52 protein-coding genes (1 of these 52 running past the window's edge) are annotated in these 57671 nt (G+C 35.8%); 19 read left to right on the forward strand and 33 right to left on the reverse strand.

Annotated elements, in window-relative coordinates; genetic code table 11:
- Positions 1–242: 242 nt before the first annotated feature.
- Both NQ163_RS13735 and NQ163_RS13740 read left to right on the forward strand, forming a co-directional pair.
- On the forward strand, positions 243–1211 hold the full coding sequence (locus NQ163_RS13735) for a GlxA family transcriptional regulator (protein WP_268190877.1): 969 nt from the start codon (positions 243–245) through the stop codon (positions 1209–1211).
- A gap of 75 nt (positions 1212–1286) precedes the next feature.
- Positions 1287–1856: a cysteine hydrolase family protein gene (locus NQ163_RS13740; protein ID WP_268190878.1), complete on the forward strand. Its 570-nt coding sequence runs from the start codon at positions 1287–1289 to the stop codon at positions 1854–1856.
- 178 nt (positions 1857–2034) lie between these two features.
- Here NQ163_RS13740 and NQ163_RS13745 read toward each other — a convergent pair whose 3' ends face one another.
- The 9 genes from NQ163_RS13745 to NQ163_RS13785 all read right to left on the reverse strand — a co-directional run bounded on the left by NQ163_RS13745 (position 2035) and on the right by NQ163_RS13785 (position 11111).
- A complete protein-coding gene (locus tag NQ163_RS13745; protein WP_268190880.1) occupies positions 2035–2961 on the reverse strand; it encodes a CsgG/HfaB family protein in 927 nt (308 codons plus the stop codon).
- Positions 2962–3384: 423 nt separating this feature from the next.
- Positions 3385–4365: a chorismate synthase gene (locus NQ163_RS13750; RefSeq protein WP_268190881.1), complete on the reverse strand. Its 981-nt coding sequence runs from the start codon at positions 4363–4365 to the stop codon at positions 3385–3387.
- Positions 4366–4393: 28 nt separating this feature from the next.
- Positions 4394–4942 carry a GNAT family N-acetyltransferase gene (locus NQ163_RS13755; RefSeq protein WP_268190882.1) on the reverse strand — a complete coding sequence of 183 codons (549 nt, stop codon included), beginning with the start codon at positions 4940–4942 and terminating at the stop codon, positions 4394–4396.
- Positions 4943–4957: 15 nt separating this feature from the next.
- Entirely contained in the window at positions 4958–5389 is a 432-nt protein-coding gene (locus tag NQ163_RS13760; protein ID WP_268190883.1) for a DUF523 domain-containing protein, read from the reverse strand.
- A gap of 12 nt (positions 5390–5401) precedes the next feature.
- Positions 5402–6679 carry a 3-phosphoshikimate 1-carboxyvinyltransferase gene (gene aroA / locus NQ163_RS13765; RefSeq protein WP_268190884.1) on the reverse strand — a complete coding sequence of 426 codons (1278 nt, stop codon included), beginning with the start codon at positions 6677–6679 and terminating at the stop codon, positions 5402–5404.
- 10 nt (positions 6680–6689) lie between these two features.
- Positions 6690–7733 carry a 3-dehydroquinate synthase gene (gene aroB / locus NQ163_RS13770; protein WP_268190885.1) on the reverse strand — a complete coding sequence of 348 codons (1044 nt, stop codon included), beginning with the start codon at positions 7731–7733 and terminating at the stop codon, positions 6690–6692.
- Between the two features lie 84 nt (positions 7734–7817).
- On the reverse strand, positions 7818–8906 hold the full coding sequence (locus NQ163_RS13775; protein WP_268190886.1) for a bifunctional 3-deoxy-7-phosphoheptulonate synthase/chorismate mutase type II: 1089 nt from the start codon (positions 8904–8906) through the stop codon (positions 7818–7820).
- Between the two features lie 84 nt (positions 8907–8990).
- On the reverse strand, positions 8991–9887 hold the full coding sequence (locus NQ163_RS13780) for a prephenate dehydrogenase (RefSeq protein WP_268190887.1): 897 nt from the start codon (positions 9885–9887) through the stop codon (positions 8991–8993).
- 69 nt (positions 9888–9956) lie between these two features.
- On the reverse strand, positions 9957–11111 hold the full coding sequence (locus tag NQ163_RS13785; protein ID WP_268190888.1) for a pyridoxal phosphate-dependent aminotransferase: 1155 nt from the start codon (positions 11109–11111) through the stop codon (positions 9957–9959).
- A 1256-nt stretch (positions 11112–12367) separates the two neighbouring features.
- Here NQ163_RS13785 and NQ163_RS13790 point away from each other — a divergent pair.
- The 6 genes from NQ163_RS13790 (at position 12368) to trpA (ending at position 18949) form a co-directional block, all read left to right on the forward strand.
- A complete protein-coding gene (locus NQ163_RS13790; RefSeq protein WP_268190889.1) occupies positions 12368–13768 on the forward strand; it encodes an anthranilate synthase component I family protein in 1401 nt (466 codons plus the stop codon).
- A 3-nt stretch (positions 13769–13771) separates the two neighbouring features.
- Positions 13772–14341 (forward strand): anthranilate synthase component II, encoded by a 570-nt coding sequence (locus tag NQ163_RS13795; RefSeq protein WP_268190890.1) that lies wholly within the window; start codon positions 13772–13774, stop codon positions 14339–14341.
- A 129-nt stretch (positions 14342–14470) separates the two neighbouring features.
- The gene (trpD, locus tag NQ163_RS13800) at positions 14471–15457 is read left to right on the forward strand and encodes an anthranilate phosphoribosyltransferase (protein WP_268190891.1); all 987 of its coding nucleotides are present in this window, start codon (positions 14471–14473) and stop codon (positions 15455–15457) included.
- A 3-nt stretch (positions 15458–15460) separates the two neighbouring features.
- On the forward strand, positions 15461–16255 hold the full coding sequence (trpC, locus tag NQ163_RS13805) for an indole-3-glycerol phosphate synthase TrpC (RefSeq protein ID WP_268190892.1): 795 nt from the start codon (positions 15461–15463) through the stop codon (positions 16253–16255).
- Positions 16256–16314: 59 nt separating this feature from the next.
- Positions 16315–18126 carry a bifunctional phosphoribosylanthranilate isomerase/tryptophan synthase subunit beta gene (locus NQ163_RS13810; RefSeq protein ID WP_268190893.1) on the forward strand — a complete coding sequence of 604 codons (1812 nt, stop codon included), beginning with the start codon at positions 16315–16317 and terminating at the stop codon, positions 18124–18126.
- Between the two features lie 73 nt (positions 18127–18199).
- Positions 18200–18949, forward strand: a complete 750-nt coding sequence (gene trpA / locus NQ163_RS13815) for a tryptophan synthase subunit alpha (protein WP_268190894.1) — start codon at positions 18200–18202, stop codon at positions 18947–18949.
- Positions 18950–19139: 190 nt separating this feature from the next.
- Here the strand turns inward: trpA and NQ163_RS13820 are convergent, their stop codons facing one another.
- The 5 genes from NQ163_RS13820 to NQ163_RS13840 form a co-directional block, all read right to left on the reverse strand.
- Positions 19140–19652 carry a DUF3124 domain-containing protein gene (locus NQ163_RS13820; RefSeq protein WP_268190895.1) on the reverse strand — a complete coding sequence of 171 codons (513 nt, stop codon included), beginning with the start codon at positions 19650–19652 and terminating at the stop codon, positions 19140–19142.
- Positions 19653–19848: 196 nt separating this feature from the next.
- Positions 19849–20340 carry a hypothetical protein gene (locus NQ163_RS13825; RefSeq protein ID WP_268190896.1) on the reverse strand — a complete coding sequence of 164 codons (492 nt, stop codon included), beginning with the start codon at positions 20338–20340 and terminating at the stop codon, positions 19849–19851.
- A gap of 101 nt (positions 20341–20441) precedes the next feature.
- Complete coding sequence (locus NQ163_RS13830) at positions 20442–21689, reverse strand: TonB family protein (RefSeq protein WP_268190897.1); 1248 nt, start codon at positions 21687–21689, stop codon at positions 20442–20444.
- A gap of 62 nt (positions 21690–21751) precedes the next feature.
- A complete protein-coding gene (locus tag NQ163_RS13835) occupies positions 21752–22441 on the reverse strand; it encodes a WG repeat-containing protein (protein ID WP_268190898.1) in 690 nt (229 codons plus the stop codon).
- The gene (locus NQ163_RS13840) at positions 22441–22788 is read right to left on the reverse strand and encodes a YciI family protein (RefSeq protein ID WP_268190899.1); all 348 of its coding nucleotides are present in this window, start codon (positions 22786–22788) and stop codon (positions 22441–22443) included. Before NQ163_RS13840 ends, NQ163_RS13835 begins: the two co-directional genes overlap by 1 nt.
- A 702-nt stretch (positions 22789–23490) precedes the next feature.
- Here NQ163_RS13840 and NQ163_RS13845 point away from each other — a divergent pair.
- The 4 genes from NQ163_RS13845 (at position 23491) to NQ163_RS13860 (ending at position 27615) form a co-directional block, all read left to right on the forward strand.
- The gene (locus tag NQ163_RS13845) at positions 23491–24237 is read left to right on the forward strand and encodes a hypothetical protein (RefSeq protein ID WP_268190900.1); all 747 of its coding nucleotides are present in this window, start codon (positions 23491–23493) and stop codon (positions 24235–24237) included.
- Positions 24238–24908: 671 nt separating this feature from the next.
- Positions 24909–26090, forward strand: coding sequence for a PAS domain-containing sensor histidine kinase (locus NQ163_RS13850; RefSeq protein WP_268190901.1), 1182 nt, complete (start codon positions 24909–24911; stop codon positions 26088–26090).
- 45 nt (positions 26091–26135) lie between these two features.
- The gene (locus NQ163_RS13855; RefSeq protein WP_268190902.1) at positions 26136–26285 is read left to right on the forward strand and encodes a PspC domain-containing protein; all 150 of its coding nucleotides are present in this window, start codon (positions 26136–26138) and stop codon (positions 26283–26285) included.
- Between the two features lie 469 nt (positions 26286–26754).
- On the forward strand, positions 26755–27615 hold the full coding sequence (locus NQ163_RS13860; RefSeq protein WP_268190903.1) for a DUF4382 domain-containing protein: 861 nt from the start codon (positions 26755–26757) through the stop codon (positions 27613–27615).
- Between the two features lie 270 nt (positions 27616–27885).
- On the opposite strand, the gene NQ163_RS13865 is transcribed toward NQ163_RS13860, so the two are convergent.
- From NQ163_RS13865 to NQ163_RS13910, 10 genes are all read right to left on the reverse strand, one after another.
- Entirely contained in the window at positions 27886–28443 is a 558-nt protein-coding gene (locus NQ163_RS13865; protein WP_268190904.1) for a flavin reductase family protein, read from the reverse strand.
- Positions 28444–28696: 253 nt separating this feature from the next.
- Positions 28697–29563: a DMT family transporter gene (locus tag NQ163_RS13870; RefSeq protein ID WP_268190905.1), complete on the reverse strand. Its 867-nt coding sequence runs from the start codon at positions 29561–29563 to the stop codon at positions 28697–28699.
- Between the two features lie 97 nt (positions 29564–29660).
- Positions 29661–30518, reverse strand: coding sequence for an AraC family transcriptional regulator (locus NQ163_RS13875; RefSeq protein ID WP_268190907.1), 858 nt, complete (start codon positions 30516–30518; stop codon positions 29661–29663).
- Between the two features lie 12 nt (positions 30519–30530).
- Positions 30531–31088 (reverse strand): DUF192 domain-containing protein, encoded by a 558-nt coding sequence (locus NQ163_RS13880; protein WP_268190908.1) that lies wholly within the window; start codon positions 31086–31088, stop codon positions 30531–30533.
- A 93-nt stretch (positions 31089–31181) separates the two neighbouring features.
- A complete protein-coding gene (locus tag NQ163_RS13885; RefSeq protein WP_268190909.1) occupies positions 31182–32015 on the reverse strand; it encodes an isocitrate lyase/PEP mutase family protein in 834 nt (277 codons plus the stop codon).
- Between the two features lie 9 nt (positions 32016–32024).
- Positions 32025–33113: a methylated-DNA--[protein]-cysteine S-methyltransferase gene (locus NQ163_RS13890; RefSeq protein WP_268190910.1), complete on the reverse strand. Its 1089-nt coding sequence runs from the start codon at positions 33111–33113 to the stop codon at positions 32025–32027.
- Positions 33114–33129: 16 nt separating this feature from the next.
- Positions 33130–34182, reverse strand: a complete 1053-nt coding sequence (locus NQ163_RS13895) for a bifunctional transcriptional activator/DNA repair enzyme AdaA (protein WP_268190911.1) — start codon at positions 34180–34182, stop codon at positions 33130–33132.
- A gap of 143 nt (positions 34183–34325) precedes the next feature.
- The gene (locus NQ163_RS13900) at positions 34326–35783 is read right to left on the reverse strand and encodes a sodium:solute symporter family protein (protein WP_268190912.1); all 1458 of its coding nucleotides are present in this window, start codon (positions 35781–35783) and stop codon (positions 34326–34328) included.
- Between the two features lie 159 nt (positions 35784–35942).
- Positions 35943–36821, reverse strand: a complete 879-nt coding sequence (locus NQ163_RS13905; RefSeq protein ID WP_268190913.1) for a zinc-dependent peptidase — start codon at positions 36819–36821, stop codon at positions 35943–35945.
- Between the two features lie 14 nt (positions 36822–36835).
- Positions 36836–37372: a GNAT family N-acetyltransferase gene (locus tag NQ163_RS13910; RefSeq protein ID WP_268190914.1), complete on the reverse strand. Its 537-nt coding sequence runs from the start codon at positions 37370–37372 to the stop codon at positions 36836–36838.
- A 195-nt stretch (positions 37373–37567) separates the two neighbouring features.
- On the opposite strand from NQ163_RS13910, the gene NQ163_RS13915 reads away from it, so the two are divergent.
- Positions 37568–38455 (forward strand): phosphatidylserine decarboxylase, encoded by an 888-nt coding sequence (locus tag NQ163_RS13915; protein WP_268190915.1) that lies wholly within the window; start codon positions 37568–37570, stop codon positions 38453–38455.
- A gap of 8 nt (positions 38456–38463) precedes the next feature.
- Here NQ163_RS13915 and NQ163_RS13920 read toward each other — a convergent pair whose 3' ends face one another.
- From NQ163_RS13920 to NQ163_RS13950, 7 genes are all read right to left on the reverse strand, one after another.
- On the reverse strand, positions 38464–38952 hold the full coding sequence (locus NQ163_RS13920) for a hypothetical protein (RefSeq protein WP_268190916.1): 489 nt from the start codon (positions 38950–38952) through the stop codon (positions 38464–38466).
- A 121-nt stretch (positions 38953–39073) separates the two neighbouring features.
- Entirely contained in the window at positions 39074–40564 is a 1491-nt protein-coding gene (locus NQ163_RS13925) for a TolC family protein (RefSeq protein WP_268190917.1), read from the reverse strand.
- Between the two features lie 13 nt (positions 40565–40577).
- A complete protein-coding gene (locus NQ163_RS13930) occupies positions 40578–41333 on the reverse strand; it encodes an ABC transporter ATP-binding protein (protein WP_326493331.1) in 756 nt (251 codons plus the stop codon).
- Positions 41311–42549, reverse strand: coding sequence for an ABC transporter permease (locus NQ163_RS13935; RefSeq protein ID WP_268190918.1), 1239 nt, complete (start codon positions 42547–42549; stop codon positions 41311–41313). The genes NQ163_RS13930 and NQ163_RS13935 overlap by 23 nt, the downstream gene beginning before the upstream one ends.
- A 12-nt stretch (positions 42550–42561) precedes the next feature.
- Complete coding sequence (locus NQ163_RS13940) at positions 42562–43761, reverse strand: HlyD family secretion protein (protein WP_268190919.1); 1200 nt, start codon at positions 43759–43761, stop codon at positions 42562–42564.
- An 11-nt stretch (positions 43762–43772) separates the two neighbouring features.
- Complete coding sequence (locus tag NQ163_RS13945; RefSeq protein WP_268190920.1) at positions 43773–44972, reverse strand: efflux RND transporter periplasmic adaptor subunit; 1200 nt, start codon at positions 44970–44972, stop codon at positions 43773–43775.
- Positions 44973–44999: 27 nt separating this feature from the next.
- Positions 45000–46223: an efflux RND transporter periplasmic adaptor subunit gene (locus NQ163_RS13950; protein ID WP_268190921.1), complete on the reverse strand. Its 1224-nt coding sequence runs from the start codon at positions 46221–46223 to the stop codon at positions 45000–45002.
- 328 nt (positions 46224–46551) lie between these two features.
- On the opposite strand from NQ163_RS13950, the gene NQ163_RS13955 reads away from it, so the two are divergent.
- On the forward strand, positions 46552–47334 hold the full coding sequence (locus tag NQ163_RS13955) for a hypothetical protein (RefSeq protein WP_268190922.1): 783 nt from the start codon (positions 46552–46554) through the stop codon (positions 47332–47334).
- A 118-nt stretch (positions 47335–47452) separates the two neighbouring features.
- Here NQ163_RS13955 and NQ163_RS13960 read toward each other — a convergent pair whose 3' ends face one another.
- Positions 47453–48031 carry a hypothetical protein gene (locus NQ163_RS13960; protein ID WP_268190923.1) on the reverse strand — a complete coding sequence of 193 codons (579 nt, stop codon included), beginning with the start codon at positions 48029–48031 and terminating at the stop codon, positions 47453–47455.
- Between the two features lie 137 nt (positions 48032–48168).
- Positions 48169–50427 carry a tetratricopeptide repeat protein gene (locus tag NQ163_RS13965; RefSeq protein ID WP_268190924.1) on the reverse strand — a complete coding sequence of 753 codons (2259 nt, stop codon included), beginning with the start codon at positions 50425–50427 and terminating at the stop codon, positions 48169–48171.
- A gap of 310 nt (positions 50428–50737) precedes the next feature.
- Here NQ163_RS13965 and NQ163_RS13970 point away from each other — a divergent pair, with 310 nt between their 5' ends.
- From NQ163_RS13970 to NQ163_RS13990, 5 genes are all read left to right on the forward strand, one after another.
- Positions 50738–52816: a hypothetical protein gene (locus NQ163_RS13970; RefSeq protein WP_268190925.1), complete on the forward strand. Its 2079-nt coding sequence runs from the start codon at positions 50738–50740 to the stop codon at positions 52814–52816.
- 156 nt (positions 52817–52972) lie between these two features.
- On the forward strand, positions 52973–53578 hold the full coding sequence (locus NQ163_RS13975; protein WP_268190926.1) for a hypothetical protein: 606 nt from the start codon (positions 52973–52975) through the stop codon (positions 53576–53578).
- Positions 53579–53665: 87 nt separating this feature from the next.
- Complete coding sequence (locus NQ163_RS13980) at positions 53666–54643, forward strand: tetratricopeptide repeat protein (protein ID WP_268190927.1); 978 nt, start codon at positions 53666–53668, stop codon at positions 54641–54643.
- 290 nt (positions 54644–54933) lie between these two features.
- Entirely contained in the window at positions 54934–56010 is a 1077-nt protein-coding gene (locus tag NQ163_RS13985; RefSeq protein WP_268190928.1) for an RICIN domain-containing protein, read from the forward strand.
- A 148-nt stretch (positions 56011–56158) separates the two neighbouring features.
- Positions 56159–57671, forward strand: the 5' portion of a protein-coding gene (locus NQ163_RS13990; RefSeq protein ID WP_268190929.1) for a hypothetical protein. The gene runs 218 nt beyond the window's last position; the window shows 1513 of its 1731 coding nt (coding positions 1–1513); the start codon lies at positions 56159–56161; its stop codon lies off the right edge, out of view.

A 57671-nucleotide genomic window follows, 5' to 3' on the forward strand; every position in this document is an offset into this window, starting at 1 on the left:
TTTATTTACAAGTTAAGCCATTATTATTGCGAAGTAAAGTTTTTATTGTTAGATTTATGAACAAGTTATCAAGAGTTGTGCAACAGGCACAAAAGTTAAAATTTACGGACTTTGATGTCCAACAAGATAATGTAACAAAAACAATAAACGTAAGAGGTACTTGATAAAGCGGTGGTTTAAAATCGCCCACAAATTTTAGCAAGACCATTAGTGGCAAGCAGGACAGACCGAACAATTTAAGTATGGAACAAGAACAAGCAATACCAACAGTTTATTTTTACATTCCTGAACAAGTTACGATTCTTGATTTAAGTGGTGTTTTGCAAGTATTTGAGGAAGCTAAATTTTTAGGATTTAATTATCATTTTGAATTTATTAGCAGTCAGTCAAAGGTAAATTGCTCTTCTGGTTTAGAATTATCTGCACTAAATGATTTTAAAGAAACTAGTCCAACAAAAAATGATATTATTTTCATATCTGGTGCAAGTACGCATCAAATGATTCACTGTAGCGAAGACCAATCCTTTTTCGACTGGTTAAAAAGAGCTCACACTAATGAAACTACTATTTGCAGTATTTGCAGCGGAGCTTTTCTTCTGGCCAAATCAGGACTTCTAAATCACAAAGAATGTACTACGCATTGGGGTTTCATAAAGAAAATGAAAACAGAATTTCCACTATTGAAAATACAAGACAATACTTTATTTACGAAGTCCGACAATATTTATACCAGCGCAGGAGTAGTTACAGGTATTGATTTGGCATTGTTTTTAATTGAGGAAAGGCATGGAAAACAGATTGCAACTGAGGTTGCGAAAGGATTAGTTGTTTATAAAAGAAGACACGCTACAGACGAACAGGAAAGCGTGTATCTGCAAAACAGAAGTCACCAGGATGAAAAGATTCATATTGTACAAGATTGGATCATCCATAATTTAGAGGATGCTTCTACCATTGAAAATTTGGCAGAATTGGTACATGTTAGTCCACGAAACTTAACTCGAACCTTTAAAAAAAGGACAGGTGTTACCATTGCCGAATACCGTACCAAATTGAGAATTGAAAAAGCTAAAAGTTTATTGAGTAATTCAGATTATAAAATTGAACACATCGCCAATTTATGTGGTTACAGAACTTCAAAACAATTGCGAATGGTACTCGAAAAACACCATGAATCTTTACCGTCTGAGTTTAAAAACAAGTTGTCCTAAAATGACTATAGTTTGACCTTTTTCATCATGCATTACCAAAGTACTTTTATCATTATTAACTAAAGAATTAAAATAATGAGTTTAAAAGAGCAAAATGCAGCACTAATCTTAATTGATTTTCAAAAAGGTTTTGATCAAGGCGAGTATCTGGATAAAAACAGGAATAATATAGATGCCGAAAAAAAAGCGTCTATAATTCTAAACAAATGGAGAGAATTAAATTTGCCTGTTTTTCATATCATCCATAACTCAATAAATCCAAATTCACACTTTCGTGAATCGAGGTCAGGATTCGAAATAAAAGATGAAGTGAAACCAATAAAGGGAGAACCAGTGATTAAAAAAAATGTCCACAGCGCATTTATTGGTACAGATTTAAAAGAAAGATTGGACAAGCAAGGAATCAATAGCCTGGTAATTATTGGGATGACCACCAACCATTGTGTGTCAACATCGACTAGAATGGCTGGGGACTTCGGATTTGATACTTTTTTAATATCAGATGCCACTGCAACATTTGACAGAATAGGAATTAATGGAGAAAAATTCTCAGCAGAAATTATTCATCAAACTGCTTTGTCTAATTTGAATAATGATTTTGCAAAGGTGGTTGATACAAAAAGAATACTTGAATTGGTAGAATAAATACCAGCCGCTAACAATAAAATGTACGTAATGCGGGGAAATGTATTATTTGAAACTTTTATACATTTACTAAAATAGTAGGGGGTTTATCGTTTTGTGCTTCTAAATCCCGCACTACGTATATTCAATCCGATGCAAATGGATTTGTGTTTTGATTTTGTCATTTCATCAGAATACACTATTTCACCCTGACAAAATTGCCTTTGGCAAATCCGCTTCCTTGCACAATGGAACATTTGGAAGCTTTTCCGTTTCCAACACTGGCATCGGTAATTTTGATTTCACCAATTTTGGTATCAACACTTCCCAACGAAATGCCTGTGTCAGGATCAATCAGATCTTCTCCTTTGCTGTAAACGGCAAATACATCACCAACTTGCAAACCATCGGCTTCTCCCGAGTTGATAAACACAATTCCTCCTTTTTCGGTGATTACTTTGGCTTGCCAGGGAATGTTATTGGCGCTGTTATCTATCATGGCTACTACATCTTCAATGGCTTCGCGAGCTGCTTTTCCAACCAAGGACTCATCAAAATCCTTCCTGTCCTTAAAGGCGAGTTTATTGGTTCTCAGTTTTAAGCCTTTTGCCGATTTCTTCTTTCTTACATTCTCTGCAGTAATAATTTCTCCAGTGTTTGTATTTACCATGCGAACATCCACACCCACTACAGCTTGCTGGTTCGAAACCCCAATGCCCAGGCCTTTAATGGCGCCTCCGGTTTCTCCTTTTTTGTATCCAAATTCCGATACCGATCCGATTACAGCAATCTCAACACCCAACACCTGACCAATTTTCGCAGCGCTTTGTTGTGTAACTCTACCAGACTGACCAAAATCCTGCTCGTTCAGGATACGGTCAATTTCTGCACGTTCCATTACCCTGTAATTGCCTGATTTAACCAAAGCAGTGGTAAGCATATCGCTAACTCCATCTCCAACTCCCTTGTTGTTCCACCATCTCCAGCTTTTATCGGTTTTATCTTCAAACACAAAAACCGCAATTCTCTTTTTGATTTGAGGTTGTTGTGCTGATACTTTAAAAGCTATGAATGAAAACAAGACAAGCAAAGCACTTATCTTGATAAGATTTCCGATTTTTTTCATTTTGGTTTAAGTTTAGTTAATATTCTAAAAATCAACAGATAGGAAAAGTAAGTTACGGAAATTTGAGGAGCTTGTAAAGAGGGAAAATTCATCATTCTCAGCTAAAGCAGAGGAGATGAGGAGGGTATAATTGAAAATTTGCAAGAATTATGAATTGCCTCGGGTTTTAACCCGAGGATAAAATAGATTTCAAAAAAAAAGAGACACCCAAAGGCATCTCTTTTCATTGATTGAAACATAGGTCTAAATATATAATACCGATTATTAATTTGTATGATCCATTTGTTTATGCTACTCCAAATGACTAACAAATTATATATCGGCATTAACCATTGTAATAAGCAAAATGATTTTATCAATTATTTTGATATACAATTGGTATAACATGCAATGACCTATTGTACCAACAATTATGTATCGGTATTATCTTCTTGCTTGATCGATTAGTTTTAAGTCTGCCAGTGCAATGGCGGCAGCAGCTTCAATAATCACCGGGATGCGAAGTGCAATACAGGCATCGTGGCGACCTTCAATCAGCAGTTCTTCTACTTTTCCTTTCGCAAAGTTCATGGTGTTCTGAGTTTTCCCAATGGATGAGGTTGGCTTGATGGCTACCCGGAAAACCAATTCATTGCCATTGGTAATTCCTCCATTGATACCACCTGCGTGATTGGTTTCTGTTTTTCCAGTTTCATCGATAAAGTTATCGTTGTGCTGAGAGCCTTTCATTTTAGCAGCTTCGAAACCCGAACCAAATTCAATGCCCTTGGTTGCTGGAATGGCAAAAATCAGATGGGAAATCATTGATTCAACAGAATCGAAAAATGGTTCACCGTATCCGATTGGAAGATGGTTTGCTTTACACTCCACAATTCCTCCAATGGAATCATGTTCAAGCAGAGCTTCTTCAATGGCAGCGTCAAAATCGGTTCTACCACCTATTTCGGTAAGCTTGGCATCAATGCTAACATCTCCCAATATCTTTTTCGCTACCACACCCGCTGCTACAATTCCCAGGGTAATTCTTCCTGAAAAGTGACCGCCTCCCGTGTAGTCGTTGTTCTTTCCAAATTTATGCTGCGCAACAAAATCGGCATGTCCGGGACGTGGACTGTCCAATAAATTGCTGTAATCTTTCGATTGGGTATTCTTGTTTCTGAACAGGATAATGATTGGAGCTCCCGTTGTTTTGCCTTCAAAAGTTCCACTTAAAATGGCTGGTAAATCTTTCTCAATTCTTGGAGTGGTTCCTCTTGCTCCAGATTTTCTGCGACCTAAATCGTGCATTAAATCTTCTTCAGTAAGAGGAATTCCTGCCGGACAACCATCAATGGTTATGCCAACCCCTTTACCATGTGATTCACCAAATATGCTTAATCTGAATATTCTTCCGAAATTGTTCATGTTCTATGTTTCTTATGCTATGTGTGCTCTAAATTAATGTTTTTGTCATGATAACATTGTCAATATATTCGCCATCATGTGTTTTTATGAATTTTTCTTGCCTGCCATTCTCTTCAAAACCAAATTTGCGATACATATGTAAGCCTGATAAGTTGGTACCAAATACCTGTAACCATAAAAGTTCTATATCATCATTCTTTTGGTAGCTATCAATCATTTTCTGAAACAGAAGAGAACCAACTCCCTTGTTTTGCCAAGCTTCATGAACACCCATACCAATGTATCCTGTGTGCTGAAGCATGCTTCTTCGGCTGGATGTTACATCAATATTGCCAATAATTCCACCTTCATATTCCGCAATTAGCAATAAACTGTTTGGAGCAGAGTTTAGCTCATTAATCCAGTTTTCAATTTCTGTATCCGACTTATCAAATTCCTCTCTTGTAAAAGGAATGGTAATTCCATTGATATAGGAAAGAATACAATTTCTAAGTGAATGAGCATCCGAAATGTTTGCCTCACGAAGAGTAATTTCTTTGCCAGATTTGCTGGTGTGTATAGAAGGCTCGATTTTCATCGCTAGTGTTTTATTTTATTCTTTAAAGTTCGTTTCAATTTTGATTTCAATTCCTTGCTTTGACAATAGTTTGGCGGTCAATCCTTTTCCTTTGATTTTCTTTCCCGTAAAGCTGCCATCGTAAATCATTCCAAATCCACATGATGGACTATTGGCTTTTAAAATGGCTTGTTTGCAATCCAGAATTTTTGCAATCTCGGCTACCTTTTCAGCTCCCAGAAGGAATTGTGCTGTGCAATCAACTCGATCCTTTGTCATCACCTTTAATTGATTGTTCTCTTTCACAATTTCGCAAGGAGTTCGTGGGGTAGACAAGCCTCCTAATTCTTCTGGACACAATGCAATGGCTTTTCCCGATAAAACCAGTTCTTTGATTTCAGCTACCAGGTTGTCATTGCCATCGTATCTGCATTTTACTCCTGCCAAACAGGAACTTACTATGATCATTGATATTGATTTTTATACAAATTGACTTTTGAAATAGAATTCGGCAACGCCGCCACCAATCTTTCTCAAATCCGTGAAAAAATCAGGGTAAGACTTTGCAACACAATCATGATCACCAATTTCCACTGGATATTTGGAATTTAATCCGGCAACAGCCAATGCCATTGCAATCCTGTGATCGTTATTACTGTTTGTGATGCCGCCAATTAATCTTCCTCCCGGAATTACCATTTCATCGCCTTCAATTCGAATAGGTACGGCAAGTTTTCCAAATTCCTTCTGCAGAACGATACTGCGATTGCTCTCCTTGTGCTCCAGTCGATGTACTCCTTTAATTCTTGTATCGCCATTACAATGAACGGCTAAAGCTACCAAAGGAGGGAAAAGATCCGGACAATGAGTTGCATCAAATTCAAAGGCGTTCAATCCTTTCTTTTCAATCGTCAGGCTATTGCCATTCCAATGTAAACTTGCTCCGCATTTTTTCAAAGCATCCAAAATGGCAATGTCGGCCTGGTACGAATATGGATTCAAATTATCAAGGGTAAGTTTACCTTTCAATGCTCCGGCTACCAGAAGTGGTGCCGCTGAACTCCAATCGGCTTCCACTGTGTATTCTGTGGCTTTGTACTGCTGATTTCCTTTGATGGTAAAGCGCTTGTAATTTTCATGGCTGATTTCAATCCCAAAATCCTTTAACAAATCAATGGTCATGTTGATATAAGGAATGCTCTTGAGATTGGTTACCTCCAAAATCGTATCTTCTTTCCTGCAAGGCAATGCCATTAAAAGACCTGTTAAGAACTGAGAACCCAATGCCCCGTTGATCACGGCAGTATTATTTTTATAGCCACCTTCCAACTCGATGGGAAGTAATCCTTTACCAGGATTTTTACATTCTATTCCCAGTGCTTCCAGTCCTTCAAGAATATTGTGAACCGGGCGTTTTAGAATACTTCCACGACCATTAATACATACTGGTTCGGGATTTAAAGCCAAAATAGGAGAGAACATTCTTAATGATAATCCTGATTCTCCTACCATTACAGATTTGGCAGCATTCTCTTTATTGCTTTTTACAAGGATTTTATGTCCCAAATCCGTAAGATCGGCACCCATTTTTTGAATGATATTGCTTGCTGCAGTGGCATCATCACATTTACATGGATTTAGAATGCTTGTTTCTCCTTTTGCCAAAGCGGCTGCGGCCAATGCTCGTTGCATCATGCTTTTGGAACTGGGAGGAGTGATGCTCCCTTTTACATTTGAATTTTGAATTCGAACTCTCATTGTTTTGTGGTTATTGTATTGGTTTTGGGTCCTTGCAAAGTTGAATGACCTTGCTTTTTAAATCTTCAATTGGAATTGACTTGATGCAAGCTTCTCCAATTTTTGTTAATAGTATAAAGTCAATAGAAGAGCGATTCTTTTTCTTGTCTTTGATCAGAAAATCATTAATGATTTCCGCTGGAACTTCATGATCAACAGGTAGCTTGAATTTTTTGAGAAGTGAAATGACCTCTGAGCTTTCTTCTTGATCCAATCCACACATTTCTTCTGATAGTTTTGTTGCCAAAGCCATTCCTACGGATACGGCCTCGCCATGCGTTAAATCAGAATTGTTTTCGATAGCATGACCAATGGTGTGACCAAAATTCAACTTTTTACGCTCACCTCTTTCAAATGGATCGTTGTTTACCACATCAGTTTTGATTGATACTGCTCTGTAAATCAAATCTTCCATTAGTGTTGGTTCCAACTTCAACAGTGCATCCTTATTGTCTTTCAAAAATCCGAAAAGATTTTTATCCTTAATGAAAGCATGTTTAATCACCTCTCCAAATCCACTTCTTACTTCGCGCTCAGGCAGTGTTTTTAGCAGTTGTGGATCGCAAATTACAAACTGGGGAGGATTGAAAACACCAATCATATTTTTGAGCTTGCCAAAATTGATTCCGTTTTTTCCGCCAACACTTGCATCTACTTGCGATAAAAGGGAAGTAGAGATGAATCCAAACTCTAATCCTCGCATAAAGATAGAAGCAACAAAGCCTGTAACATCACAAACCAATCCGCCACCCATTCCCAATAGGTAGCTGTTTCTATCGGCTCCGGATTCAAGCAATTTTTCTACAATCTTTTCTACTGATGACCAGGTTTTAATCCCTTCGCCACAGCCAATTACGATGTGATCAAAGTCATCTATAAAACTTTTGTAATGAGCGTATATATTTTCATCGCAAATTAAAAAGCACTTCTTCTCAGGCAAGTATTTTTTAATGTTAAGATAAGATTCACCAATTAAGATTGTGCTGTTCTGATTTTCGATGTGTATGCTTTTCATTTTTTTAAATAGATGTTAGATTTTAGAGGATAGATATGAGAATTAAATGCCTTAACTCTCATATCTAAGTTCTTTTATCTCAAGTTACGAATTCATGATGTCTTCCTGCTGGTTGATTGATTCCTGGTGAATTGCTTTGAACAAATTATTAATGAATTGTTCACTGAATCCTTTTTTCTTCCCGTTTTCAAGGCTCTTTTCAAGAATCTGTCCCCAACGTTTATTTTGTAATACAGTAATGTTATTTTCTTTTTTGTAATGACCAATTGTTTTGGCAACCTGCATTCTGTTTTCCAGTAATTCCAAAAGTTTCTGATCGAAGTCATCAATTAAGTGTCTCAATTCACCCAATGTGTTATTGATCACTTCATTGTCAGCTTCAGGATCACGAAGCACTAAGTTAGCTAAAAGTTCTTCAAGTGACTTAGGAGTCAGCTGTTGTTTTGCATCACTCCATGCTTCTTCTGGTTTGCAGTGCGATTCAATAATCAAACCTTCGTAGTTCAAATCCATCGATTTTTGAGTCACTTCTTCCAGGTAAGCTCTGTCGCCGGTAATGTGGCTAGGATCGCAGAACATTGGCAAGTTTGGCAATCTCCTTTTCATTTCAATTGGAATCTGCCATTGCGGATCGTTTCTGTATTTTAATTTTTGGTAGGTAGAAAAACCTCTGTGAATTGCAGCTAGTTTGGTTAAACCTACTGCACTTAGTCTTTCAATTGCTCCAATCCATAATTCCAAATCAGGATTAATAGGATTTTTTACCAAAACCGGAATATCATGACCTCGTAATGCATCTGCAATTTCTTGCACGGCGAAAGGGTTTACTGTGGTTCTTGCGCCAATCCAAAGAATATCAACACCTGCGCCAAGCGCCAATTCAACATGTTTTGCGTTGGCAACTTCAGTTGCAGTTAGCATTCCTGTTTCAGCTTTAACCTTTTGTAGCCAGATTAATCCTTGTGCACCAATTCCTTCGAAACTATTTGGGCGAGTTCTTGGTTTCCAGATACCTGCACGGAAAATTGGAATCCCAGCTGCTTTAATTCCTCTTGCTGTTTCCAACACTTGTTCTTCCGTTTCAGCACTGCAAGGACCACCAATAATTAATGGTCTGTCAATATTTTCGATTGGCCAACTGCTTAGTTCTGCTATTTCAATTTTTTTGCTCATTCTGTTTTGATATTTACTCTTATTCCGAGTGATTAAAAATTTGGTTTATTTCTTGATACTTATTCCTTAAATACTTTATCCTTTTCAGGCTCTTCTTATTCTTTTTGCATTCTTGATGGTTTCAGCTTCATTTCTTTCTTTTTCATCTAAAACTCTACGAATGTCATTGGCTTCATTAATCAAATCATCAACACCTTCCAGGTCATCATTTTCAATTCTGTCCTTGAATTGCTGAAGAGTATCGATGTATTTCTGAAGAACCTTTCCAATGTTCTTTTTGTTTTGATGGAAAATTGGAGTCCACATTTCGGCCGAACTTTTTGCCAATCGAACGGTAGAATCGAAACCACCACTTGCCAATTCAAAAATGTGTTTGTCTTTCTTTTCCTTCTGCAAAACAGTTAGCGACAAGGCGAATGCGCTGATATGCGAAAGGTGAGAAACATAGGCAGTTTGTCTGTCGTGTACCTCTGCATCCATGTAAACGCATCGCATTTGTAATGTGTGAAACATGTCGCTAATCATGTTAACTGCTTCTTTATCCGAATCTTCAGGATTACAAATGATAGAACATTTGCCATCAAACAATCCAGAGTGCGCCGCTTGTGGACCAGAGAATTCGGTACCCGCCATTGGATGAGCAGGAACATACTGCTTTCTCTTTGGATGATTTGCTATGGATTCTATCAACTGTTCTTTGGTCGATCCCAAATCGGTTACAATCTGCTGGTCTACCAAGTCCATGATTTGTGGAAGAGATTTAATGCATGCGCTTACCGGAATGGCAAGAATCACCAAATGAGAAGATGCAACGGCAGTTCTTAAATCCTGAATTTCATCTGCAATACCCAATTTTTTGGCTTGATGTGCATGCATTGGATTATTGTCCACTCCAATCACCTTGTCAGCAAATCCTCTTTGCTTTAAATCCAAAGCAATAGAGCCACCAATTAATCCTAATCCTATAACTGAAACTATCATTTTTTCTTATTTATTGCTTCAAGTTGCAAGCTTCAAGAAAAATATTTGTTGCTTGAAGCTTGAAGCTAATTACATTCGTTTAATTCTATCTATTGCTTCTTCCAATACAGATTCACTGCTGCATAAAGAAATTCTGATATATCTTTTTCCCTGCTCTCCAAAAATTCCTCCAGGAGTAATAAATACTTTTGCTTGCTTTAAAATCTCATCACTTAATTCGTAACAATCATTGTACTGATTAGGTATTGATGCCCAAACAAACATTCCACTTTGATCCTGACTTGGCTTACAATTGATTAATTTCATTAATGAAAAAACCAACTCTCTTCTGGTTTTGTAAACCTGATTGATTGATTCGTACCAGCTTTTGTCATGACTTAGTGCTTTAATGGCAGCTTGTTGTACCGGGTAGAACATTCCTGAATCCATATTGGTTTTTACTTTTAAAACCGGCTCCAGAAGTTCTTTGCTTCCGCAGATCATTCCAACTCTCCAGCCTGGCATATTGTGCGACTTGCTTAATGAGTTCAGCTCCAGGCAACAATCTTTAGCTCCTTCAATACTCATAATGCTCATTGGCTGATCGTTCAGAATAAAGCTGTAAGGATTGTCATTTACAATCAGGATTTTGTGCTTTCTTCCAAATGTAACAATCTTCTTCAACAAATCTTTGCTAGCTCTTGCTCCAGTTGGCATGTGTGGATAATTGATCCACATGATTTTTACCTTTGACAGATCTCTTTTTTCCAATTCATCAAGATCTGGTTGCCAATTTTGCTCTTCGCAAAGTGGATAAGAAATGATTTTACCACCCAGTAAATTGCTTACCGACTTGTAAGTTGGATAGGATGGATCTGGAATTAAAACTTCGTCGCCTTCATTTAGGTAAGCCAAAGAAGTGATCATGATGCCTTCCTTCGATCCCATAAGTGGCAGAACCTCACTATCAGGATTAATGTTCACATCAAAATAGGTTTTGTACCAGTTCGAAAATCCCTGGCGCAAGGCAGGAATTCCCTGGTAACTCTGGTATCCATGACTTTTTGGATGAATACATGCTTCCTTAAGAGAGTTCCATGTGTCTTCAGAAGGAGTCATGTCCGGATCTCCAATTCCAAGATTTAGAACTTTTACTTCACCCTCGTTCATGCGAGCTATCTCCTTCAGTTTTACCGAGAAGTAGTACTCCTTAATCACTTGGGTTCTGTTAGCTGGTTGAATCATTTCTATTGTTTGTTAAAATTTTGGTCATATTCAAAAAAAAATCCTGCTCTTTTCAGGCAGGATCTTTTATACTTTTTACTTGAGTTATGGTATAAGGCATCCTGCCCGATTTGTGTTAAACCAGAAATAATAAAAGTAAAATCGGTATGTAAATGCTTTGTTACTCATGCTTCAATTTATTCAATAAAAAAAGGCCTTACCTGTTGGGCAAGACCTTTGATTTATATTCTTCGTATTACTACATATCAATTCTTGCCCTTATCTTGTTGGATAAAAGTAAAACCAGAAATAATAAAAGTTAGAAATATATGTAGATACTGTTTTCATCGCTGTTTTGTGCGTTAATTCTGTGTCAAATGTATGAATTAATTTTTTACCTGCAAATTTAAATTGCTTTACTTAATGAAATGTTAACGTTTGAGTAGCTAAAGTTTTGTTCTTCTTTCGTTAGTAAAATAGGGCGATACAGAGTTTTTTTAAGAAAATTAAAATTTCTGTACTCAATGGTTAGTTCATGCTTGTCGGTTATCGCTTATCAAGAAAAATTCAGGCTAGTATATTTCGTCGCAATTGGCGAATTACTCCAAAATTGCAGTGTAGCTATGACGTTTTAAATAGATGTTAATATGCGAGCTACAGATATTACGGTGCGCTGCACCTTTGGTGGTCAATGGTCAATGGTCAATGGTCAATAGTCAATGGTCAATAGTCAATGGTCAATAGTCAATGGTCAATAGTCAATGGTCAATGGTCAATAGTCAATAGTCGGCTTTCAGCGGTTGGCAGTTAGTTTCTTCAATCTGGGGGTGACTGTTTTTTAGCTTTTGTATTAGTCAAGCCCTGATTTAGGTAGTGGTTTTTTTGCAATAACTGATAACCGACAACTGCTTACTGCTCTCTAATCTCCGATAAGGTGGAACAGAAATAAAAAAATAATAAAAAAATACATTTCCTGGAGAGATTAATGTTTATAGGGGTTTTAGAAGTTTTTTGCTGTGGTAATTTTGTGGCAGTTGAAAAATCATATTTGGAATTTGAAAAAATAATTCTTTAGATTTGTAAAGACAAAAAACGAAAAAAATGTTCGGATTGAATAGCAAATTTTGGTGGTGGCACAACTGTAATCTCTCAAATACCATGAGCGGAAGTGTCCTCCCTATGTGCTAAAATCAAACGAAAGAAAAGATAAAGCAAGCGGCCTACTGAAACTCAGTAGGCCGCTTTTTTTTTAACCAATCCTGAAATAACTATTAGTCATGATAAAATTTAAATACCTGAAAAAAGAAATGCTTGCCGATGTAATTACACCGGTGAGTATGTACCTAAAACTTCGAGATCGCTTCCCTGGTGCGATTCTATTGGAGAGTTCGGATTATCACAGTCCGGAAAATGCAAGTTCTTTTATTGCCTTGGAACCAATTGCCAGTATTCAGTTAAAAGATGGTGATTTAATTGAGGAAGTTTTTGGGAACAAACAACATATTGATGCAAGAGGAAAAGGCAAACGATTTGTTTCGGATCGATTGAAAGCTTTTGTAAATCAATTTGATTTGGAAGACAAGGAGAATGTGACCAAAGCCAATGCCTTGTTTGGATACACAGCCTACGATGCTGTGCCTTTTTTCGAGGATTTAGAGTTTAATACAGGTAAAAAACAATCCGGAATTCCACAAATGCGCTATTCTCTTTATCGCTTTATCATTGAGGTAAACCACTTTAACAATACCTTGAAGATTATCGAGTTGGTTGAGAATGGAAATGAATCCAGAATTCGTGAAGTGTCTGATTTGTTGAGAAACAGAACTTTGCCAGCTTTTACTTTCTCACTGGAAGGACAAGAGCAATCCAATATGGATGATCAGACTTACATGGATATGGTAAGCAAAGGAAAACAACATTGCAGAAGAGGAGATGTTTTCCAGATTGTATTGTCAAGACAATTTTCACATGATTATAAAGGTGATGATTTTAACTTGTATCGTGCACTTCGATCAATTAATCCATCGCCTTATTTGTTCTATTTCGATTATGGTTCGTACCGAATTATGGGCTCTTCGCCTGAGGCACAAATCGAAATCAAAAACAAGAAAGCATACATCCATCCAATTGCCGGAACATTTAAACGTACTGGCGATGCCGTAAAAGATGCAGCTTTGGCAGAGGAACTGCTCAACGATGAGAAGGAGCAAAGCGAACACGTAATGCTGGTGGATCTGGCAAGAAATGATTTGAGTCGTGATGCACAAAATATCAAAGTAGAAACCTTCCGCGAGGTGCAATACTTCTCGCATGTAATTCACCTGGTGTCGAAGGTATCAGGAGAGTTACCTGATGATTACAACCCTTTCCAGTTAATGGGAGATACCTTCCCTGCAGGAACCTTATCGGGAGCACCAAAATTCAGAGCCATGCAATTGATCGACCAGTATGAACCAACTGCTCGTGGTTTTTATGGCGGTTGCATTGGAGCTTTAGGTTTTAACGGTGAAGTAAACCAAGCCATCATGATTCGTTCTTTCCTGAGTAGGAACAACAAATTGTACTATCAGGCTGGAGCTGGAGTTGTAGAAAAATCGAGTGAAGAGAGTGAATTAAACGAGGTAAGTAACAAGCTGGCAGCTTTGCGTAAAGCAATGGAATTGGCACAAAATATTTAGACTATGAAAATTTTAGTATTAGATAATTACGATTCGTTCACCTATAATTTGGTCGAATATCTGCGAAAGCTGGGAGCTAATGATATTGAAGTTTACAGAAACAGAGAAATAGAACTGAAAGATGTAGACAAGTACGATAAGATTTTATTGTCGCCTGGGCCTGGAATTCCAGATGAGGCAGGTATTCTTAAAGATTTGATTAAAGAATATGCAGCTACAAAATCAATCTTGGGTGTTTGTTTGGGGGAGCAGGCCATTGCAGAGGTTTTTGGTGGTAGTATTGAGAATTTGAATACGGTATATCATGGTGTGGCAACTTCCATTTTCAGAACAGAATCCGATCAAGGGGTTTTAAAAGGAATTGAGCAGGAATTTAAGGCAGCTAGGTACCATTCGTGGAATGTGGTAGAGCAGGATTTGCCTGATTGCCTTGAAATTACTTGTCGTGATTCGGAAGGTGCAATCATGGGAATTCGCCACAAAGAGTATGATGTAGAAGGTGTTCAGTTTCATCCTGAATCAGTTTTAACTCCTGATGGAATGAAGATGATTGAGAATTGGCTGAAAAAATAAGCTACAAGAGACAAGCTTCAAGTTACAAGCTTTCGTAATGCATTCTTGAAGCTTGCGGCTTGAGACTTGCGGCTGTATAGTAAAAAGAATTCTATAGGTAGAACGATCATTAAAGAAAAATAAAAGAAGATGCGAAATATATTACAACACTTATTCGAACACAAAAGCCTGAAACAAGAGGAAGCCAAGGAGGTTCTGATTCAGATTACCAAAGGGGAATTCAATGAGTTTCAAATCACCTCTTTTCTAACGGTTTTCATGATGCGTAGCATTACGGTTGAAGAGTTGACTGGTTTTCGTGAAGCATTATTGGAACTTGGAATTCCTGTTGATTTATCGGAATACAATGGAGTTGATTTGTGTGGAACAGGTGGCGATGGCAAAAATACCTTTAACATATCAACCATGGCATCATTTGTTGTAGCCGGAGCAGGCGAAATGGTTACCAAGCATGGTAATTATGGTGTTTCTTCGCTAAGTGGTTCTTCAAATGTGATGGAGGAATTGGGTTACCAGTTTAAGAGCAATGTAGAAGATCTGAAAAGAGATTTGGATAAAGCTGGTATCTGCTTTTTGCATGCGCCATTATTCAATCCTGCCATGAAGAATATTGCTCCAATTCGTCGTAACTTGGGTGTGCGAACTTTCTTTAACATGCTGGGTCCCTTGGTGAATCCTTCGAGACCAAAGCATCAGATTGTTGGTGTGTTTGATTTGGAATTGGCACGTTTGTACCAGTATCTATTGCAACAGACCGATTCAAAATACACCATTATTCATGGTGTTGACGGTTACGATGAGGTTTCATTAACCGATAAGGTAAAACTGATTGGAAATGGCATGGAAGAATTGTTGGAACCTGAAGAATTGGGGTATAGAAAACTAGATCCAAGCGAATTGTATGGCGGAGAGAGTGTAGCGCAGGCAGCTAAGATATTTACTGATATCCTAAAAGGAGAGGGAACCGATGCACAAAATGCTGTGGTTACCCGAAATGCAGGATTGGCGATTCACTGTTTGCATCCTGAAATTAGCAGAGGAGATGCAATTGCAAGAGCGGTTGAGTCTTTAGAATCTGGAAAAGCATACGAGGTGTTGAAGAAATTAACGAAGTAGAAGATGAGTGCAAAAGCAAATATATTAGATCGAATTGTTCAGAAAAAAATGTCTGAAGTTGCTGTGCAAAAAATGAAGCAGCCTATTTACCAGGTAATGAGTGAGGAGAATTTCAAGAGAAAGTGCTATTCGGCAAAAGAGTCGATAACGAAAGCAGGAGCCTCTGGTGTAATTGCTGAATTCAAGCGTCAATCTCCTTCAAAGGGTGTAATCAATGGAAGTGCAACTCCAAATGAGGTGGTAGGAAAATACCAGCAAGCCGGTGCTTCTATGGTTTCGGTCTTAACAGATGGGAGTTTCTTTGGTGCAAAAGCAGAGGATTTTGACACAGCCAGAAAAACTCTGCAAATTCCACTTCTTCGCAAAGAATTCATTGTCGATCCTTACCAGATTTACCAGTCGAAGGCAATGGGAGCTGATGTGATTCTTCTGATTGCAGCCATTCTAACCCCACAACGAAGCAAAGATTTTGCATTCCTGGCAAAGGAATTGGGTATGGAAGTACTTCTTGAACTTCACGATGAATCGGAATTGGAACACGTAAACAAGTTTGTTGATTTGGTTGGTATCAACAACCGAAACCTAAAGACTTTCGCAGTAGATACCGATAAATCGATTCAACTGGCCAGCAAATTACCTGAAGATATGATTCGCGTGGCGGAGAGTGGCTTAAGCAACCCGGGTATCGTGAAAGAAATGAGAGACAAAGGATTTCAGGCATTCCTGATGGGAGAGTATTTTATGAAACAAAACTCTCCGGGTGACGCATGTGAGGAGTTCATAAAAGAAATCATGTAAAAGTGTAGTACACGAAATAGCCTAAGTATTAATACAATTACCCTAAAAGAACCAAAATAATGAAGATCAAGGTTTGTGGACTTAAATATAGCAAGAACATCAAGGAGTTGGTGCAATTGCCAATCGACTATGCAGGATTTATCTTCTATCCAAAATCACCAAGATATGTTGGTGAAGAATTTAATGCTGCAATTCCAGCCCTATTTCCCAAAAGCACTCGTAAAGTTGGGGTTTTTGTGAACGAAGAATTGAATGTTTTATTGGCAAAAGGAGAGAAATACAAGCTGGATGCCATACAGTTGCATGGTGGCGAATCAGCAGAATACTGCCAAAAAGTAAAAGAAGCAGGTTTTGAGGTGATTAAAGCCTTTCAGATGAATGATAATTTTCAATTTGAGAGCTTGAATGAATACGAAGATGTTTGTGATTTTTTTCTATTCGATACCAAAACTGAAAACTATGGCGGTAGCGGCAGAAAATTCAACTGGGAAATATTGGAAAATTACAAAGGATCGATCCCATTTTTCCTGAGCGGTGGAATCGGAGCTCAAGATGCGGAGCAGATTAAACAATTGTCCCACGATAAGCTTTATGCTCTGGATCTGAATTCAGGATTTGAATTACAACCTGCCAAGAAAAATGCAGATCAGTTGGAGATCTTCCTAAACAAATTAGAATTGAATACAATGAACAAAGATAAATATGCAGTTGACGAAAGAGGTTACTATGGAGAGTTCGGTGGAGCTTACATTCCTGAATTGCTTCGTAAAAATGTAGATGAACTGCAAGAGAATTACCTAAAGATATTGGCCTCGGAGCAATTCAAGAAAGATTATGCTCGTTTGTTGGATAACTATGTAGGTCGTCCTACACCGTTGACCAAAGCAGGAAATCTTTCAAAACGATATGGAACCAATATCTATCTGAAACGAGAGGATTTAACTCACACGGGAGCGCATAAAATCAACAATACCATTGGGCAAATTCTATTGGCTAAATATATGGGCAAGAAGAGAATTATTGCCGAAACAGGAGCAGGTCAGCATGGTGTGGCAACTGCTACAGTTTGTGCCTTGTTTGGTTTGGAGTGTATTGTTTACATGGGAGCTTTGGATGTAGAAAGGCAAGCACCGAATGTAGCTCGTATGAAAATGTTGGGAGCGAAGGTAGTTCCTGCAATTTCGGGAAATCAAACCCTGAAAGATGCTACCAATGAAGCCATTCGTGATTGGATTGCAAATCCTGAGTCGTTCTACCTGATTGGATCAGTAGTTGGTCCACATCCTTATCCCGATTTGGTAACGCGCCTACAATCGATTATTTCAGAAGAAATTCGTGAGCAGTTGGAAAAGGAGACAGGAAATCCTAACCCGAACTATGTAATTGCATGTGTAGGAGGAGGAAGTAATGCAGCTGGTGCATTTTACCATTATCTGAACGAGAAAAATGTGAATCTGGTAGCAGTTGAAGCTTCTGGTTTAGGTGTTGAAAGTGGAGAAACTGCTGCAACCATTACCATTGGTGATATCGGTTTTATCCACGGAAGTAAAACCATGCTAATGCAGGATGATGACGGACAAATTACCGAACCGTATTCCATTTCGGCAGGATTGGATTACCCTGGAGTTGGGCCATTGCATGCTCATTTGGCTGTTTCGGGAAGAGCGCAGTTCCTGTCGGCTACCGATGAGGAGGCGCTAAATGCCGCAAAAGTGCTGGCAGAATCAGAAGGCATTATTCCTGCATTGGAATCGGCACATGCATTGGCTGTTCTGGAAAAAATGCAGTTCCAGAAAGATGATGTGGTAGTGTTGAATCTTTCGGGGCGTGGCGATAAGGATATGGAAACTTACATGAAGAAATTCAATTAATATTTGAATTTCGTACAGACGCACTATTATTTAAGTACAGACGCACGGCCGTGCGTCTCTAACCGATTTAACAATGAACAGAATCGATCAATTATTTCAAAATAAACAAAAGGATATCTTATCCATCTATTTTCCTTCGGGATATCCTAAACTGGAAGATACGCTTCCTACCTTACAACTATTGCAGGACAAAGGGATTGACCTGGTAGAAATTGGCATCCCTTTTTCTGATCCTTTGGCGGATGGACCAGTAATTCAAACCGCAGCCAAGCAAGCCTTAGACAATGGTATGACTTTACAGCTTTTGTTTGATCAGCTAAAAGATGCACGAAAAAGTATCACCATGCCTTTGATTTTAATGGGCTATTGGAATACCGTTTACAAATTTGGCGTTGATGCTTTTCTTGCAGAATGTCAAAAGGTAGGAATTGATGGCGTAATCTTACCCGATTTGCCTTTGGAGGAGTACCAGGAAGAATACAAAGCAAAATTCGAGACAGCAGGAGTGCACAATGTCTTGTTGGTAACACCTCAGACTACCGATAAACGATTGGTGACAATTGAGAAAGCTGCTAGTGGATTTCTATATATGGTTTCTACAGCTTCCACAACAGGTGGGGCACTGCAAGCCAGCAAAGAGCGTGAGGATTACTTCAAGAAAATTGCAGCCCTTGATATTCCATCTCTTATTGGTTTTGGAATACACGACAAAGCTAGTTTCCAGCATGCAGCCAGCTTTTCGAATGGAGCCATAATTGGAACTGCATTTATCAAGGCATTGGAAAAAGGAAATACTGTAGAATTTCTGGAATCCTTACAATAAAGAATTATTCCTATCAGTTCTTTACAGGCTGAAGGCAAGTTTCAAAAAGCATTTAAAATAAAGCCAAGGAGATCCCTTGACTCTAACTATCAACCATTTTATAAGAGTACCGCACGTGATTTTTTCGTGCGGTATTTCTTTAGACTTATTTTCTTCGCATGGTAATATTCAAAGGGAATGTGATAGATTCCTATTCAAATACTTGTACTCCTCGGGTTGTGTAGGACAGACCTTGCTGACCAGAGGTGGAAATCATTACAGCTTCAAATAAAGGAGGATTTTTATCATTGTTCATGGCCCAGTCAAAAATAAAATTTGCACCGGAACCTCCCTCAGTATCCTGCTCTTCAATAATAATTTCCAAAGTTTCAAGTGGCTTTAAATAAATGGGCTTTTTAAGGTACTGCCTGATGTTCTCGCCAACAGTATTGTAATAATTCGCCTTAAGTAGAAAAACCGAATCACTTACAGATACATTGCGGATGCTTACCGTAGTGGTAAGATCAAATGTTCTGTGTTCGTGATGATGATAGATGTGAGAATAAACCGGAAGGTATGTTTTTCCATGAAAATACTTCTCAATACTATCGATCTTGATTTCTTTGCTTTCCCAATTTTCTTGTTTGATAGGATATTTATTTGAGTTGTCACTACAAGCCATTACAATCAGGAGTAGAATCAGTATTTCAAATGTTTTTCTCATGTTCTCAATTATTTATTGACTGGTAAGTAATTCCAATTTTGAAGATACTGATTTTTTTCAATCGCAATATTCTTACACAAAAGAAGTTTAAGGAAATATATACTATTGGATTCATTTTCCAATGTGGTTTTTCTCCATACTATCTGGCAAAAGATGTAACATATCTAGCATCTCCGAGATGCTGGACACGTAAATATTAAAAATCCCACTCTTTCTGAATATAGCTTAGGCGAAGACGAAGCAACTCGTTGTTTTTGGCACCTTCATGCATCAATTTGTTGATGTGCTTTTTGTAGAAAAAAAAGCTGTATGCAAGTAAGCTAAGACCAATGGCAAAAACAATTCCCATCGATTCCCAATCTTTTTCTGCCTGCGTTACATTCACAACGATTTCTATTGACATGAAAAGCAAAAACATTACCAACCAACTAAGCATCTTTCTAAAAACCTCCTGTTGGCTTTTTTTGAACAATATTCCAGGGGTTTCGCCTTCTTTTAAATCAGTTTGCAATTCTTCAATGCATAGCTGTTTCTCCTCTTGAAGGATTTGTCTGTCGAAACCTCTTTCTTTTAAAAGTTTGCCTGCTATTATTTTCTTCTCGAAATTGTAGGCACCATCGTGTCTAAAATAAAAGAACAATTCATCTGTACTTTCTTGTTCCAGTGATTTTTTTAGTGTTGTGTTCATGTGATTGGCTTTGTATTGCTTTGGTCTGTCACACAAGAAGACTCGTATGACAGTTGTTGTCGTTAGTAAATATTATAGGATAGAATTAGTGTAGTATTTTATCACATAAAATCAAAGTTGATAGGAATTGTATAACTTACTTTCTTTGGTATTTTATGTAATAGGGCTGGTGTCCAGAGTGGAGAGGATAAAACAGCTTTCACAGCAGCTTGATCAATAAGAGGATGAACAGATTTTAGAATTTGAACATTTTCTACCATGCCTTCTTTATTGATAACAAAGTTTACTAAAACCTTACCTTTAACTCCATTATTTAAACAGGTCATAGGATATCTTACTGTTTTGGTAATAAAATACTGAAAACCTCTTTGATCAAATTTGCCAAATTTAGGCATATCTTCAAGTTCAAATTGTTTTTCATTAAGGTTTTGTGTTAATGGCTCAAGAGGGTCGACCTTACGTTTTTCAGATAAGATGTATACATTATAACGATATGGATTGCCATCAGGCGTATAGGATGTCCATTTATCAGTCATAAATCCAGATGTATAGTAACCAGTGAAAGCTTTGTTTCCATCTGGAAAGTATCCTGTAATTTCTCCATTTAAAAGTGAATCCTTAAAGTTTCTCTCTAAAATCACTTGTTCTTTATTGTTTATCCACTTGATGGTTTTTATACTTCCAGTTCCATTTTTCAAACTCCCTTTATAGTTGGAGAAGGATTCTAAACCTTTGGTTAAAACTAATGAAATTGGAGTGTCATTTAAGTATATCAACTTAGAAATAATCTGACCATCTTCGGTGTATTGAATGTTTTCTCCTTGGAGCAAGTTGTTTTTGTAATAAGCTATTTCTTTTAATTTACCACTGGAATAGTATATTTTTTTTTCACCATTGCGTTTGCCATTGATATAGTTTACCTCGGATAGAATATTGCCATTTTCATGATAGCCTATTTGCTTGCCTTCCGGTTTGCCATTATGGTAGTTTAGAGTAGAAATAAGTTTATTGTTTTGATGGTATAACCACTCGCCGTTCTTTTTGTTATTTTTATAGTTTCCAGTAATCTTAAAAGAAGGGTTTGGTTTATATATCCATTCTCCTGCTTTTTTATTGTTCTGAAATAGCCCCTTTATTTGCACTTTTCTGTTGTGCTTAAATACATAGGTTCCTTCTTTAATATTTAAACTATCGGATTTGATATTGTATATTTCAACTGTATTGGCTTTGCTGTTTACATTTATTACTTCTTGGCATTCGCTTTGTCCAAAAAGAACAAATTGTGTTGCAATACTGTAAATAGTGAATAATACAAATTTCAATTTTAGCTTTCCAATTATTGTGTTCATGTGATTGGCTTTGTATGTTTATGATTTCCCAAAGCAGAGAAATAGTGCGTTAGTGGGGAAGTTTATTTTTCGACTATTATTTTATACTGTTTTGATACTATCTGCTTGAGCGTATATGTGGGTTCAATGATTTCATTCCCTTTTTTGTCTACAAATCCATAAGTACCAACGATAGATTTGACCAATGCCAATCCTTCTTCAATTTCATTAAATCTTCCAATTTTTGAATAATTCGCAGGAATTACTTCATTGCCACTTTTGTCAACATATCCATAAGTACCAACAATCGATTTTACCAATGCCAATCCTCTTTCAATTTCATTGAATTTTCCAATTTTAGAGTATTCTGCAGGGATCACTTCATCGCCATTTTTATCAATCAGTCCGTATGTGCCAACGATAGATTTGACCAATGCCAATCCTTCTCCAAGTTCATTAAATGTCCCAATTTTTGAATATTTTGCCGGGATTATTTCTGTACCACTTTTATTTATCATTCCATATTCACCGGTAATCGATTTTACCAATGCTAAATTTCCATTATCTCTGGTGAATTTTTCTATTTTCTTGTAGACTGCAGGAACAACTGTTTTTCCACTTCCGTCTATCATTCCATACTCACCAGTAATCGATTTTACTTTAGCCCAATTCTCCTGGTATTCACCATACTCATATGTTTTTTTGTAGTCTGCCTGAGAATAAACTGCAATTGAGCTTAATACCAATAATATAAGATTCAATAATGTTTTCATTACCTATTTTCAATTAAAAATTCCAATTCCTTACATGTTTTGCTCGGAACAAATTCAGTCAGCTCGTAATTCGCCAATTCGTTCTGTTTGAAAGGATCTTTTTCAATAATCGCTTCCAATTCCAATTTCGAAGCTACACTCGATAGAATGATTCCTCCGGTTCTTGGTATTTTTCGTCCCGATGCCAGGAAATTTCCCAATTCGTATTGCTCATTTAAAAACTCAATATGAGCATTCAAAAATTGGTCAATTTGATCCAATTCGCTTTTGTATGTTAGATTTATGATGAACATTTTTCTGTATTGTAATTTGTTTTTTGATCTATTGTTATTTTTTAATTGTTTCATTAATATATTTTACTGTTTCGTTTCCTACTAGATACTTATTTTTAACACTTTCATATGGCTTGTTTCTTCAATTAATAGTTAAGTTTTTTAAGTGTGCACAATACATTGCAATATAGTGTTTGGTGTATATTTATATTTACTATATATCGAATTTACACATCTTGATCTATCATTCCAAAGAAACCATTATTGTTTAGTCTCTTGGAGATGTAATTTTGAATTCATATAAATTATGAAATATATTATTTAGGATGGATTTGAATTTGTGGATTGTAGCCGAATTAGTTTGCTGATTAGAATGTTTGTAATTGACGTTTTTTTGTTTTCGGAGGATTTTTTATTGTAGTTTAATATTATGACTTTTTTGCAGAAATGGGGGGTCGGTAAAGATTTAGTTTTTTAAGTGCTTGAAAAATAAGAATAGAAAATTTATTGAGTAAAAAATAAACTTTGCATAAAAAATAAAAAAACAAAATCAGATTAAACAGTTATGAGTACTGGGATAAATGAATTTATTAAACATAGAAAATTAGATTTTAGTAATAAATAATCAACAAAAAGCTTTTTTAGAAATAAATTTATTCATAGCTTAGTTATAGTTATCGTAAAATTGGGAATTGACTCATCTCAGTTGTTTAAATTTATTTTTTTTGAAGAAGGATTTGTGGAGAGAGATAATATTATTTTTTAAAATATATTATTATGTCAGATCAGCAAGGATTATTGTATCACCTGGAAGAAATTAAAGCAGTATCCGAAGAAAATATCAAATATTGCGACATTCCCTACTGGATTTTTATTGAAGAGGTCGAACTCTTATACTCTCGCGCCAAGCATGATTTACCAATGCTACAGGCTTTTCATTTCGATGCTGCAAAGCTCGATCGTATGCTAAGCCTTACCGGAGCTATGCGTACGGCACAGAACAATTGGGAAAGCAAGCAAACCTTGAAACAAGTGGCCATTGAAAACTGGAGAAAAGAGGCCCCAATCATGTACGAACTTCATGACGAACTATTGGATTTTATGGACTTTGCTTTCCGAAATTGTGAGGATTTGTTAATACACTTATCGATCATTAAACAGGGAGACTCGAAAGCCAATATCATAGAGGATATGGCAAGCTTATCGGTATTGGGAAAAGACAATTTGGAAATGTTGAAGGCTGTTAATTTTGAAGTGGAAAAATTGGATGTTGCAGCCGAAATTGCCCATAGAATGAGAGCTTTAGTGGGAGAGATAAATGGTAAAATGTGTTACGTGGATGAGATTAAACTAACTCGAGATCGATGCTATACTCTTTTGCGCGAGGTAGTAGATGAGGTTCAAGATTTCGGCAAGTTTGTATTTCGAAAAAATCAGGGCAAGCGTCAGGGATATATTAGCAAATACAATCGAGAGAGCATGGCGGCTTATCGTACTTCAAATGTCGAAGAGTTTGGCTTGTAGCTCACTTAAGTATGAAATAGTTTACAAATTTTATTATTAATAATTTGTAGTTATAGTTGTAATGGAGGGTAGCAGTACTCTCCATTTTTATTTGTCCGATCAGGCAGGCAGTACGTCAGAAGATTCTGGTTTTGATTAAAATCTTTTACAAATTGAAATAAATTGCTCTAGAGTGGAAGTAGATTGATTTAGAATGAAACCGTCAGTTGCACGCTTGTAACTGAATACCATTTCTGGCTAAAAACTACCACTTCTATCTCTGGGTTTGGTTCTAAGTGCTAATGTTAAGTGTGTGATGTGACTTATTTTTTACATTCTTAACAGAAGTTCATAGGGTGTATTTCTAGCTTCGGTTGGCACTTCTGGTAGTTTAAAACAGCATAACCGAAGTTCAGAAAACCTTTCTGGAAGTTCCGCTCGCCCTGACGGAAGTTCCAGGAACCTGTGTCTAAAGTCCGTTGGCTCTAGTAAATGTTTTGAGAGAGCCAGGTAAAAGACGTTTAGTTCAGAGTTAGTAAGCCTGGGAGATGCATGTTATATAGGACTTGCTTAAAAATTTTGTTTTCTCCTGAATAAGGCGTTTGATCAACTATTCGTATGCACTGGTAAGAATCCTTTTTGTTTAAATAATATTAAAAGTATATTCAACCAACTAATTCTTAATAATCTGTATGAGGAGAATCATTCAAATAATACGCATATTCTTTTCCATTCTTAGGAAGAACAAGTTCATTTATCCTGAGGATTGTTTGATATGCAATGGAGGATACAAAAAGGATATGTATTTAAATCTGTTTAAAAACTCTTCGGTAGGACTATATCAAACTACACCTTCAGGTAAAATTCTTTCTGCAAACCCCGCATTGATTAACATGTTGGAATTTGATTCTGTTGAAAGTATTCAAAAAAGAGATTTATCGAAAGGAAGTTATGTGGATCCTAATAAGAGAGAATTATTTAAAGAGATTTTAGAAAGGGATGGAGAGGTTATTAATTTTGAATCGGAATGGTATACAAAATCTGGTAAAATTCTGTATGTAAGGGAAGGTGCCAGAGCTATAAAAGACCATTCAGGTGAGATTGTTCGATACGACGGTGCTGTTGAGAATATCACAGATTTAATATTAATACAACAGGAATTAACTAAGGCAAAGAATGAGGCTGAAGAAGCAAATCGATTAAAATCGGCTTTTCTTGCCAATATGAGTCATGAAATTCGTACGCCAATGAACAGTATATTGGGATTTTCGGAACTTTTAGAGGAGCCTAATTTATCGGAATGTCAGCAACGGAAATTTTTTAACATCATTAGAGAAAGTGGAGAGAGGATGTTGAATACAATTAATGAAATTATGGACATTTCAAAAATTGAGGCAGGTTGTTGTGAACTTCATTTAGAGAAGATTAATATTGATTATTTGTTAAGAAGTATTTTTGACTTATTTAAAAGCGAAGCGGAAAATAAAGGATTGGAATTTTCTTTTAAACAAGAATTATCCGAGAGAGATTTTCTTATTCTGTCCGATGAAGAAAAGTTGAGATCAATAATTACCAATTTGATACAAAATGCGATTAAATATACCGATAAAGGTAGTGTTTTATTGATTTGTTCAAAGAGTGATGCTAAGATTGAAATTAAAGTAGAGGATACAGGAATCGGGATTGAAAAGCATAAACAAGCTATGATATTTGAATATTTTACCCGCGCAGCAGAAGATTCTGACTTGGTTTGTGATGGCTCTGGACTGGGGCTATCGATAGCCAAATCTTATGCCAAGATGATAGGAGGACACATTGGAGTTGATTCGGTATTTGGTGTGGGGTCCAGGTTTTTCTTGTCACTACCAATCTAAAAATAAAAATTGTAACTTGAGTAAAAAATATAAAAAGTAAGAAATATGATTTTAGGAGTATCAGAATGGCTCAGCGGAAAATTAGGCTGGGATGTGTCGTTTATAAGAGTTGCATTTGTAGTATCGGTATTGCTTTTTGGATTTGGAATAGGGCTGTATTTGATTTTATGGCTGGTAAAAATGTTTTCCAATTAGTAGATTAATTAAGACTTATGGATTTTGTACATTGAGAGACAAGAGACACTGTTTATCAGTGTCTTTTTTTTTGTATGGAAAGCATTTGTATATGTAGCTGACCATCTTACAGTTTAAGAGATCTTAATCAATTCATTGGTTATTTATAAATCAAATATCGTATCTTTTGTCATGAAAATAGATCTTTTTATAGTATTATTGTGGTCGTTCGTCAATAGAAAGGGGGTTTTTACAATTAAAATCTGCATGCCATAAAATAAACTTGAACAAGATCAGTTTATGATTGAAATTAAATGAAAATGTATTGCTTGTTGAGTTGGAATTTGGCAGAATTAAAATGAAAGTAGGGAACATGATCATTTACTCGGTGTAGTAATGATGATTTAAAAAGAATTTTAATTGACTTTTGAAATTGAATATCATATAAAAGCAATATACCATTACTGATAATTAAAAATTAAAAAGAACTATGAAGAAAAATGTATTATTGATTTTAGCTGCGTTCGTGTTTGGAGTTTTTGTTACAGCATGTGACGATTCATCGAACAAAGATGCTACAGGGAAGTTAAAACTTGAATTAACCGATGCTCCGTTTCCAACCGATTTGGTAGCTGAGGCAAATGTTACAATCAATAAAATTGAAATTCGTAAAAGCGGCGAATCAGAAGGGAATCCATTTGTTCTATTAAGCGAGGAAGAAAGAACATTCAATTTGCTTACTTTAAGCAATGGAGTTACTGCCAACTTGGTAGATATGGATATCGAAATTGGTTCTTATGATTTAATCAGACTGCATGTTGCCAATGCTGAAATTGTACTTAAAGATGGTACCAAGTATGATTTAAAAGTACCAAGTGGAGCTCAAACTGGGATTAAGATTTTTATTGATCCATCAATTGAGGTTGCTGGTGGTTTAACAACTGAATTGTTGTTGGATTTCAATGTAAGCAAATCATTTGTTGTGCAGGGTAACCCTGATACTGCTGCCGGAATCAACGGATTTATTTTTAAGCCTACCATTAAGGCTTCTAACTTATCGACTGCTGGAAGATTGGTAGGAACCGTATTTGGTGCTGAAGATGCAGGACTTGAAGGTGCTGAGGTGTCGGTTATTGCTGCTGATACTGTTTATACAGCTACTTTCACAAACGAAAACGGTGAATATACTGTTTTGGGTATCGATGCTGGTACTTACAATGTTGAATTTGCTAAAGAAGGTTACAATAGTGGAAGTGTGGAAGGTGTTGAAATTACTGCTGCCAACCAAACCAAACTAGATGCAACATTAGATGTTGTAGTGGAAAGCACTGAAGGTACATCAGGAGAATAAAAATTAGAGTCGAACAATAGTTTTAAAAACCTCTGGCAATTATTTGTCAGGGGTTTTTTGTTTGAATTGGTATTGAAAAAATTGACTAAAGGAGTGGTTGAAGGGTGAGATTGAGACGAAATCTGCTAACTTAATGATGTTGACCTCCAGAGGGGTATGTATTCATATAAAAACAAAGCCAAGGTAATCCCCTGGCTCTATCTATAAAATATATATCTGTGGTAGAGACAGCATTTATGCTGTCTTTAACCAATATATTATCTATTAAACTTATTCCTTCTCTAAAATATACGCATCAACAATTTCACCATAAAACATGGTATGGAAATCTTGATTTGCAGAATGATAATCGCTGGCAACATCTTGAGGGTAGAATTGTTCAATATAATCTTTCGAAATTGCATTGCGATCTTGCAGTTGTTTGTATACCACTTTGCATTCAAGAGTTAATGGAAGCTCAGCAATGGCAGGTACGCTCACCTTGTTACCTTCAACGGTTGTTAGGTTCATGGCTTCAATTTTATTGATCTCGCTACCGCTTTTGGTTCCACAAAAACCTAGAATTTTACCAACTTTTCCTTCCGGATTGATATTGATTGTAAACTCGCCATTTTCTTCCAGCATTTTATGCGTATGTCTGCCAGTACGTATATAAGCAGTAAAAATCAGTTTGTTCCACTCAATCCCAATCTTTCCCCACGAAATGGTCATGGTGTTCACTTCATCGCCACTTTTGGTGGTAATTAAAGCGCCCTTTTTTAGAGTTTTTACAATTGGTGTAAGGTGCTCGATTACATCGATTTTGTTTCGTTTAAAATAGTTTTCCATTTTAATTTTATCTGATTACCCCGCAAAGTTAGAACAATTGAAAAGAAGCTTGTTTAGGTTCTGCCTTGGATTAACACATCTTTAACATCAAGGTAAATTTTCGCGCAGAAAAATGCAGATGAATCATTGCAGATATACAAATATCCGTGAAAATCATGAATTTCATATTAAATCTGCGTCTAAATGTGAGAATCAGAAACTTCATATCTAATCTCCAAAACAGTTTCTATAAAAATTAGAATCCTTTAGATTCTTAATTCCTATTTACCAAGCCACTAACAATCACCAAACTCATTCCAATAATATAAACCAAATGAAAAGGTTCATTAAAAAACAGGATGATTAGAATGGTTGAGATCACAGGTGTTAGAAAAACGAAAGGTGCTACAAAGGAAGCTTTGCCTAGTTTCAATGCTTTAATCCAAAAGATATAGGAAATGCCATTTACAAATATTCCATTAATTAGAATAGGGAGTATGGTTTTGCTGTTTGGCAATTGAAAATCAGAAAACACCATCATGGAAACAAATGAAGCAATAAGGGCAGTAAAAAAGTAAATGCTGGTAAGCGATAAGGAATCGATATTGATTCTTTTGCTCAAAACCGAGAACAATCCAAACACAAAAGCAGCCAATAGTACAATAAAATCAACAAAGAGATTGTCGAAATGGATATTACTGACATCTCCTTTGCTTAGAACCATGAAAATGCCTGAGAATCCCAGCAGAATAGAAAGGACTTTGTATTTGTTGATTCTCTCTTTTAGGATGAGAATGGACAGAATGATTACAAAAATGGGCCAGCAATATTGAATGATTAAAACCTCTATGCCCTTTGCTTTTGCATAGCCAAAGTATAGCAGAATATAATATAGGTATGTACCGAGTAATCCCAGAGCTATGGCTTTTATCCAATCTCTTTTGCAAAGATTGAGAAGTACTTTTCCCTTTCTTTGTATCAGGATAATCAGCATGAATGTAATGCTCGACACCAAACTCGACCAAAACAGGAATTGGTGGTTGTTCAGGTTACTTTGTCCCAGTTTAGATACAACAGGAATTAATGCCCATAGCAATACGCATATCAGAACGTATATGATTGATTTGGTTTTTGTGTTCATATTCTTTTAATCATTTGTAATTCGTTGGTAAATTTCCGAATTACAGATTCAAGAGTAGAGTACAATTTTGCGAATCTGTGGTATTATTAAGCAATGTTTACAAATCCAACGATTCCTCGCGATATTGGATAGGTGTTTTATTGAAGTGCTTTTTAAATGCTTTGGTGAAATATGAATTGTCCATATAGCCAAGCATGCCAGCAATCTCTTTAATGCTGTAAGTACTGAAGCTAATCATTCTCGCAGCCTCGTTTAGTGTGTATTGTTCTATAAATTTAGCAGGAGGGATACCTGTTCTTTCTGTGATTATATCGTTTAATTTTCTTTGTGAGACATTTAGGTGATCCTGATAGAATCGCAGGTTTTTTTGTTCTTTGAAATGATCTCTAACCAAAAGAACAAACTGTTCGAGCAGTTTTAAATGAGAAGCATTCGTGGTAGAATTTTGATTTTGCTGCTGAAGTTTAAATGCAGCAATTTTAGTCAGAATAATATGAAGATAGTTTTGTAGAATGATGTTTTGATCGGTAAAATCTGACTTGCAAAAGTAATAATGCAGATGAGCGATTTCTGTATTGAGCAGCTCTTGTTCATTGCTTGGTATTTGAATTAAACATTCCTGGGAATTGTAAAACAAAAGAGTTGATTGATACTGATGTGTATCAAGGAAGGTATCACTAAAGCTAATTACAAATCCTTCAACACCTTGGTTGTATTCAATTTGATGCATAAAGTGTGAAGCCAGCAGAAATAGACTGCCGGCTTCATAGTTGTATTTTTCTTGTTCAACTAGATGAGTTCCATTTCCTTGTGTGATCCAAACAATCTGAAAATAATTATGACGGTGCAGTGTAGTGCTATGAGGAGAAGTGGTATCGTATTGTCCTTGGGAAATGCGATCAACCATTATCTTTTTTTGATAGGTTTTAATCAGTTTTTTATATTCCTCTTTCATAGTAATCACAACTTATAATCTTTCAAAACTCACCTCATCACCTTCCTTAATGCCGTATTTTTCGCAAAATCCTCCAATTACTTCAATAATATATTTTGCCTTTTTTATGGATGGGATGTTTTGTTCCGATAAAGGTACAGCACGCTCATGAATCCTTACAATTTCAAACTTGCTGTTCACAAAAATAAGATCCAGAGAAATATAGGTTTCTTTCATCCAAAAATTTTGTATGTTTTCAACTTCCGAAATAAACAACATTCCCTGTTCATCGCTCATAGAATATCGGTACATTAAACCTTGGGCTGTTTCGGCTAAACCTTCTGCAATCTCAATGTCTATGGTTCTGATTGTTGAATTGTCCTGCTGACTAATAAACGATAGTTCGCCTTCTTTTGTGAAAGGAATTTCCAATTTCTTACTGTCTTTCTTAGCAGATTGTTTGAAAAAGTTTGGCTGAACTGCAAGAAAGATCAATGCGATACCAATGGTAATAACAGCAATGATTTGAATAAATGAAATTCTTCTTTTGGATGATTTTCTCTTGTTGGATCTTTTGTTTTTGGCTTTCATTTTAATCTCTGATTTAGCTATTTCTTTCGGTTTTTAAGATAACAAATCCATTTCATCTTTTCATAATAATTTCGGATATTCAGGAAAGTGATTTTATTTGGCAAAATATAGATTGGCTTCAGCATATGAGAAATCATGCTCAATCAAACTGCTGATATCTCCATTCTCAATAATCTCTTTACTGGTTTGAATAAGCTTGGCATAGCTTGCTCGTACTGGTCCCGATCCTAAACTCAAACGAGAAACTCCCAATTTCTGCAATCCTTCCAAATCATGATAAAGAGGATTGGCAATGGTATTCAAGGGACCATCGATATTGGAAAGTAAATTGACAATGCTATCCTTTTCCAGCAATCCAGGGACAAATACACAATCAGCTCCTGCCTTTAAAAAAGCATTGCTTCGCTTTATAGCTATCTCCATGTATTCTTTTGGCTTTCCTACCTTTAACCAAAAGGCGCAAGTTCTGGCATTAATTACAAATGGTAAATCCAGTTCCTCTTTTAATTCAGAAATTGCCTGGATCTTTTCCAATTGTAGCTCAATATCGTCCAATTTTCCATCTGGACGACCATCTTCCAGGTTGATGCCAACCGCACCAGCTTTTAAAATATTACCAATGTTTTGCTTCACTTTGTATGCATCTTCAGCATATCCTCGCTCCATATCTACCGAAAGTGGTAGGTTTACTCTTTTGTTGATTTGTTTTGTAACCAGCAATAGATCATCAAGCTCTATAATTTCTCCATCTGCATAGCCAAGCGAATAGGCGATGCCTGCACTTGTGGTTGCCACAGCTTTGTATCCTTGATTTTCGAATACCTTAGCCGATCCTGCATTCCAGGCATTGGGAATTAACAACATTTTATTGTCGTGATGGAGAGCTTGAAATTCTTTGGCTTTTAATTTTTGTTCTTTTGATATCATTTTCTCTTCTTATATTCTCTGGTTGCAAATTTCTTGTAAAGGACAAGAGTTGCATAAAGGTTTCTTTTGGCAATGTGGCTTTGCATGTTCAACAATTAGTGCATGATACAGGTTATAGGTCGCAACATTTTTAGGAACCGCTTCTTCCATAAGCAATCTAAAATCATCGTATTTGTCTGGAATTGTAATTCCAATGCGATGGAAAATTCTCCTGGTGTAGGCATCGATCACGAAAAATGCTTTTTCCAGAGCGTATACCAAAATGCTATCAGCTGTTTCACCTCCAACACCCTTAATTGCCAAAAGCTCTTCACGTAATTGCTCTCCTGGCATTGCCTTGGCTTTTGCAATATCAAAATCATATTGTTTGAACCACTCACATAGAGCTTTTAGTTTAATTGCCTTTTGATTGTGATATCCACTTGGGCGAATAATTTCAGCCAAGTCGTTATTAGTTGCATTTTGTACAAAAGCAGGAGAGAGTTCGCCATTGAAATTTGCCAAGGCTTTTTCTACATTTTTCCAATTGGTATTTTGAGTGAGTATGGCACCAACCATCATTTCAAAATCGCTTTCAGCAGGCCACCAATCCAACTCTCCATAATGCTTTTGAAGAAGTTCAAAGCTTTTGTTAATGCATTCCATCTGAAGCAATTTCTGCTTTAGTTCCAATCCATAGGCATATCCAACCAGTTTCCTGTTTGCACCAATCACTCTATGACATGGCACTAGTATTGGAATGGGATTCTTGTTATTGGCCATTCCCACAGCTCTCGATGCTTTCGGATTTCCAATGGCAGTTGCAATATCTTTATAGGTACATAAATCTCCGTAAGGAATTTTGCTCAATTCAGTCCATACCTTTTTCTGAAATTCAGTTCCGGAAGGATTGATTTTTAGATCAAAACAAGTTCTCTTTCCTTCAAAGTATTCAAGAAGTTGAAGTTTGGCATCCTTAAACAGCTTTTGGTCTTGCGCCCAATCATCATCTATGCTGATACCTTTGCTGTTGTTATCAACAAGCAATCGGCTGATGCCATTCTCATTACCAACAAGAATAATCCTGCCAAAGGATGTTGCCAGTATATCGTATTTCATTTGTGAATTATTATTGCTATTTGTTTTTCGATTCATGGTCCAGAAGCCATTGTTTTCGTTGCAACCCGCCACCGTATCCGGTTAGACTACCGCCTTTTGCAATAACCCGGTGGCAAGGAACGATTATGGCTACGCGATTATGTCCGTTGGCATTTGCCATGGCTCTGACTGCGGTTTCTTTGCCAATCTTTTTTGCCATTTCCTGGTAAGTACTTGTTGCACCAAAAGGGATGTTTTGAAGTTCTTTCCAGCTTAATTGCTGAAAGGGTGTTCCAGGTAAATCAAGCGGGATGTCAAATGATTTTCTGCTGCCATTGAAATACTCGTTCAACTGTTTTTTACAGGTTTTGATGTGTTCGTTTTCCCCTTGAAGAATGATGGCGTCCATTTTCTTTTGAAGATCCCTGAATTCTATTTCCAGCATTTTACGATCGGTAAATTCTACCAGGCAAATGCCTTTATCGCTGGCACAGATGAACATAGGGCCTAATGGAGTGGTGACTCTGGTAATAAGAATAACCGATTTGTTTAGACTTTCTTTGGGTGAATCACCTACCAACACCTTAAAAGTATATCCAAAGCCACTTAATGAGTTGTAGCCTGAATTGAAGGCAGAATCGGTTACTTGCTTGCCCTTTTTTAAATCTTGAAAAGCAGAATTGATTCTTAACATTCGCTGATATGCCTGAAAGGTCATACCGTGATGTTTCTTGAACCAGCGCCTCACTTTTTCCGGTTGCAATCCATTTTCTTTCAATTGGTAGTCACTTACCTTTTCGAATATGTTTTGATTTACCAATTCAATGGCCTTTTGAATATCCTTAGGTGGTTCGTAAGCATGATTTGTTGGTTTGCAAATTTTACATGGTCGATATCCATTCTGTAATGCATCTTTCGAAAGCGTAAAGAACTCAATGTTTTCAAACTTGGGGGTTCTGGCTCTACATGTTGGAATGCAGAAAATACCCGTAGTTTTTACTGCTAAAAAGAAAGTGCCGATATATTGACTGTTTTTTTTCTGTACAGCTTCGTAGTACTCTTCACGCTTTTGCTGATCATGTATAAGCATAGTCCTCTTGATTTGTTTTGTACAAAGGTATTAGCTTACAACAAGTAGAACAACCGAAAAATTGACAAGTAATTTTTTGAATTAAAAATGATGAATTTACATTCGTTTTAATAGATTGTTTGGTTTTTGTAAGCATATGAATACTATGCTTTTTCAAACATTCCTGCCTTTTTTATAAAGTTTTCTGCTTTTTCTTGTTCTGCTTTGCTTGAAAGACTTACAATAGTAAAAATCAATGCTGAACCAATCATTCCATAAGCCGCTTGTTGTACTGAGGCAATCTCCCAGGCAGTTGGCAGGTTTACACCCAAGGCCACCAATAAATTGTAGCTCGAAAACAGCAAGCCAAAAATAATGGATAAGGTAGCTGCCATAGAATTTCCTTTTTTCCAGATAAAGGCCAATACCAATGGTACAAAAGCTCCTGTTGCCAGGAAATCGGAACCAATCCAGGTGATTTTTAGGATAGAGCGAATTTCAATGGCAATTAACAATCCCAGCACCGCAATAATGAGGGTGGCAATTTTTCCTATCCAAACCATTTCATGGTTTTTGGCTGTTGGCTTGAATCGGTTCTTAAAAACATCAACACTCAATACTAATGCTCCTGTATTGATCATGGAATCCATGGTTGACATGATGGCTGAACACAGACCAACAAATAATAATGCTGCCAAACCAATTGGCATATAATCTTGTATTATAGCAGGCACAATTCCTCCTTCAGGCACTGATTCGTATATTCCCAAACTCAACATTCCTGTTAATGTTACCATTAAATACAAGGGAATAAATACAATGAATGCCAAACCCATCATTTTCTTGGCATCGTCAGGTTGTTTTGCAGCTGATATTCTTTGCCAGATATTGGCCTGTATCATCCACGAACAGCCAAAAGTGATGATGAATACAAAATTGTTTGATAGGTTATGAAAGAAGGAAAAGAACTCAGGTTTGTTTCTGCTTAAGGCAATCTCCTGCACTTTTTCGAATCCACCCGAATGATTGTACGCAAATATGAAAAGCACAATGGCTGCCATTAATAAAAATACAAATTGGATGATGTCGGTTACTACAACTCCTTTAAAACCACCAAAGAAAGAGTAAAGCACAACAATTCCCGTCCCAATTAATGCTGCAATCTTATAATCTACATCGAAAAAGGATTGGAAAAAGTTCCCAATTACAACTGCTTGTGTGGCTACACCCAAAATCATAAATATTAAGATGAGAATGGAAAGGAGCAGAGCTACTGTTTTGTTGTAGCGCATTTCCATGATTTGTGGCTGTGTAATGGTGCCAATTTTACGAATGGCTTTTGAGAAAAGGTACATCAGGAAAGTGGAAAACAGCACAGGCATGCCATAAATCCAGAAGGAGGAGAGTCCCTGGTTAAATCCATGATCTACCAAATCGATAGAAGAACCACCTCCCCACCAGGATGCGATAAAGGTAATGGCCAATGCCCAAAAGGGCAGTTGGCGCCCGGCCAAAAAGTAATCTTCGGTGTTTTTGCTTGCTTTTGATCGCAAAACGATAAACATGATGCCCGCGAAATAAGCAATCAAAAGAAGTATTGAAATATTTTGAAGTTGATTCATTTTTGAATTTTAAATTAATAACCTGAGTTCGATTTAAAATATTGTAACAGGTTACATTGGTTTTGAGTAGAAATTTTCTCAGATATTCTTTCAAATTTTTTAAAGTGAATCTTGAATAAATCTGATTTTCTGTGTTGGATATATTAAATCGAACTTAGGCTAATAGTGCTGTTTGCCACAGCATTTCTTAAATTTCAATCCACTTCCGCATGGGCAAGGACTGTTTCTGCTGATGCTCTGTTTGGCACGAAGCAATTTTCGTTCTGACATATTCTGATTGAAAATCTCCTCCAGCAATTGATACAGTTCCGGATGAGCTTTGGCCAGCAACTTTGGTCTTTCGAAAAAGTACTCACTGATTACTGCAAAAAACTCGGCTTTATTCGTTGCTCCATAAGGGTTGATGTCTGACTTTTCCTCGTAGATTTCTTCAATTTTCTTACTGATTAAATCCAACCAGGGAATAGAGTACTGCTTTTCCATCAATATGGAAGGAAGACCATCTATCTTGCCGTCCATTTTATCGATAAGGTGTACAAATTCATGAATGGCCGTATTTTTCTTATCCGATTCGTTTGAGAAGCCGTGCAATAAAGCTGGTTTCGAAAGAATCATTTTGCCTTCCATATAACCTGTTCCTACCATGCCTAAAATTCTGGCATCTTCAGCTTGCGTTTCAAATTTGTCGTTAAAGCTGTTGGGGTAGAGCAGCACCTCAAACAGATTGGTGTATTTCCAATTGGGAAATTCAAAAACAGGAATAATTGCACTGGCAGCAACCAAAACTCTATCGGTATCATCAACTTTGGTATGAATCCCTGTAATTCTGCAATTCAATAAGAACTCTTGAACTTTATACTCGAACCTTGTTTTTTCTTCAGCCGAAAGGCTATTGTAAAAACTGACTTTTTGGATTAGAATATTTCTCCAATTGCCTGGGAAAGTTTTTTTTGGTGATATCCAGTTTTTATTGGACCATAATTTTTTAAACAAAAGATAGGCCAGTATGCCTATAGAGAGGATTGCAATGTACTTCATGAAATCTGATATTCTTACTTGTTGATTAAACTGTATATTGTTTCATCCCAATATTTTCCGTTGGTGAATGAATGTTCTTTTAAATGTGCTTCTTTTTCGAAACCACGCTTTTTCAATAGTTGTATTGATGCCTGATTTCCATCTAAGATATAAGCATAAATTTTATGTAATGATAATGATGATTTTCCAAAATGGATGATTTCATCAATAATTTCAGACATAAAACCTTTATTCCAATGTTTTTGTATGATTCCATAGCCAATTTCGGCTCTGCTGTGTTCTTTTGAGATGTCAAATAATCCACCATATCCAATATCTTCGCCGGTTTCTTTTAAAGTAAACACCCACCAATATGCAGTGTTTTTCTTATTGCCCTCTAAAAAGAAATTTAATTTTTCGATTGCCTTAATTTTTGTTTGAAATGGTTCCCTAAGGATGTATTTCAAACAATCTTTCGAAGAATTGAATGTAAAGACAATGTCTGCATCTGTAGATTTCATCTCGCGAATAATCAGTCTCTTACTGTTAAGGGTAGGGAAGTGTTTATACATATTTGGACTAATGAATAAAGGTTTACTAAATGAAATAAAAACTAAAGATAGTAAAGTATGTTGAATATGATTCTGCGATTCTAAATAGGGTGAATGTTCAGAATTCTTGGATAAATCAACTAAAAGAGCCAACGAATTTGATGATTATTCTTGAAATACTGCTAAATTTGTAGCTTGTATAATCTTAAAACGTTTATGGAGTACATCGAATATATTGAAAGAGAGAGTGGTGAAGTGAAAAAAGAAGTAGTACCCGGTGAGGGGATGCTAAAATGGCTTTATGGATCTTTCTTTGGAAAAGCATCGTTGCATGTACTTGTAAAGAGAAAAGTAGTTTCGGCTGTTGGCGGTAGATTTATGAATAGCCGCTTGTCTAAAGGACAAATCAAGCGTTTTGTTAAAAAAAATGGAATAGATCTTTCCATTTATCACGAATCAAATAGTAAATCCTATAAGCATTTTAACGATTTCTTTTATCGTAAAATTCAAGATAAACAACGTCCAATTGGAAATGCCATCGTTTCTCCTGCTGATGGAAAAATTCTTGCTTTTTCTTCGCTTAAAGATGTAGAATCGTTTTTTATAAAGGGATCGGAATTTTCTGTTAATAGCTTTTTAGGAAATAATAAGTTGGCAAAGAAATATGTAGACGGAGCAATGGCTATTATTCGATTGGCTCCAGCCGATTATCACCGTTATCATTTTCCAGCGGAAGGAATAGCATCAAAATCGAAAAAAATTAAAGGAAAGTATTATTCGGTTTCGCCTTTGGCTCTAAAGAAGAGTTTGGAAATATTTTGTCAGAATCAGCGAGCGTATAGCATACTGAAAACCGAAGAGTATGGAGATATTTTGATTTCGGAGGTTGGAGCAACTATGGTAGGTAGTATTATACAAACCTACAAGCAAGATACATTTGTAGAAAAGGGAAGTGAGAAAGGGTACTTTGCTTTTGGTGGATCTACCGTTGTTTTATTCTTTGAGAAAGATAAAGTTGTTTTCGATGAGGATATTGTTGAAAACACTCGACATGGATATGAGACATCAATAAAAATGGGCGAAAATATCGCCCAAAAATTATAGATCATTTTCTAATTCACCATACTCATAAATATTGGAATAAATACGATTATCATTACAGAAAAGCTCATTTGCATATAGTAATTGGTTACAAATAAACCTGAAAGTATTGCCAATTCATCATCTGTATTGGCTTCAATATCTCCGCTAAATGAATTGGTACAGGCATTTATCTGTGTATTGTCATCTCCTTGTATGGTCCATTTTGTGTTCCACATATTATTGTATTTCCAATAGTAATATTTAGAGTCTAAGCTGATTTGAGCTTTTGTCATCCATGAGTTGTACTGAATGTCACCAATCAGCTTTCCAAATTCGTTGTAAACCTCAGTTTTTTGCTTAAAGAATCCTTTTGTTCGAAAAGTATATTTCTTTCCATTCATTTCGGCCTCACTGGTTTGTGAAAAGCTACGACTACTTAATGAACCTATTTGTTTACTGCCAGAGTATATTTGGTATGTAGAACTAAAAAGGCCTTTTTTCCAGTTTAAGGTTTTCATATTGTTTGGTTTTTAGTGCTTCAATTCTAAAATTAGTAAATTGGTGTTTATTATAAAACTAAAGATGGAAATATGATTCCATCTTTAGTTTTTATTATATTCTTACCTTACTGAAATCTTCTTAATAATGCACTGCCATTCCTTTTTCAAAATCAAAAAATGTTTTTCGCATTAAATCTGCCAAATTCATTTTGTAGCTAATGTAGGCTTCCAGATGTGAAATGTGTGAGTTGTCTAACCTCGCTCTGTCTAAAGCAAGAGCTTGTGTATCGATATCACCATTTGCAAATCGAGATTGTGAAATGGCAAAACTTTTTTCAGCTACTTTCACATTTTGCTCTAATAGCTGCAATCTTCTAAGGCTACTATGAAGTTTGTTAACCGTACTGATTATTTCTCTTTCAATATCGGAGGTTTCTTCTTCTATTTCAATTAAATTTTGATTGATTCTGGTTTGTGCTGCCTTAACACGAGCCTTGTTTTCTCCCCAATCTAATATTGGAATTCTCAACTGTAAAGAGATTCCAAAGTTACCAGGTCTATCCTTAAGATCACTCCAGGAATTCTTGATCGCCTTATTTAAGGAGATGTCAATGTCATTTCTATCAATACCAATGAAATCGTAATAAGCATTAATGTTTCCTGATAAAGCACCATGAGACTTTACCCTTTTAATATCCAATTCTGCCAGTTTTAATTCAAGCTGCTTTTCTTTTAATTCCATCCTGTTGTCTAAGCCCAACTTTACAGCTTGCTTTACGTCTACTTGGATGGGATTGTATTTAAAATCGCTTACAAGAACAATGCTATCCTGTAAAGGTAAACCCAGGGTTTGTTTAAATAAATTCAACTGAGACTGATAATTCACAATGGATAAATCGTAGGTGTTTCTTGCTTCACCCAAATCAACTTCCATTTGTAGCGCTTCTACTTCTCGTATTAATCCTGCCTTAAATTTGTTTTCAGCAATTTGAAATGCCTCTTTCTGGCGATCTAATGATTTTTTTGCGATTTTCATTCGTTCTTTGGAAGCATGCAAATCATAGAAGGTCCTGCTTACCTGAAAGATAATGTCCAGTTCGTTTCTTTTTAATCTTTTACCTGTTAAATCGTAATTGGTTTTGGCTTTTTCGTACTCTGATTTGATTTCATTGTACATGTACAATGATTGTATGGGTTGAGTAAAACCAAATCTGGTAGAAAGCCTTAATTGTTTTTCATCCTGATCGTAATCATCGATATTGTATAAGCCAGATTGTATAAAAATATTACCATCGGTAGGTAGCGGTTGGTTTATTTTTAGATTACCAGAATAGGATAACTGTTTATCAGAGAAGTAGGTTAATCCTTCTGAATCCTGAAAAGAAGTAATTCTTTCAGAGTAGTTTGGCAACTCCATATCCATGGTGATGTGTGTTTTAAATGAACTTGTAGCTGCTTTTAAGTTGTATTCAGCACCTTTTAAGCTCTCACTCAACATGCGAATGCTATAGCTTTGCTCTTTAGCAATGTTAATACTCAATTCCAAATCTAATGTATGTACTTTGTTTTGAGCAGTGATAGTTATTGGAGCTAATAAAATGCTCATCAATAATACAGTTGTATATTTCATTCTTTTGTGTGTTTTAGGATGTTAGGGAACTTTCTTTTGAGCTTAGTACAGTACTATTTGTTGTTGGTTTATCCGATACAATTAGTCCATCTTTAATAACAATGGCTCTATCAGCATATTCTGCAATATCAGGTTCATGGGTAATTAGAATAATGGTATTTCCTTCTTTGTGTAGTTCCCTGAATAAAGCCATTATTTCATTTCCTGTCTTAGAGTCTAAGTTTCCTGTAGGTTCATCGGCCAGAATAATTCCAGGTTTTGTTGCTAAGGCTCTTGCAATGGCAACCCTTTGTCTTTGTCCTCCCGATAGCTCATTGGGTTTGTGCTCTTCTCTTGAAGAAAGTCCCATTCGGTTCAATGCTTCCTTGGCAATTTGCTTTCTCTCTACTTTGTCATAACCTGCATAAATAAGAGGGAGTTCAACATTCTGAAGAGAGCTTAGTTTGGGTAATAGATTAAATGTTTGAAAAATGAATCCAATCTTTTTGTTTCTAATTTCCGATAGCTCATCATTGTTCAAAATAGAAACATCTACCGAATCGAATATATAATGACCAGAGCTTGGATTATCCAAACAGCCGAGAATGTTCATCAAGGTAGATTTACCGGAACCCGAAGGTCCCATTATGGAAACGAATTCATTTTCCTGGATGTTCAGATTGATGCCACGCAATGCTTCAACCTCAATTTCACCCATTGTATATTTCTTCTTTAGGTCTTTAATTTCTATAAGCATGGTAATGTTTTTACTCGTATCGTATTGATTCAATTGGACGTAGGTTAGCTGCTTTCTTTGCAGGAAGATATCCGAATGTAACTCCAACAATTACCGAAAACAGAAATGCAATTACAACGGAATAGAGTGTAACGCTTGTGGTTATCTCGGTGAAGAGACTGATGCTTAAGGACAAGGTGAGCCCAAACAATACGCCAATAACTCCACCTGTGATACTAATGGTAAGTGATTCGGTTATAAATTGTGACAAGATTGCATCTCTTTTGGCACCAATGGCACGCCTAATTCCAATTTCTCTGGTTCTTTCCATAACGGTTGCCAGCATAATATTCATAATGCCGATACCTCCAACCAATAAGGAGATTGCCGCAATAGAACCTAAAAGAATATTGTAAATTCTTCTTTCTTTTTCTTCTTGTTTCAATAGTTCTACAGGGATCACAATGCTGAAATCATCGTTACTAAAATGATGTCGGCTAACTACATTTTCTATCAGTTGTGCCGCTTTCGAAATGTTTTTCGAGTCTCTAACTTTAATTGTAATTTGTTTCAGTTCGCTGGCTAGCTGCTTTTCCTTATCAAATCTACCATGAAAAGTAGTAAGAGGAATGTAAATGTCGGAATTTAAATCTCTTGAAGCCAATTCTCCAACCGTTTCGGTAAATAAGGCTTTGCTTTGCAATACCCCAATAACTTCCAGCCATTGATCATCAATTTTAATGCTTTGTCCCAAAGGATCTCCAAGATTGAAAAACTTGTTGGCAACCTCAGAACCTATTACGCAAACCTTTAGTTGGCGTTGATATTGGTCACTGTTAATAAACCCCCCGCTTTCAACGGTGTAATTTAGAATCTCATCATATTCAGGAGTAACCCCAATCAGATTGGCTTTAAGAGATTTGTCTTCAAATTTTACCTCCGTTTGTTTTTCTGCCTGAGGAACGATTGCATCAATTTGTGGAACAATGCTTCTGATCGATTCAACATCTTTCATCGACAATCCTCGTGAAAATTTTGCGCGAACATTTTCAAGTTCTTTATCTGATAGATCTTTGTCGCGTAATATGATATTGTTGACTCCCAATTGCTGGTATTTTTTAATAGCTTCTCGTTTGGCTCCTTCACCAATGGATAACATGGCAATTACTGATGCTACACCAAAGATGATTCCAAGCATGGTTAAAAATGATCTTACCTTGTGTTCAATTAAACCATTAATAGCTACTCTAATGTTTTCTTCTATTTGCATGATTAAAGTGTATTAACTTTTTTGCTTTGTGATTTCTTGAATAGGAATGAGTTTTTGACCTTTTTTCAGATCAGTTTGGACCATGCTGAATTTGCTATTCACAGCCTGAATGGAAATTGCATGTTGTTTGGCCTCATTGTTTTCCAAAATGTATACATAGGATTTTCCTTTGGTGGTATAGATGCAGTCGTTGCTTACAAAGTTTACTTTGTCAAAATCGGCATAGAATATCTCAGAACTAACTGTCATTCCAGGCTTTAATCTTGGGTCAGATTCTTCTACTACAATTTCACAGTCGAATACTTTAACACTACTTTCGGTATCTTTGGGTTTGCTCAATTTACCCAAGTAATTAATCTTTCCCTGAAAACTTACCGATGGAAGTGCATCTAAACAAACTTTAACTTTTTGTCCGACTTTAATTTTCTTAAAATCCAGTTCGTTAATTTTGGTAAGTACTTTCATCTTTTTAAGATCTGGAACCAAAGCAAAAGATTGACCTAGAAATAGTTCATCCCCAACTTTGTATTTTAATTTCGTTCTTCTATTTGTTTTAATTTGAACAATTCCATTAATAGGACTTGTAATGGTAAGTTTTTCAAGAGCAGAATAGGCATTTTCAATATCATTTTCGATTTGTGTTACCTTTAGCTGCTGTATTTTAAGTTCGTTCGCACCAATTATTTGTTGAAGATTAATTCTTTTTTCTGCTTCAGCTAATTTTAACTGTACTTGTTCAAATTCAAGCTTTTTGATTTTTAGTTTTTGAGCCGATTCAAATTTGAATTTTTCAATTTCCAATTTTTTAAGATCAAAGTTGGCTTTCTCTTCCTCAAGAGAAGTTTCAAGCTTTCTTAATTGAATTTCATTACTGACTTTGGTTTTATTCAAATTTGCTTGTTCCAGCTCCAGTTTGGTTTTTAAATCGATGATTACTTTTTTAACCGATGATTGGTCAAATTTTGCTACTATATCTCCTTTTGCTACTTCTTGTCCATTTTCAACCAGCTGAATTAGTTTGAACTCAAATCCATACCTGAAGCCTATAGATGGTAAGGAGAGAGCCTTTGAATTTACAGCTTGCAATTCCCCTGATTCATTAATTGAGGCAACATATGCACCATTTTGTATGCTGTGGATATTCTTGTCTGATTTTTTATTGCACGACCATAAAAGAATACCAACAATAATATACATTATAATACTTTTCATTTTCGTGTTATTTAGGATTCTTTTTCATCCTTAAAAGGATCGGTAAGAGCAATAATATCTTTAGTTTGCAGGCCTTTTTCAACAATCACAAAATCATTGTTAGAAGCTCCCAATTCCACATCCTGACGAACAAATGAGTTGCCTTTTTTGAGGTATACCCATTTATGGTTGGCTTTGGAAAATAATGCATCTGTAGGAATCAATACTTGATCATCTATTTTTGAGATGTGAATGTTGCAACTTACTGTCATACCTGGCAATAACTTTTTAGAACTGCCTTCAATTAATGCTTCAACAGGAAATACTTTGATTTTTGTTTTGTTGTTCTTGTTTTCTGCAAGATTCGCTATTTTATTCACCTTGGCTTTGAAAATGGTATCAGTATAGGCATCTAATCTAATTTCCACATGTTGATCAGGCAGGATTTTTGAGATGTCAATTTCATTAATCTGAACCGTCGCCATTATCTCACTTAGGTCCGGCAATGTAATCATTGGATTTCCCGACCAGGTTTGATCCCCAATTTGCCACTTGTTATTGGTGCGCCAGTTTTTCGTTAAAATGGCAATTCCATTCGATGGACTAATTACAGTCAAACTTTTTAAAGCATTCTCACCTTCCTGTAATTTGGTTTTAAGCTGCTCGATTTTTAGAAGAGATTGTTGCAACTCTTCATTTTGCATTTTTTTGGTATTCTCGATCTCATTATTTGCTTTTCCCAGTGATATCTTTGCTTTCTGAAGTTTTAGCTCTATCTCTTTTCTGGTTACTTCAGCTTCAAATTCTGCCAATTCAAAATTAATTTTCGATATTTCATGAGATAGGGTAGATACCTTAAGGTTAGATTCAAGCTCTTCCAGCTTTGAATCATGCTGAGCTTTTAATTTTTCCAATTCTGCTTTCGCGATTTCAAGTTCATTTTTCGATTCCTCAATCACTTTACCTACTTCTGATGGATCAAAAATGATAACTGTATCTCCTTTGCAAACTTCAGTTCCATCATCCACAATTTTGATGATTTTGAGATTGCCATATCGCCATGATATATTTGGAGATGAAATGTTTATGGAATTGGTTGCTTTTAATTCACCTTCTTCTGAAAGCATGATTTGTAAATCACCTTTCTTTACGGTGTACAATCCAATTTCCGAATTGTATTTACTGTTGCAGCCAACAATAAATAGGAGTAAGGGGAAAAAATACTTGTACATAGTTTGTTAGAGCTGTTTTGGTTTATTTTATAATTTTACCGTTGATGTTATCAACCTGCTATCAGGTTTATGTAAGGAAACAACATCGCCAGCATTAATACCTTTTTCAATAACTGCCAGAGAGGCGCTCTTGTATGCAATTTTTACTTCTTTTCGTATAAATTTCTTTTTGTCTTGTGTATATACATACTGAGCAGAGTCTTGCTTGTGAATTGCCACTAAAGGAACTGTTAGTGCACTATCAATTTTTTGAGTAGCTACGTCGCAAATAACAGTTAGTCCTGGTTTTGGATTGATATTCAGACTGTCTATTTTTGCTGTGATATCAAATACTTTAACTCTGGAATCTTTTGAGATTGGTTTACCCATTGGAGCTTTCTGTGTAATACTACCCTCAACAAATGAATTGGGAATTGAACTAATAACTCCTGTAAAAACATCTTCTTTATTGATGGTTTTATAAACACCTTCTGGTAATTTAAATTTTATTAGGTATTCTGAATTATTGGTAATTTTTACAATGGGCATTCTTCTCCACACAGCATCTCCTTCTACAAGAACAGGACCTTGTCCCCATTTTCTTGCTCTTAGAGCAATACCATCACTCGAAGCTTTTATTACCAATTGCTCCAAAAGCTGTTTGGAACTTTGTGCTTGAATCTGTGCTTGCTTTATTTTTAAATTCTGTTTATTAATTTCAGATTGATTGATTTTTTTTAGACTAATAATTTTATTTCTGATTTGAGTCAGTTCGATTTCAGCTTTTTGCAATTCTAATTGTAATAGTTTTTGTTTTGCCTTACTAATAAACTGTTCTTGAAGGGTGTCTAACCTTCTGATTGATGTTGATGCCTCAATGGTTTGCTGCTGCGCCAGTAGCAGTTGTAGCTGAAGATTCTGATTGGCTTGAATTTTAAGAAGCTCAGCATTTTCAATATCTAAATCTCGTAATTTAATATTGTGTTGATTTTCAAGATTAGAGCATTGAAGTTTACAAATGATTTCGCCTTTTTTTACCATTGTTCCATTGGGAACCAAAAAAGATATAACAGCATCAGTTCGAATATTTGGACAGGAAATTGTAGTTGTATTAATAGGTTCAAGTTCACCTGTGATTTGTACCTTTTCATTAAAAGGGGCTCGATGTATTTTATAGGTAAAATATTCATCAGAACCTTTAGAATTGCAGGAATAAAGAAATAGGAATGAGATTAAACCTGTAATCTGAGCTAGTAGTTGAATTGTTCTCAAGTGAAAGTCTTAATTTATCGATCCCCTCTATTCTCCCGCCTCATGTTTTGTTATACAGTATAAATGTAACTAAAAAAATAGTAGAAAACTTAAGTAAAGTATTGGTTTTAACAAAAATTAACAATGCTCTGGTATTATGATTTCTTTGTTTTTGGGTGTGTTTACTAGAATTAATGTTTGTGAAACAATATAAGTTGGAAGCTTCTATCTAAATAAAAGAAGGTTATTTTTTTGATTTCTCTTATAAATTAGAGGGTTCGCCAAATTCGAATTGTTTTGAGAGAGAAAAATATGTAACTTAAGTATTATTCACTAAATACTTGCTGAAATGAAAAAGATATTGCTATTGGTTACGTTTGCTCTGTTATGCAGTGTTGGCATGGCACAGCAGGAAAGATTTTTGGTTTTTGATTTTATGAAGGTTGCCGATGACATGGAGAATGATTATTGGGTAACAGAAACCTTCTATGAAAAAATACACGAACAACGCCTAAAAGATGGCGAAATACTGGGGTGGGACCTTTGGTCGCTTAAGCCTGGAGGAAGTGAACAGGGATATCAGTACCTAACCGTTACCATCTATGATGATCCGGTTAAGGCTATGGCAAATGGAGATACTTTTGCTGCAGCCAAGAAGGCTTATCCAAATATGTCGGATGAGGAATTGAAAGCAGAGTTAAAAGAATCGGTTGGTTCGCGAGAGTTAAGCAAAAGAATTTTCATGAAAGTAGTGGCAGCTACTGATGATGATTTTAAAATGGAGGTGGGTACAGTAATGCGAATGAATTTTATGGAGGCCATAGAAGGAAAATTCGATGAGTATGAAAAGGCTGAAATGGAATTGTTTTTGCCAATTCATCAGAAAAGAGTAGATGCAAAAACAATGAGTCATTGGAGTTTAGCTCGAGTATTAATGCCTTCGGGAAGTAGTGTGCGTATGACACATATGACTTTCGATATGTTTGAAGGATACTTGCATTATTTCGATGCTTATGGTAGAAATGAGGTGTTCAATGTCGACGAGGAAACACAGGGCAAAATTGATGAAGCCATAAAGTTGAGAGACCTAAATTGGTCTTACATTGGAATTATGAAGAAAACTGTGAAATGATGATTAGTAATTAATCAGGATGCTGATTATTACAAGCACTAATGAAATAAATTTAACCTGTAAAGTAAAAAGGAGATAAATGCAAATGCATCATCTCCTTTTCTTTCATAGTTAGTGGTTAGTTGGGTACTGTGTTCATTATCACGTACCAACTCCATTCATTGGGATTGTCTACACCAACGCTTGGTGTGTATCGGAAAAGCCCAATGTTTTTTCCTCCCTTTAAATATCTATTTACAATGGCCAAGTCGTTAATCGAATTCCAAATATCCTCTAGAGGGTAATCAACTCCTTCTTCAGGGAAAATAATTTGAAACCTTTCGTCGGCAGGTTTTTCAATTTCTTCATCCAGATACAAAAAATTATCAGGATGATAAATGTATCTAGGGAATGTTCTTTTTCCTGATCCAGCCCAAATAATACTTCCTTCAAAAATTAACTCTTCTTTAGGTTCGTAGTATAGGGAAATACTTCCAAAGTCTCCCGGTGGAACATAGTCAACACTTATTGGAATGTTAGTAGATTCGTTAAATTCTGAATGAAGAAATATTTCAGTACCTCCCTCAAATTCAAAATCGGTATAGTTGATTTTTAGCAAAACTACAGAGTTATCGTGGGTATGATAGATGTATTTATCATCGTCGTCCAGACAACCCGTCAGTAAACCCATTAATAAAATAAATATCCACTTCTTCATCGCATCTTCTTTTAGAGTTATACTAGCCTGACTACAACAAAAATAGTACCCGAATTGTATCTGCATTTGTCGTTTTTCAGACCATTTATACAATTAAATGATGAAGAAATGTGAAATGGGTTGCGTGAAAATATTTCCTAGACTTGAATTTGCGTTATCATTTCTGCAATAATATCTTCCAGTTTCTGATCTCCTTCCAGTTTTAATTTCTTTCTCAAGCGATATCGTGCCGTATTTACACTGGATGGTGATATCATTAAAATTCCTGACATTTCGCGAGTTGTAAGTCCAAGTTTGATGAGAGTGAAGATTTTGATTTCGTTTCTCGATAAGTTTTGATATCTGATTTTTAAAGTAGGAATGAAATTTGGATTTTTCTTTGTGAAAAGTTGAAGGTAATTGTCCCAGTCTTCTTCCGTAGTCAGTTTTGCACTTAAAAGAGCTTCCAATTCATTTACTTCCTTTTCTGTAGTGAATGCTGTTGGATTGTTGGCAAGTTTTTCTTTTAATTGTTCAATGGTTTCTTCCTTAATTTTTAGCAACTCATTGTTTTTTTCAATGGTAGTTTTATCAATTTGGTTTTGTTGCTTTAATTTTTCCTGTGCACTTTCTTTAATTTGAATTTCTGTTTTTAATTTTCTTGTTCGTTTTTTCATATATATCACAAGAAGGCCAATTAAACTAATACATAGGATGATATAGAAAGCTCGAATGAATAGAATTCGATCGAAAAGCTTTTTGTTTTCTTTTGCCAGTGCTTTTTGTTGTTTTTTGGCCTGTAGAACTTTAAAATCATTATCCTTTTGGTAAAGCATCAATACATCTTCACGATGATGGATTTTTTTGTTGATACTATCAGCCTTCTGTAAATATATGTATGCGCTATCTGCTTGGTTTAAACTTTTGTAAACTTTAGATAATGATTGTGCAATATTTGATCTTTCCACAAGCATTAGTAGGGAATTTCGCTTTGCCCATGCATTAGAGAAATGTCTTTTTGCTTGGAATAAGCTGTCTTTCATTAAATAATAATCTCCATAGGCTTTGTTGATGTAGGTGCTTAGAGCAGTAGATTTCAATGTGGAGCAAAATTTATCTGCTTTTTTTAAATTTAAATATGCGGCTCGTGGATTTTTGTCAAAATATAGATTAAGTTGCGATTTGCTGAGATAGTATATACACTTAGCACTGGTAGCATTGTATTTATCTGCCTTGCTTTTTATAATATCCAAATAATAATATATAGAATCCTTTTCGGATTGACTGTATTTAGATATGATCAAGTTGGAATAATCAGCAATGCTTATATAAGGTAGATTAAGTTCCTTATGCATACTAATAGCTTTATGTAAGTATTGATCTGCATCTTTAAAATTGTGCCATTTTATCATTAAACGGCCTAAATGTTGATAAGCTTTAGCTTCTGCAGCTTTGTTATTGTTTTTAATGAAATACTCTATTCCGTCAAAAATTAAATCTACACCTTTCTTTAAGTTGCCGTTTGCATCGTAACATATGCCAAGATTAAGAATTATATAGGATATTTTATTGCTGCTTTTTTCGTTTTTGGCTATTTGAAATGCTCGTTCATAATGTTTTATAGCTGTTGGGTAATTGCCCATATTGGCATATAGTGCACCTAAATAAGCCTGATCCATATAAATATGATCTGTATTTCCTTCTTTATCACTTATTTCGGCAGCTTTCAAGAGGTAATGTTTAGCTTGCTTTATATCTATGCCTCTGTTGTATAAAAAGGAAATGTTGGTATAGTAGGATCTCAAGAGATTTTCAGAAAATGAAGTATTGATATTGATTTCGTTCTGGAAAAATTCAATTCCATCATGGAGTTTTGCAGCGTACCAATAGGTGTAGCTCAATTGTTTAAGAATAGCATGATAATACTTTATGGCGAACTCTTTGTTTTCCGATTCAAATAGGCTTGTAGAATAATGGTAAGCCTCCTGAAAACTTAGTATGGATAGATCGTATTGCTTTGAACCTTGATAATTTCTGGCCTTTAAATAATAGGCCTGCAATACCTCCCTGGGTCTATTCAATTTTTCCGATATATGTATTACCTGTTCAACTTTCTCTAAAGAGTTATCGTACTTTTTGTTTGAGTAAAGTCCACAACTCCAATAAAACAAAGCTTTTAGTTGGGCAATGTCATCATGTAGCTCAAGAGCTTTTGAGTGACAGATTTCCGCATAATAAATAATTGTGTCGCCATTGTTTCCACAGGAGAAGTCTTCGGTAATTTTAAGATAGGTATGTAAGTATTCTTTTCCTGTTTGCTTTTGAGAAATATTCAGAAGAGAATCGATTCTATTGTTGCAAAAAGCATTTGCGATAAAAAATATCCAAACGAATGTAAAGAGAAAAAAGCGCTTCATAAAATGTTATACTGTTAAAGGGATAGTAAAAGTAAAAAAAACGAAATTTTCCTACAAATAGGAATGTATGGACGTTGTGTTCTGTAAGTGATTGATTACTAATTGCTGATTAATGTCGCGTTAAAATGTCTATTGCAATGTCTATTGCTGTTTTTACCTAAGGCTTAAGGATGTTTGCATATTTGTGATCAATAATAATTGTAAAATAAATATTGTGATGAAAGATGCATATTGATGCATGAATGCTCGAAATTATTTGATTTTCGAAAAGTCACCTGCTAAAATTAATCTTAAACCAATTATAAAAAATATGATGAAAAACTTAACCCTTCGAAGATTATTAATTTCAGCTGTTTACCTGTTTGTTGTATCGGTTGTTTTATACGGCTGTGGTGCAAGCGGAATGTTTTCTGAAGGCAAAGGCGAATTTAGACTTGCCAAAGAGGAAATGAATAAAGGAAATAGTCTAAAAGGATTAGATCATGCTTTTAGTGCAATTATTATCGATTCGGAAGTGAAATCCTTCAAGAAGTTTGTATATACCCATTTTGACAATTCATTAACCAAAGCAAAGTCTTTTCTAAATCGTTCAGAAAATACAAGTAGTATTTCGGATGCAGAGAAACGTGCTGAAAAATTACAATTGCTGGTTTCTATTTATTCGAAGGTACAGCAGGTTGAATTGCCTTTTGTTGATCCGAAAGGAAAGTGGGAGTGGACCACCAACTTTGTGGACTACTCAGAGCAAGCCAATGCATCGGTAAAGTATGCTTTTGATTTAATCATGACAAATGGTAAAGCAGATATTGATGCATCGCGAGTACAGGAAGCTTACGAAAAGTTTATCAAAGCTTATAATAAATACTGTGTTACAGAAATCAGAACAGAGACGGCACAAAAAATTACCAAGTACTTTACCGATTTTGCCGAAGAGAATCAAAAATCAAATGAGATTCCTACTTTGGAGTTGGCGCACAAAGCATGGGGCTATGCTTTAAAGTTTACACCAAGTTTGACTTTGGCCAGCCAATCAAGAAAGGGTGTAGCCAATAAGATTTCTGAAATCTATTACAAAAATGGTTTGGAATTGTTCAACTCAAAAAAGGTGGATGATAACATTCAGTCGGTTGACCAGTTTAAGTTGGCTTTAAAATGGAATGCAAGCCATCCGGATGCCAAAAACTCTTTGCAGGCAGCAACAGAGAAAATTGCAGAATACTATTATGCATCTGCAATCAAATTGGAAAAATCAAAATCGGAAAAGGATAAGATCATTGCTTTTTATCGTAATGCTCAAAAGTGGATTCCGGATTACAAGGACTCAATGTATCGCATTTACTCCTTGCAAGTGGGAAGTGAGTTGGTGAGCTTAAAGAAGAATTTGGCAGAAACCAGGAAACAGTATACAGCACTAACAGGAAGAATCAATACGGTTTCGACGGCTGTTGACAAAAGTTGTGAGGTAATGGATATGCTAACTTATGTATCTGATCAAACCAGAAATTTAAATACCAAAATGAAAAATGTTGGGAGTACCCTTAAAGCATTCAATCTAATTCCTATTGTAGGAACAGTGAGTAATGTGACTTCCAAATCATTATCCATTGCTCAAAAACCAGTTGGAGGTTTGGTAGGCAAGTTTAATACCATCGAAAAACCATTTATCGACCCTACGAAAACTGCAGTTCATAATGTGAAAGTAGCAGTAGACGGATTGAAAGGTGTTGTTGCCACTACCAAAGATGTATTGAAAAAGAGTGAACTTACTGTTGCTACCATCGATGATTGCATCAAAACCCTGAAGAAGGAGAGTGATTTTAAGAAGGTGGAAGGTGCAATTAAAGAGGTCAATAAAGGTTTAAAAGGAGCATCAGACCAAATGCGAAGCTTGAACAGCAGCTTAAGTACATTCGAGAAAGGTGCCAAAGCCTTGGCCGTAATGCATAATCCAGCTAAAAAAATCAAGAACGGATTGGGTAAAATTAAGCCAGTGCTCGATAAGGCGAGTAAAGTAACTCATGAAATGGACAAAGTGCTGAAAAAAGAGTTTGACTTTAAATTGACCACAATGTCGCTTCACAAAGCGTTAAGTGCAGGAGGTTTTGTTGCAGAGAAAATTGCTGATTTGGGCATGAAAGCTGCCAAACCAATTATGAATAAGATGAAGATTAAATTTCCAACTGTTCCGGGAGTGGATGAACTGAAAGGAAAGCTTGATGTTGTGAAAAATGAATACAACAACATTAAAATGAATACCACGAAAATTAAAGATTCTTACCAGAGGTATTCAGATTTCCAGGGAATCATATCAAAGAACCTAAACAAAATTGTTGAAACTACAGGCTGTAGCATTCATGTTGAAGAAAACCAGGAAGTAGCAGCCAAATAATTTGAAAATCTGTGCATTGCTCTCTATGCTTTTTGTGTGAATAATTGGGTAGAACTGTGATTAGCATAGGGGGCAATTTTAAAAATAAGAATGATTATAAAACTGACCATTTCAATCTGAGAAGGAGTTGAAAAAAGTCAATAAAAAATGAAACGAATGAAAAAATTAATTACAGGATTATTGATTCTATTCTTTGGCATTCAGTTGCATGCTCAAATTAAAACCAATAAGTCAGGAACCATGTTGGGACAGCCTTATTTTAAGATCAAATGCAAGTCGGAAGAAGGATTTGTGAATTACGATATATTGAAACTGGTGTTTACAAGTGGAGATGAAGAGTCGGCTTGTGTTTTTAGATTGGTGGAGACTCCGCATGATGATAAAAGTTTGCAGACGCAGACATATACTTACAAATCGGATAAGGTGAAGGCCAATCAAATCAATTTACGTAAGAAAGTATTGAGTGGTAGCGATGGTTTGTTTATCGACAAGGATGGTTTTTTAAAGATTCACATTGCAGCTGATGCTGATTGGCCTAATGCAAGTTTAATATATGTTGAAGTATGTGAGGATGGTGAGCATGTTCGTTTTTACGATGCCAAAAGAAAAGCACAAATGAATGATGCCGGCAGCTTGGATCACTATAAGTTAACCGATATTAAATACTTAACTCTTGTGGATACACCAGAAGGCAAAAGAATCACTTTCAAAGATAAGCCCGAAGGAGATAAGTCGATGTGGAAGTTATTTAGAGTGCAATAATTAAATGTGAAAATTCAATTGAGAAATAATCATACAAATCCCGATACTTATCGGGACCATGTGACAACTTAAAGAAAATCTATATACATGAAAAAGATATTTGCAATGTTAACATTGGTAATTGTTGCAACAAGCTTTGCCAATGCCGAGAAAGTAAGAACCTATACCATGAAAATGCCTTCTTTTGTTTTCGAAGGGGTTAAAACGGTATACATTAAAGATATTCCTGTTGAGGATGGTGAATTGTGGAACAGAGGAACAGGAATGGAAGTGAAAAAAATATTAAAAGAGAACATTCAGAATGCCAGAATTGGAGAGAAGGCAGGACATAAGCTTTGTACACCTTGGATGAGCACTCAGTTCTACCAGTTGGTGAATAGTGAGGCTGAGGCCGATTTGGTAATTTCAGGAAGCATTCGTTCAAGTTTAAGAAAAAATGAAGAGGTTGGTTTAAAGGGAAAGTACAACACAGAAACACACAAACTTCCTTTCTTCGTGAAAAAATATTCGAAAAATAAGGATGCCGAAGCTTCTATCGATTTGCAATTTACCAACAAAAATGGTGTGGCAGTAAAAAGCTATTCTAAAATGAATATGACCTATCATTATTCGAAAGAATATTTGGGAGCTCCTAAATTGACCAAAGATGGCAATTACGAAGGAGAAATTCGCGATTACGATATTACCATGAAATGTATTGCTCCTTACCTGAACACCATTGTGGCTGAAATTACACCAAGATTGCTTAGCAAAACCTATGATGTGAAAAAAGTAAAAAAGATCAAGGATAAAGAATTGAAAAAAACGAACAAATCGGCTAATAAACTACTTAGAAAAGGAAGTTATGCCGAAGCGGCTGATATTTTTGCAGAGATTGCAGCAAATGCTAATGATTCAAGATCGATTGCAACTGCAAACAAAGATGCGGGGATTTTGTATATGGTGACGGGAAATTTCGAAAAGGCTGAGGAGTTCCTTAAAAAGACAAGTGATTCTGCCTTGCTAAACGATTTGAACAAGAGAAAAGAGCTTTATAACGAATTGAAAAGGATAGGGATTCTATAATTTTTCAATCGCAAAAAATAGATTTGTGAATAAACATTGCACTCGAAGGGATTGAGCGACAATCGTAAGTTTCTTTATTCACTTTAAGTCTTAATTCATTCGATATGCATTTGTTTTGGAATTCGATTTTTTAGGTGATGGACAACTATGGAAGAGAATTGGTTCGATTAAAATATAAGCTAATTATATTCATGTAATAGAACAGTAAAAGTGAACTCTTGTCAGTTGCTTTAAATTAGGAAAGCCTAGAAATTGAAAAGTAGTATTAATTAATTCAAAATTTTATAATTATGCAAAATGTTAAATTATTATCATTAGTAATAATTCTTTTATTTGGGAGTATTTTACCATTAAAGGCGCAGTACGAAAAAGGAGCTGATATGCCACAATACAAAAGGGTAAGAATCCAATCGGCAATGAGTTATGGGCGAAGTGGCAAAGGTTTTCTGGAATTTCCTGGCGGCGAGAAATATTGGAAGAGAAAAGGAAATCAAATGGATATTTGGACCAAAGATAATAACAGTAATAAATTATTTTATCTGCGCAGGAATGCAGATGGATATTTCTTTATTCAACCATGCGCATGTAAAGGAAACGTTGACGCCAAAAATGTACCACCTCAAAATGGTACGCCTCTACATTTGTGGGATACTCACGGAAAACCATCTCAGCATTTCTATTTTAAACATTTAGGAAATGGTAGATATAAGATTTATCATAGAAGTGGAAAAGTAGTATGTCTTAAAGATAATAAAACTGACAGAAATGGTAATAAAGTGCACCTTTGGAATGATCACAACGCAATTTCAACCGAATGGTTTATTTTAGATGCGAATACAAATAGACCTATAGTAGTAGATAAAAAAGTTGGAATAGTAAATAAATCATTAAAAGGATCAAGAGTTGATGAATCTAAAACCTACTATATTCAATCAGCCATGAGTCATGGTAGAGGTAGTAAGGGATTTTTTGAATTTGGCGGTGCAGATTGGCAGAAAAAAGGAAATCGCGCACAGATTTGGACAAAAGGAAATTCTTCTTCAAATAATAAAATGTTTAAATTTGAAAAAACGCCTAATGGGGAATTTTATTGGATTAAAGCTGCGAAAAGTGCAAATGGTGTTGTAGATTGTAAAGGAGGAGGTACAAGTAAAGGTACACCGCTACACTTTTGGTCTAAGCACGGTGGTGAATCGCAAAAATTTTATCTAAAAAAATTACCTAACGGTAGTTATAAGATATATCACAAAAGTGGTAAGGTAGTGTGTTTGCAAAATAATAAAACCGATAATAACGGTAATAAGATACACCTTTGGGACGACCACAATGCAATTACCACAGAATGGTATTTGATACCTGTTCGTTAAAATAAATTTGTAACTACAAATACTCAATTCTAATGCTTAGAAGTGTTAGAATTGAGTGTGCTAGTGTTTTTTTATGAAATTACTGCACTTCCCATTTTATCGCTTGCAAGCACTTGAAGATTGCTGGCAATAATATTAAAAATGACAAATGAATAAGCTTAAAATCTTTCTTGTGGCGTTTATGGCCATAGTTTTTAACGATACGCTTTTTGCAAACAACCACAATCCAAACTATCCCGAAAATAATTCAATAGCAACTGTTAATGAACAAGTAAATATCGGAAGCAATATTTATACACTTCAGGGAAATGAAGAGTTTGTTTATGGTAAAATTGGGAAAAACAAAAATGGAGGGATTAAATATACGGTAGCAGTGGTTCGTGTTCCTAATGCAACAAAAGAAGTATATGAATTTTACGGCCCATATTATGGCCCACGTCCTATTGGAGCGAATTTAAGAAAAGCCAGAACACCAAAGGAATACAATAAGTATGACTATTACCTAATATTTAATGGTAAAAAAATAGGCCCATATGATCATATTTATTCTCTTGATAGAGATCCGGATGTCGACAAATGGGTGAGCGAAGATGGCAAGCGAATTAGCTTTTGCGGCACAAGAGAAAATAAATATTATCCAATTATTGGCAACAACAAAGCCTTTTATTATTGGGGACTAAGTCAGGCACCTGAATATGATACTTATTCTGGTAAATTTGCATACAGTATTCAGTGGTCGCAAAATGATTATCGCATTTACGAAAATGGGATGAATAAAGTAAGTGGGGCAAAAATGGTGAGTGAACCAGTTTACTCGGAAAGTGGCAAATTGATTTATGCTAGTGCTCCCGAAAAACGTGATGAGATGTATGTTTATGTGGATCACGAACAAAAAAATGGTCCTTTTAAAATGATTGCGCATAAAGGAATTGGTTTTATTCCAGGAACCGAGCAAATTTATTACAATACATATCAAGAAGTGCGTTGTGGCGAATATGTATACAATTGCAAACCAAACGAATCGTTGAATCAGTTCACGGTAAGTCCGAATTATGTGGCATTCTGTATTCTGGATACAAAGACTTCGAGCAATACAGTCTACGAATACGATATTGCCAATCAAACTATAAATACGCACGGTCCTTACAAAGGGAATTTATACGTGAAAGAAGCTGGTAGTCAAGTTTATTACAGACATTACAATACACAAACGGAACGTTACCAATATTTGGGTATTGACGGTAAAATTCTTTGGAATAAAAAACATCTTACTGGAATTAATGGATTGGTTTATTCGTGTATGAGCAATACAGGTGATCTTTATGTTTGTTATGTTGGGGAGGATAAGAAAACTCATGTCGATAAAAATGGCAATGACATGCAAATCAATAACAACATTGCCAATGTAAATACTCTTCAACCATACGATAATGAAGTTCTGATACATTTGAATGTGGATGCCAAAGTAGCTGCCACCAAACACGAAATCATGTACAAGCAAAACAAATTGTTTGTAAATGGCGATTTGGATGCAGGACAGATATTTACACTTGAAAATACTTCTGATCTTTTTTACACTCTTCGCATTAAAAAAGGTCCAAACCACAAATGGAAACTGTATCGAAATAATCAGTTGGTAAATGATGTTGAATACAGTGATA

It is taken from the genome of Marinifilum sp. D737 (assembly GCF_026672275.1).
Taxonomy (GTDB): Bacteria; Bacteroidota; Bacteroidia; order Bacteroidales; family Marinifilaceae; genus Marinifilum.

What these genes read in the sequence shown, in the direction of transcription:
- NQ163_RS13900 (WP_268190912.1), bottom strand. Translation starts at nt 35,783, where the DNA reads ATGAATCAACTTCAAAATATTTCAATACTTCTTTTGATTGCTTATTTC.
- NQ163_RS13745 (WP_268190880.1), bottom strand. Translation starts at nt 2,961, where the DNA reads ATGAAAAAAATCGGAAATCTTATCAAGATAAGTGCTTTGCTTGTCTTG.
- NQ163_RS13935 (WP_268190918.1), bottom strand. Translation starts at nt 42,549, where the DNA reads ATGCAAATAGAAGAAAACATTAGAGTAGCTATTAATGGTTTAATTGAA.
- NQ163_RS13750 (WP_268190881.1), bottom strand. Translation starts at nt 4,365, where the DNA reads ATGAACAATTTCGGAAGAATATTCAGATTAAGCATATTTGGTGAATCA.
- NQ163_RS13880 (WP_268190908.1), bottom strand. Translation starts at nt 31,088, where the DNA reads ATGAAAGCCAAAAACAAAAGATCCAACAAGAGAAAATCATCCAAAAGA.
- NQ163_RS13885 (WP_268190909.1), bottom strand. Translation starts at nt 32,015, where the DNA reads ATGATATCAAAAGAACAAAAATTAAAAGCCAAAGAATTTCAAGCTCTC.
- NQ163_RS13790 (WP_268190889.1), top strand. Translation starts at nt 12,368, where the DNA reads ATGATAAAATTTAAATACCTGAAAAAAGAAATGCTTGCCGATGTAATT.
- NQ163_RS13875 (WP_268190907.1), bottom strand. Translation starts at nt 30,518, where the DNA reads ATGAAAGAGGAATATAAAAAACTGATTAAAACCTATCAAAAAAAGATA.
- trpD (WP_268190891.1), top strand. Translation starts at nt 14,471, where the DNA reads ATGCGAAATATATTACAACACTTATTCGAACACAAAAGCCTGAAACAA.
- NQ163_RS13845 (WP_268190900.1), top strand. Translation starts at nt 23,491, where the DNA reads ATGTCAGATCAGCAAGGATTATTGTATCACCTGGAAGAAATTAAAGCA.
- aroB (WP_268190885.1), bottom strand. Translation starts at nt 7,733, where the DNA reads ATGAAAAGCATACACATCGAAAATCAGAACAGCACAATCTTAATTGGT.
- NQ163_RS13760 (WP_268190883.1), bottom strand. Translation starts at nt 5,389, where the DNA reads ATGATCATAGTAAGTTCCTGTTTGGCAGGAGTAAAATGCAGATACGAT.
- NQ163_RS13985 (WP_268190928.1), top strand. Translation starts at nt 54,934, where the DNA reads ATGCAAAATGTTAAATTATTATCATTAGTAATAATTCTTTTATTTGGG.
- NQ163_RS13775 (WP_268190886.1), bottom strand. Translation starts at nt 8,906, where the DNA reads ATGAGCAAAAAAATTGAAATAGCAGAACTAAGCAGTTGGCCAATCGAA.
- NQ163_RS13850 (WP_268190901.1), top strand. Translation starts at nt 24,909, where the DNA reads ATGAGGAGAATCATTCAAATAATACGCATATTCTTTTCCATTCTTAGG.
- NQ163_RS13825 (WP_268190896.1), bottom strand. Translation starts at nt 20,340, where the DNA reads ATGAACACAACACTAAAAAAATCACTGGAACAAGAAAGTACAGATGAA.
- NQ163_RS13870 (WP_268190905.1), bottom strand. Translation starts at nt 29,563, where the DNA reads ATGAACACAAAAACCAAATCAATCATATACGTTCTGATATGCGTATTG.
- NQ163_RS13860 (WP_268190903.1), top strand. Translation starts at nt 26,755, where the DNA reads ATGAAGAAAAATGTATTATTGATTTTAGCTGCGTTCGTGTTTGGAGTT.
- NQ163_RS13810 (WP_268190893.1), top strand. Translation starts at nt 16,315, where the DNA reads ATGAAGATCAAGGTTTGTGGACTTAAATATAGCAAGAACATCAAGGAG.
- aroA (WP_268190884.1), bottom strand. Translation starts at nt 6,679, where the DNA reads ATGAGAGTTCGAATTCAAAATTCAAATGTAAAAGGGAGCATCACTCCT.
- NQ163_RS13840 (WP_268190899.1), bottom strand. Translation starts at nt 22,788, where the DNA reads ATGAAACAATTAAAAAATAACAATAGATCAAAAAACAAATTACAATAC.
- NQ163_RS13780 (WP_268190887.1), bottom strand. Translation starts at nt 9,887, where the DNA reads ATGATAGTTTCAGTTATAGGATTAGGATTAATTGGTGGCTCTATTGCT.
- NQ163_RS13820 (WP_268190895.1), bottom strand. Translation starts at nt 19,652, where the DNA reads ATGAGAAAAACATTTGAAATACTGATTCTACTCCTGATTGTAATGGCT.
- NQ163_RS13910 (WP_268190914.1), bottom strand. Translation starts at nt 37,372, where the DNA reads ATGTATAAACACTTCCCTACCCTTAACAGTAAGAGACTGATTATTCGC.
- NQ163_RS13970 (WP_268190925.1), top strand. Translation starts at nt 50,738, where the DNA reads ATGATGAAAAACTTAACCCTTCGAAGATTATTAATTTCAGCTGTTTAC.
- NQ163_RS13865 (WP_268190904.1), bottom strand. Translation starts at nt 28,443, where the DNA reads ATGGAAAACTATTTTAAACGAAACAAAATCGATGTAATCGAGCACCTT.
- NQ163_RS13895 (WP_268190911.1), bottom strand. Translation starts at nt 34,182, where the DNA reads ATGCTTATACATGATCAGCAAAAGCGTGAAGAGTACTACGAAGCTGTA.
- NQ163_RS13830 (WP_268190897.1), bottom strand. Translation starts at nt 21,689, where the DNA reads ATGAACACAATAATTGGAAAGCTAAAATTGAAATTTGTATTATTCACT.
- trpC (WP_268190892.1), top strand. Translation starts at nt 15,461, where the DNA reads ATGAGTGCAAAAGCAAATATATTAGATCGAATTGTTCAGAAAAAAATG.
- NQ163_RS13915 (WP_268190915.1), top strand. Translation starts at nt 37,568, where the DNA reads ATGGAGTACATCGAATATATTGAAAGAGAGAGTGGTGAAGTGAAAAAA.
- NQ163_RS13960 (WP_268190923.1), bottom strand. Translation starts at nt 48,031, where the DNA reads ATGAAGAAGTGGATATTTATTTTATTAATGGGTTTACTGACGGGTTGT.
- NQ163_RS13905 (WP_268190913.1), bottom strand. Translation starts at nt 36,821, where the DNA reads ATGAAGTACATTGCAATCCTCTCTATAGGCATACTGGCCTATCTTTTG.
- NQ163_RS13755 (WP_268190882.1), bottom strand. Translation starts at nt 4,942, where the DNA reads ATGAAAATCGAGCCTTCTATACACACCAGCAAATCTGGCAAAGAAATT.
- NQ163_RS13920 (WP_268190916.1), bottom strand. Translation starts at nt 38,952, where the DNA reads ATGAAAACCTTAAACTGGAAAAAAGGCCTTTTTAGTTCTACATACCAA.
- NQ163_RS13940 (WP_268190919.1), bottom strand. Translation starts at nt 43,761, where the DNA reads ATGAAAAGTATTATAATGTATATTATTGTTGGTATTCTTTTATGGTCG.
- NQ163_RS13975 (WP_268190926.1), top strand. Translation starts at nt 52,973, where the DNA reads ATGAAAAAATTAATTACAGGATTATTGATTCTATTCTTTGGCATTCAG.
- NQ163_RS13835 (WP_268190898.1), bottom strand. Translation starts at nt 22,441, where the DNA reads ATGAAAACATTATTGAATCTTATATTATTGGTATTAAGCTCAATTGCA.
- NQ163_RS13795 (WP_268190890.1), top strand. Translation starts at nt 13,772, where the DNA reads ATGAAAATTTTAGTATTAGATAATTACGATTCGTTCACCTATAATTTG.
- NQ163_RS13855 (WP_268190902.1), top strand. Translation starts at nt 26,136, where the DNA reads ATGATTTTAGGAGTATCAGAATGGCTCAGCGGAAAATTAGGCTGGGAT.
- NQ163_RS13965 (WP_268190924.1), bottom strand. Translation starts at nt 50,427, where the DNA reads ATGAAGCGCTTTTTTCTCTTTACATTCGTTTGGATATTTTTTATCGCA.
- trpA (WP_268190894.1), top strand. Translation starts at nt 18,200, where the DNA reads ATGAACAGAATCGATCAATTATTTCAAAATAAACAAAAGGATATCTTA.
- NQ163_RS13890 (WP_268190910.1), bottom strand. Translation starts at nt 33,113, where the DNA reads ATGAAATACGATATACTGGCAACATCCTTTGGCAGGATTATTCTTGTT.
- NQ163_RS13735 (WP_268190877.1), top strand. Translation starts at nt 243, where the DNA reads ATGGAACAAGAACAAGCAATACCAACAGTTTATTTTTACATTCCTGAA.
- NQ163_RS13740 (WP_268190878.1), top strand. Translation starts at nt 1,287, where the DNA reads ATGAGTTTAAAAGAGCAAAATGCAGCACTAATCTTAATTGATTTTCAA.
- NQ163_RS13785 (WP_268190888.1), bottom strand. Translation starts at nt 11,111, where the DNA reads ATGATTCAACCAGCTAACAGAACCCAAGTGATTAAGGAGTACTACTTC.
- NQ163_RS13980 (WP_268190927.1), top strand. Translation starts at nt 53,666, where the DNA reads ATGAAAAAGATATTTGCAATGTTAACATTGGTAATTGTTGCAACAAGC.
- NQ163_RS13955 (WP_268190922.1), top strand. Translation starts at nt 46,552, where the DNA reads ATGAAAAAGATATTGCTATTGGTTACGTTTGCTCTGTTATGCAGTGTT.
- NQ163_RS13925 (WP_268190917.1), bottom strand. Translation starts at nt 40,564, where the DNA reads ATGAAATATACAACTGTATTATTGATGAGCATTTTATTAGCTCCAATA.
- NQ163_RS13945 (WP_268190920.1), bottom strand. Translation starts at nt 44,972, where the DNA reads ATGTACAAGTATTTTTTCCCCTTACTCCTATTTATTGTTGGCTGCAAC.